General features: G+C 61.1%; 29 protein-coding genes and 1 pseudogene. 15 read left to right on the top strand and 15 right to left on the bottom strand.

Annotated features, from left to right (window positions below; genetic code table 11):
- Positions 1-122 precede the first annotated feature (122 nt).
- From LVD08_RS20725 to LVD08_RS20675, 11 genes are all read right to left on the bottom strand, one after another.
- Positions 123-869: an SDR family oxidoreductase gene (locus tag LVD08_RS20725; RefSeq protein WP_247269112.1), complete on the bottom strand. Its 747-nt coding sequence runs from the start codon at positions 867-869 to the stop codon at positions 123-125.
- A gap of 243 nt (positions 870-1,112) precedes the next feature.
- Positions 1,113-3,194, bottom strand: a complete 2,082-nt coding sequence (locus LVD08_RS20720; RefSeq protein WP_247269111.1) for a putative bifunctional diguanylate cyclase/phosphodiesterase — start codon at positions 3,192-3,194, stop codon at positions 1,113-1,115.
- A 288-nt stretch (positions 3,195-3,482) separates the two neighbouring features.
- Positions 3,483-4,952, bottom strand: coding sequence for an efflux transporter outer membrane subunit (locus LVD08_RS20715; RefSeq protein WP_247269110.1), 1,470 nt, complete (start codon positions 4,950-4,952; stop codon positions 3,483-3,485).
- Entirely contained in the window at positions 4,949-8,056 is a 3,108-nt protein-coding gene (locus tag LVD08_RS20710; protein ID WP_027613729.1) for an efflux RND transporter permease subunit, read from the bottom strand. Before LVD08_RS20710 ends, LVD08_RS20715 begins: the two co-directional genes overlap by 4 nt.
- A 142-nt stretch (positions 8,057-8,198) precedes the next feature.
- Complete coding sequence (locus LVD08_RS20705) at positions 8,199-11,300, bottom strand: MdtB/MuxB family multidrug efflux RND transporter permease subunit (protein WP_247269109.1); 3,102 nt, start codon at positions 11,298-11,300, stop codon at positions 8,199-8,201.
- Entirely contained in the window at positions 11,297-12,604 is a 1,308-nt protein-coding gene (locus LVD08_RS20700) for an MdtA/MuxA family multidrug efflux RND transporter periplasmic adaptor subunit (RefSeq protein ID WP_027613731.1), read from the bottom strand. Before LVD08_RS20700 ends, LVD08_RS20705 begins: the two co-directional genes overlap by 4 nt.
- Before the next feature lie 175 nt (positions 12,605-12,779).
- Positions 12,780-13,280, bottom strand: coding sequence for a thiol peroxidase (gene tpx, locus LVD08_RS20695; protein ID WP_007968505.1), 501 nt, complete (start codon positions 13,278-13,280; stop codon positions 12,780-12,782).
- Positions 13,281-13,510: 230 nt separating this feature from the next.
- Positions 13,511-13,870 carry a hypothetical protein gene (locus tag LVD08_RS20690; protein WP_243753581.1) on the bottom strand — a complete coding sequence of 120 codons (360 nt, stop codon included), beginning with the start codon at positions 13,868-13,870 and terminating at the stop codon, positions 13,511-13,513.
- A 91-nt stretch (positions 13,871-13,961) separates the two neighbouring features.
- Entirely contained in the window at positions 13,962-14,660 is a 699-nt protein-coding gene (locus LVD08_RS20685) for a hypothetical protein (RefSeq protein ID WP_096797342.1), read from the bottom strand.
- Positions 14,660-15,163, bottom strand: coding sequence for a PAAR domain-containing protein (locus LVD08_RS20680; protein ID WP_247269108.1), 504 nt, complete (start codon positions 15,161-15,163; stop codon positions 14,660-14,662). The genes LVD08_RS20685 and LVD08_RS20680 overlap by 1 nt, the downstream gene beginning before the upstream one ends.
- Positions 15,164-15,411: 248 nt before the next feature.
- On the bottom strand, positions 15,412-15,780 hold the full coding sequence (locus tag LVD08_RS20675; protein WP_096797340.1) for a DUF6124 family protein: 369 nt from the start codon (positions 15,778-15,780) through the stop codon (positions 15,412-15,414).
- A gap of 556 nt (positions 15,781-16,336) precedes the next feature.
- On the opposite strand from LVD08_RS20675, the gene LVD08_RS20670 reads away from it, so the two are divergent.
- From LVD08_RS20670 to LVD08_RS20605, 14 genes and pseudogenes are all read left to right on the top strand, one after another.
- Positions 16,337-16,762 carry a YciI family protein gene (locus LVD08_RS20670; RefSeq protein WP_247269107.1) on the top strand — a complete coding sequence of 142 codons (426 nt, stop codon included), beginning with the start codon at positions 16,337-16,339 and terminating at the stop codon, positions 16,760-16,762.
- Between the two features lie 338 nt (positions 16,763-17,100).
- Complete coding sequence (locus LVD08_RS20665; RefSeq protein ID WP_247269106.1) at positions 17,101-17,892, top strand: hypothetical protein; 792 nt, start codon at positions 17,101-17,103, stop codon at positions 17,890-17,892.
- Between the two features lie 10 nt (positions 17,893-17,902).
- Positions 17,903-19,354, top strand: a complete 1,452-nt coding sequence (locus LVD08_RS20660) for a DUF1254 domain-containing protein (protein ID WP_247269105.1) — start codon at positions 17,903-17,905, stop codon at positions 19,352-19,354.
- A 13-nt stretch (positions 19,355-19,367) separates the two neighbouring features.
- Positions 19,368-20,771, top strand: a complete 1,404-nt coding sequence (locus tag LVD08_RS20655) for a DUF1254 domain-containing protein (RefSeq protein WP_247269104.1) — start codon at positions 19,368-19,370, stop codon at positions 20,769-20,771.
- A 12-nt stretch (positions 20,772-20,783) separates the two neighbouring features.
- Positions 20,784-21,734, top strand: a complete 951-nt coding sequence (locus LVD08_RS20650) for a SphA family protein (protein ID WP_027613736.1) — start codon at positions 20,784-20,786, stop codon at positions 21,732-21,734.
- Between the two features lie 22 nt (positions 21,735-21,756).
- Complete coding sequence (locus LVD08_RS20645) at positions 21,757-22,737, top strand: AAA family ATPase (RefSeq protein WP_247269103.1); 981 nt, start codon at positions 21,757-21,759, stop codon at positions 22,735-22,737.
- Positions 22,734-23,669, top strand: coding sequence for a DUF58 domain-containing protein (locus tag LVD08_RS20640; protein WP_247269102.1), 936 nt, complete (start codon positions 22,734-22,736; stop codon positions 23,667-23,669). The genes LVD08_RS20645 and LVD08_RS20640 overlap by 4 nt, the downstream gene beginning before the upstream one ends.
- Positions 23,666-24,265 carry a DUF4381 domain-containing protein gene (locus LVD08_RS20635; RefSeq protein ID WP_247269101.1) on the top strand — a complete coding sequence of 200 codons (600 nt, stop codon included), beginning with the start codon at positions 23,666-23,668 and terminating at the stop codon, positions 24,263-24,265. Before LVD08_RS20640 ends, LVD08_RS20635 begins: the two co-directional genes overlap by 4 nt.
- The gene (locus LVD08_RS20630; protein WP_247269100.1) at positions 24,252-25,244 is read left to right on the top strand and encodes a vWA domain-containing protein; all 993 of its coding nucleotides are present in this window, start codon (positions 24,252-24,254) and stop codon (positions 25,242-25,244) included. Before LVD08_RS20635 ends, LVD08_RS20630 begins: the two co-directional genes overlap by 14 nt.
- Before the next feature lies 1 nt (position 25,245).
- Positions 25,246-26,827, top strand: a pseudogene (locus LVD08_RS20625) (VWA domain-containing protein).
- A complete protein-coding gene (locus LVD08_RS20620; RefSeq protein WP_247269099.1) occupies positions 26,824-28,239 on the top strand; it encodes a hypothetical protein in 1,416 nt (471 codons plus the stop codon). The pseudogene LVD08_RS20625 and the gene LVD08_RS20620 overlap by 4 nt, the downstream one beginning before the upstream one ends.
- Positions 28,236-29,258, top strand: a complete 1,023-nt coding sequence (locus LVD08_RS20615; protein ID WP_247269098.1) for an HAD family hydrolase — start codon at positions 28,236-28,238, stop codon at positions 29,256-29,258. The genes LVD08_RS20620 and LVD08_RS20615 overlap by 4 nt, the downstream gene beginning before the upstream one ends.
- Before the next feature lie 71 nt (positions 29,259-29,329).
- Positions 29,330-30,919: an arylsulfatase gene (locus LVD08_RS20610; RefSeq protein WP_247269097.1), complete on the top strand. Its 1,590-nt coding sequence runs from the start codon at positions 29,330-29,332 to the stop codon at positions 30,917-30,919.
- A 192-nt stretch (positions 30,920-31,111) separates the two neighbouring features.
- Positions 31,112-33,616 carry a fused MFS/spermidine synthase gene (locus LVD08_RS20605; protein ID WP_247269096.1) on the top strand — a complete coding sequence of 835 codons (2,505 nt, stop codon included), beginning with the start codon at positions 31,112-31,114 and terminating at the stop codon, positions 33,614-33,616.
- Between the two features lie 135 nt (positions 33,617-33,751).
- Here LVD08_RS20605 and LVD08_RS20600 read toward each other — a convergent pair whose 3' ends face one another.
- Positions 33,752-34,429: a DUF3313 domain-containing protein gene (locus LVD08_RS20600; RefSeq protein ID WP_247269095.1), complete on the bottom strand. Its 678-nt coding sequence runs from the start codon at positions 34,427-34,429 to the stop codon at positions 33,752-33,754.
- A gap of 214 nt (positions 34,430-34,643) precedes the next feature.
- On the opposite strand from LVD08_RS20600, the gene LVD08_RS20595 reads away from it, so the two are divergent.
- Positions 34,644-37,004: a tetratricopeptide repeat protein gene (locus tag LVD08_RS20595; RefSeq protein ID WP_247269094.1), complete on the top strand. Its 2,361-nt coding sequence runs from the start codon at positions 34,644-34,646 to the stop codon at positions 37,002-37,004.
- A 132-nt stretch (positions 37,005-37,136) separates the two neighbouring features.
- Here the strand turns inward: LVD08_RS20595 and LVD08_RS20590 are convergent, their stop codons facing one another.
- The 3 genes from LVD08_RS20590 to LVD08_RS20580 all read right to left on the bottom strand — a co-directional run bounded on the left by LVD08_RS20590 (position 37,137) and on the right by LVD08_RS20580 (position 40,465).
- Entirely contained in the window at positions 37,137-38,111 is a 975-nt protein-coding gene (locus tag LVD08_RS20590; RefSeq protein ID WP_096797325.1) for a hypothetical protein, read from the bottom strand.
- Between the two features lie 204 nt (positions 38,112-38,315).
- Positions 38,316-38,795 (bottom strand): DUF934 domain-containing protein, encoded by a 480-nt coding sequence (locus tag LVD08_RS20585; protein WP_096797324.1) that lies wholly within the window; start codon positions 38,793-38,795, stop codon positions 38,316-38,318.
- The gene (locus LVD08_RS20580) at positions 38,792-40,465 is read right to left on the bottom strand and encodes a nitrite/sulfite reductase (protein ID WP_247269093.1); all 1,674 of its coding nucleotides are present in this window, start codon (positions 40,463-40,465) and stop codon (positions 38,792-38,794) included. Before LVD08_RS20580 ends, LVD08_RS20585 begins: the two co-directional genes overlap by 4 nt.
- Positions 40,466-40,612 lie beyond the last annotated feature (147 nt).

Genomic DNA, 40,612 nt, shown 5'->3' with positions numbered 1-40,612 from the left:
TGGCGCCTCCCGGACCACCCCCGCCCCCACGGTGGACCCCTTCCCTCCGGAAAAAGCGCGGCCACCTGTGGGGGCGGCCTTGCTCGCGAAGAGGCCATATCAGGCAACACAAATCCCAACGATCAGCGCCCACCACCCAGATCAACAAACGTCCCGGTCGCATAAGAAGCCTTGTCCGACAACAACCAGATGATCGCTTCCGCCACCTCGTCCGGGCGTCCGCCCCGGGCCATCGGGATCGCCGACTCAAGCTTGCTGACTCGATCCGGATCGCCGCTCAATGCATGGAAATCGGTATAGATATAGCCCGGACGCACCGCGTTGACGCGAATCCCCTCGCCCGCCACTTCCTTGGACAAACCGATGGTGAAGGTGTCGAGTGCGCCTTTGGACGCGGCGTAGTCGACGTACTCGTTGGGCGAGCCCAGGCGCGCGGCGACCGAGGAGACGTTGACGATGCTGCCGCCCTGCCCGCCGTGTTTGGGCGACATGCGCAGGATCGCGTGCTTGGCGCAGAGAATCGGCGCCAAGACGTTGGTTTTCATGATCTTGAGAATGCGAAATTCGGACATTTCATCGACCCGCGACTTGTGCCCGACGGTGCCGGCGTTGTTCACCAGCGCGGTGACCCGCCCCAGTTCGGTGTCGACCCGCTGAAACAGCGCGATCACTTCGTCTTCGATGCTGACATCGGCGCGTACCGCAATGGCTTGCGCCCCCAGCGCCCGCACTTGCTCCAGCACGCTTTGCGCGGCCTGTTCATCCGACTGATAGTTGATGCAGATCCGATAGCCCTGCCCGGCAGCCAACAACGCCGTAGCGGCGCCAATTCCGCGCCCGCCACCGGTGATTACCATGACTTTATCCATGTTGGCCCTTCCCCCCAATGCACACTTGACAGTCGGGTTGAAGAATAACCGCCATTGGGCGGTTTTGCATGGGCTCTGTCAAAGACAAAACCCTGCATGAGACTGAGATGTTTTTTGTGGCGAGAGAGCTTGCTCCCGCTCGGCTGCGAAGCAGCCGTGATTCCGGGCAACACAGTAAAACCGAGTAAAAACGAGGCCGCTTCGCGCCCCAGCGGGAGCAAGCTCCCTCGCCACAGAATGCAGTCAGACAGCCGCCAGAGCCTCTCCACGGGCAATGTTCTGCATGAAGCGATCCGCCGGCATCGGATGGCCCAACAGATAGCCCTGCAACGAATCACAGCCCAACTGCGTGAGGAAGTCCTGCTGTACGCCAGTCTCCACCCCCTCGGCAACAATGCGCAAACCGAGTGCCTGGCCCAACGCCACAATCGCCGAGACGATGGCCGCGTCATCGCTGTCATGCTCCAGATCGCGGACAAAACCGCGGTCGATCTTCAGCTCGTTGGCCGGCAAACGCTTGAGGTACATCAGGCTCGAATAACCGGTGCCGAAGTCGTCGATCGACAGGTCGACGCCCATGTCGGACAACTCCTGCAACACCTTCATGCTCGCATCCGCGTCGCTCATGGCCGTGGTTTCGGTGATTTCCAGGGTCAGGCTGTTGGCCGGCAGGTGGTGGGTCGCCAGCGCCTTGGCCACGCTCTGCACCAGCCCCGCGTGGCAGAACTGCAAGGCCGAGAGGTTCACCGCAATGCGCCAGTCGGTGTAACCGAGCACGTACCATTCGCGCATCTGCCGGCAAGCTTCATTGAGCACCCATTCACCGATGGCGATGATCAGGCCGGTCTTCTCTGCCAGATCGATAAATTTGTCGGGCAGCAACATGCCCTGGGTCGGATGTTGCCAGCGCAGCAGCGCTTCGGCACCGACCGGACGACCACTGATGGCGTCGAATTTGGGCTGGAAATACAGGCTGAACTGACTGTGTTCCAGCGCGGCGCGCAGGTCCTGCAACAGCTGCAGTTGCTTGCGCGCGTTGCTGTTCATCGAAGCATCGAAGAAGCTGTAACCGTTTTTGCCGCTGCCCTTGGCGTGATACATCGCCGCGTCGGCATTCATCAGCAGTTCCTGGGCGCTCAGGCCGTTGCCCGGGTACAGGGCAATGCCGACGCTGGCAGAAATCTGCAAGTCGTGCTCGGCCACGCGGAACGCCTGACCGAGCAACCCGACCTGACGCGCGGCCAGCCCCAGAGCATCGTCGGGTTCGCTCAGACGCACCAGCAGCACGAACTCGTCGCCGCCAATTCGCGCGAGCGTATCCTGACTGCGCAGATCTTCGCGCAGGCGCACCCCGACTTCACGCAGCAACTGGTCACCCATGTGGTGGCCGAAGGCATCGTTGACCGGTTTGAAACCGTCCAGATCGATAAACATCAACGCAAAACAACCGCCCTGCTCCTCGACCTTCTTCATCGCCTGATTAATCCGGTCGTCCAGCAGCATACGGTTCGGCAGACCGGTCAGGGTGTCGTGCAATGCCAGTTGCGTCAGTTCACGGTTGGCCAGGGTCAGCGAATGCGCCAGGTCGGCGGTACGCGCTTCAAGGCGCGCATCGAGAATCGAAGTGAGCAAGGCGATCGACAGCACCGCCAGCGTGGTGATCAGCACCAGATTGTCGAGGCCGTTGCCCTTGAGGCCGTCGAGCGTTGCACCGCAGAAACTGCCGTCAGGAAATTGCGCGGCGGCCATGCCGGTGTAGTGCATGCCGACAATCGCGATGCCCATGATCACTGCCGCACCACCACGAATCAGACGCACATAAGGCGAGTGCTGGCGCAGGCGGAAGGCGATCCATAACGCCGCCGCCGAGGCCCCGACCGCGATCAGCAATGAGGCGCCGAACAGGGTCGGGTCGTAATCGATGCCAGGCGTCATGCGCAGCGCGGCCATGCCGGTGTAATGCATTGCACTGATGCCGGCGCCCATGACCAAAGCGCCAAAGGCCAATTGCCAAATCGGCAGTTTCGGCTGGCTGACCAGCCACAGGGCAAACCCGCAGGACAGCACGGCAATCAGCAGCGACAGCGCGGTAATCGCAATGTCGTAGCCCAAGTCGATCGGCAGCTTGAAGGCCAACATGCCGATGAAGTGCATCGACCAGACGCCGACCCCCATCGCCAGTGCACCGCCGGCCGTCCAGAAATGCACTGCGCGCCCACGGGCGCTGGCGATGCGCCCGGTCAGATCGAGCGCGGTGTAGGACGCGAGGATCGCCACACACAAAGAAATGAAAACCAGGGTGAAGGAATAATTACCGATGAGCATGAAGATTCTCGCGACCACCCGCGCCGTACTGCGTCCATTCTCGGCCGGGCAAATGCGGCGATTGTACTGATTGCGCAGAAGAACGCACTGACAAAGTAATCATTTTGCCATCAAGCCGATGAAACGCTTGTTTGATGGTTTTGCGAGGCTCTGGCCCGGGCCTCGTTCCCAGGATTCCGGCAATCAGCGCGATTGATGTGGGAGCGAGCCTGCTCGCGAAAAAGCCAGCACGTTCATCGCAGATATCGACCGAACTGACGCCTTCGCGAGCAGGCTCGCTCTAACGGATCAGCGATTGTCGCTGACATCGAGTTGTCCGTCCCAGCCGCCACCCAGCGCCGCAATCAATTGCACGCTGGCGATCAAGCGGCTCTGCAGAATGTTCAGCACAGTGCGCTCGTTGCTCAGCGCCGTGGCCTGCACCACGACCACATCGATGTAGGCAATCAACCCGGCCTTGTACTGATTCTGGGTCAGACGCAGCGAGTCGCGCGCCGCATCCAGTGCTTCCTGACGCACCGCCGCTTCGTCTTCATACACCTTCAATTGCACCAGATAGTTTTCCACTTCACGGAAGCCGTCGAGCACGGTCTGGCGATACTTGGCGACGGTCTGGTCGTACGCCGCCTCGGTGCGATCAACTTCGGCCGAACGGATGCCACCGTCGAATATCGGCAAGTTCAGTTTCGGCCCGACCGACCAGAAACGGTTCGGCAGCGTTAAAAGATTTTTCGAGGTACTGCTGCTGTAGCCGCCGCTCATGCTTAAGGTCAGATCGGGGTAGTACGCGGCTTTGGCCACACCGATATTGGCGTTGGCGGCGATTACCGAGCGCTCCGCCGAAGCGATGTCCGGGCGCCGTTCCAGCAGTTGCGAAGGCAGGCTCAGGGGAATCTGCGGCAGGTTTGGAATGTTCTGCGTTTCGGCGATGCTGAATTCGGCCGGCGCCTGCCCGGTGAGCACGGCGATGGCATTTTCAAACTGCGCCCGCTGCCAGATCAGATCCACCAGATCGGCCTGGGTGGTTTTCAACTGGGTCTGTGCCTGCGCCACCGCATCACGCCCGGAAATCCCCGCGCGGTACTGGTTCTGGGTCATTTGCAGGGATTTTTCGTAGGCCGCGACGGTGGCTTCGAGCAGGCGTTTCTGTTGGTCGATGACCCGCAGTTGCAGGTAGTTCTGCACCAGCTCCGACTGCTGGCTCAGACGCATCGCGGCCAGATCGGCAAAACTCGCCTGGGCGCTGGCCTCATTGGCTTCCAGGCCACGGCGCAACTTGCCCCAGATATCCGCTTCCCAACTCACGCCCAACTGCGCGTTGTAGGTGTCGCGAATGCCGCTGGCGGAACTGCTCAGGCTCGAACTGCTGCTGCCGGTGCCCTGGCTGGAGCGGGTCTTGCCCACGCTCAGGTCGACACTGGGATAAAACGCTCCACGGGCACTCCGCACCAAGGCCTGGGCCTGACGAAACTGGGCTTCGGATTGCGCCACGGTCTGGTTGGAACTGTTGAGTTTTTCGATCAGGCCATTGAGTTGCTGATCGCCATACAACTCCCACCAGGCACCGCGCGCCAGCGAATCGCTCGGATTGGCCTGACGCCAGCCTTTGGCCTCTTTGTATTGCGCGACCTCGGCGGTCTGCGGACGCTGATAGTCCGGGCCCACAGCGCAGGCACTGAGCATCGCCACGCACAGCGACAGGCTCAACAGGCGCGAGCCGCGCGCAGTGGCCAGATTGAGAAGCGAACGGTCAGTCATAGCGGAGTTTCCAGAGCGGCGTCAGTACGCACGCCACGCCACTTGTTGAAGCGGTGGCGCAGCTTGTCGAGATAGAGGTAAACCACAGGCGTGGTGTAAAGGGTCAGGACCTGGCTGAAGATCAGGCCGCCGATGATGGTCAGGCCCAAAGGCTGGCGCATTTCTGCGCCTTCCGCGCGGCCGAGCAGCAACGGCAAGGCGCCGAGGATGGCCGCCAGGGTGGTCATCAGAATCGGCCGCAGCCGTTGCAGGCAGGCACTGCGGATCGACTCCAGCGGCGACAGGCCCTGATGGCGTTCCAGTTGCAGCGCCAGGTCGATCATCAGGATCGCGTTTTTCTTCACCACCCCGATCAACAGGAACAATCCGAGCAGCGAAATCAGGCTGAACTCGCCGCCCAGCGCATAGATCGACAGCAACGCACCGACCCCGGCCGAGGGCAAGGTCGAAAGAATCGTCAGTGGGTGAATGTAGCTTTCATACAGCACACCGAGCACCAGATACACCGCCAGCAACGCGCCGAGGATCATGAACGGCTGACTCTTCTGCGTCGCGGCAAAGGCATCGGCGGTGCCGGCCATTTTCGCGATCACGTCTTCCGGCAGACCGACCTTGGCAATCGCCCGTTCGATCGCGGCACTGCCCTGCTCCACGGTCACGCCTTCAGCCATGTCAAACGCGATGCTTTCGGAAGCGAACTGGCCTTCGTGGCTGACACGGTCGTCTTCCAGGCTGTTTTCGTAATGGGCGATGGTCGACAACGGAATCCGCGCACCGTCAGCGGTAATCACCTGCACCTGATTGAGCGTCACCGGATCCTGCGCGTATTTCGGATTGACCTCCATCACCACCTGATACTGGTTGAGGCTGTCGTAGATCGTCGAAATCTGCCGCTGGCTGTAGGCGTTGTTCAGCACCGCCGTGACCATGTTCATGTCGACCCCGAGGCGCTTGGCCTGATCGCGGTCGACAATCAGCGTCACCTGTTGCGCGCCACGCCCCTCGCGAGCATCAATGGCGGTCAGCTCCGGCAGTGCGCGCAGCGCGGTCACCACTTTCGGGTACCACTCGCGCAACGCCCCCAGATCCCCGCTTTGCAGGATGTAGCTGTATTGCGAGGTGGTCTGCTCGCGACCACCGCCGAATTGCAGATCCTGATCGGCCATCAGCATCAACTGGGCGCCGGGCACCTTGGGCATTTCCTTGCGCAGGCGCTCGATGACTTTCTGCGCCGACAGGTTGCGCTCCTTGATCGGCTTCAGGCGTACCAGCATGAACGCGTTATTGGTGCCGTTGGTGCCGCCGATGAACCCGGCGACGCTTTCCACTGCTTCGTCCTTGAGCACGGCACGGCGGAAGGTTTCCATTTTCGGCTGCATCACGCTGAACGACAGACCGTCGTCACCCCGGACGAAACCGATCAACTGGCCGGTGTCCTGCTGCGGCATGAAGGTCTTCGGCACCACCACGTACAGCGCGACGTTGACCCCGACCGTAATGATCAGACTGAGCAAAGTGAGACGGCGGTGGCGCAGCACCCAATCGAGGCTGGTCGCGTATTTGCCGACCATCCAGTCGTTGGCGCGACGGCTCCAGCGTTGCAGGCGGTTTTCCTGGCCCGGCGTGTGCGGCTTGAGCCAGCGCGCGCAGAGCATTGGCGTCAGGGTCAGCGAGACCACCAGCGACACCACGATGGCTGCTGCCAGGGTGATGGAAAACTCGCGGAACAGGCTCTCGACAATTCCGCCCATGAACAGGATCGACAGGAACACCGCCACCAGCGACACGTTCATCGACAGCAAGGTGAATCCGACTTCCTTGGCCCCGAGGTAGGCAGCCTGCATCGGTTTGACGCCTTCGTCGATGTGCCGGGAGATGTTCTCCAGCACCACGATGGCATCGTCCACCACCAGCCCGGTAGCCAGAATCAGCGCCATCAGCGACAAGTTGTTCAGCGAGAAGCCATAGAGGTACATCACCGCGAAGGTGCCGACCAGCGACACCGGCACTGCCAGCGTCGGAATCAGCGAGGCGCGGAAATTCCCGAGAAACAGGAACACCACCAGAATCACCAGCGCCACAGCGATCAGCAGGGTCATTTCCGCTTCGTGCAGTGTGGCCTTGATCACCGGCGAGCGGTCCATCGCCAGGTTCAGTTTGACGCTGGCCGGCAGCACCGCTTGCAACGCCGGCAACTGCGCCTTGATCTCGTTGACCGTCTCGATGATGTTGGCGCCAGCCTGACGGTTGATCACCAGCAATACCGCCGCGTCATCGTTGAAGAAGCCGCTGTTGTAACGGTCTTCGACGCCGTCGCTGACCTTGGCCACGTCCTTCAGACGCAGGGCCGCACCGTCCTTGTAATGGATGATCAGCGACTCGTAATCCTTGGCCTTCTCCAACTGGTCGTTGGCCTGGATCTGCCACAGGCGCTCGCCGTCTTCGACCGAGCCCTTGGGCCGGCGCACGTTGGCCCCGGCGATGGTCTTACGCACATCGTCGAGCGCCACGCCGTACTGGTTCAGCGCCTGCGGTTCAAGTTCGATACGCACCGCCGGCAGCGAACTGCCGCCGATCTGCACTTCACCGACACCCTGCACCTGGGACAGGCTCTGCGAGAGGATGGTCGAGGCCAGGTCGTAGAGCTGGCCTTTTTCCAGCACATCCGAGGTCAGCGACAGCACCATGATCGGCGCCTGCGACGGGTTGACCTTCTTGTAGGTCGGCATGCTGCGCATCCCGCTCGGCAACAGGTTGCGTGAAGCGTTGATCGCCGCCTGCACTTCCCGCGCCGCGCCGTTGATATCACGGTCGAGGTCAAATTGCAGAATGACCCGGGTCGAACCCTGGCTGGAACGGCTGCTCATGGTGTTGACGCCAGCAATCGCGCCGAACGAGCGCTCCAGCGGCGTCGCCACCGTGGACGCCATCACCTCGGGACTGGCGCCGGGCAGACTGGCCTGAACCACGATCACCGGGAAGTCCATTTGCGGCAGCGGCGACACCGGCAACAGACCGAAACTGACACCGCCCAGCAGCATGATCGCCAGACTCAGGAGCATGGTCGCGACCGGGCGCTTGATGAAAGGACCGGAGAGGTTCATTGACCAAGATCCTTAATTTCACCGCACTCCCCAGTAGGAGTGAGCCTGCTCGCGATGAGGTCGGCACATTCAATATCGGTAGAGGCAGGCATACCGCCATCGCGAGCAGGCTCACTCCTACAAGGGATATGTGTACGGACAGTCATACCGAAACCTCTTCGCGGTCGGCATTGGTCTTGCCAAAGCGCCGACCGAGGCGATCGAAATACAGGTAGATCACCGGCGTGGTGAACAGGGTCAGCACCTGGCTCACCAACAAGCCGCCGACCATCACCAGACCCAGTGGTTGACGCAACTCAGCCCCGGAACCAGTGGCGAGCATCAACGGCACCGCGCCGAACAATGCTGCCAGAGTGGTCATCAGAATCGGCCGGAAGCGCAGCAGCGCCGCCTGATAGATCGCCTGCTCCGGCGCCATGCCCTGGGTGCGTTCGGCGTCGAGGGCGAAGTCAATCATCATGATCGCGTTTTTCTTGACGATACCGATCAACAGGATGATGCCGATGATCGCGATCATCCCCAGGTCATTGCCACTGAGCAGCAACGCGAGCAAGGCACCCACCGCCGCCGACGGCAGGGTCGACAGGATGGTGATCGGGTGGATGTAACTTTCGTAAAGCACGCCGAGCACGATGTACATGGTCACCACCGCCGCCAGAATCAGCAGCAAGGTGCTCGACAGCGACGCCTGGAACGCTTCGGCCGCGCCCTGAAACTGGGTCTGCACGCCAATCGGCATGCCGATGTCCTTCTGCACCTGATCGATGATGTCCACCGCATGTCCCAGCGCCACACCGGGCGCCAGGTTGAACGACATCATCACCGCCGGGAACTGGCCGATGTGGGTGATCGCCAGTTGCGCCTGACGCTCCTCGACATGGGCCAGGCTCGACAGGCGCACCTGCGCACCGTCAGTGGTCTTGACGTGAATCTGATCCAGCGCCGCCGGGCCGATCTTCTCCCCGGCCTGCGCCTGCAGCACCACGCGGTACTGGCTGGCCTGGGTGTAAATGGTCGAGATCTGCCGCTGGCCGAAGGCGTCATACAGCGCATCGGTGATGTTCTGCACCGAGACACCGAGGCGCGAAGCCGCATCACGGTCGATCACCAGATAGACCTGCAGGCCTTTATCCTGCAAGTCGCTGGCGACGTCGGTCAGTTCCGGACGCTGGGCCAAAGCCTCGACCAGACGCCCGCTCCACTGGCTGAGCAGCTCGGCATCCGGTGAGGACATGCTGAACTGGTACTGGGTGCGGCTGACCCGATCCTCGATGGTCAGATCCTGCACCGGCTGCATGAACAGGCGGATACCGACCAGTTTGTCCAGTTGCGGTTGCAGGCGCGCGATCACCTCGGTGGCGCTCAGGTCACGCTGGCCGTGGGGCTTGAGGTTGATCAGCAGGCGACCGCTGTTGAGCGTGGCGTTGTCGCCGTCGACGCCGATGTAGGACGACAGGCTCTCCACCGCCGGATCTTCGAGAATCACCTTGGCCAGCGCCTGCTGACGCTCGCCCATGGCCGCGAAGGAAATCGACTGCGGCGCTTCGGAGATGCCCTGGATCACCCCGGTGTCCTGCACCGGGAAAAAGCCCTTTGGCACCACCATATATAGGAACACCGTCAGCGCCAGCGTACCGATAGCCACCAACAGGGTCAGCGGCTGGTGTTTGAGCACCCACTGCAACTTGCGCCCGTACGCGGCGATCATCCAGTCGATGAAGCCGCCGGTGGCCCGGTAGAAGCGGCCCTGCTCGTGGGCTTCCGGCTCACGTTTGAGCAAGCGCGCGCACATCATCGGCGTCAGGGTCAGCGAGACCACCAGCGAAATCAGGATCGCTACCGCCAGAGTGATGGCGAACTCGCGAAACAGTCGTCCGACCACGTCAGCCATGAACAGCAGTGGAATCAGTACCGCGATCAGCGACAGGGTCAGCGAAATCAAAGTGAAACCGATCTGTTTGGCGCCTTTCAGCGCTGCCTGCATCGGGCTATCACCCTCCTCGATGAAACGCGCGATGTTCTCCAGCATCACGATCGCATCGTCGACCACAAAACCGGTGGCGATGGTCAGCGCCATCAAGGTCAGGTTGTTGACCGAGAAGCCGGCCAAATACATCACGCCAAACGTACCGATCAGCGACAGCGGCACCGCCACCGACGGGATGATCGTCGCACTGGCACGCCGCAGAAACAGGAACGTCACCATCACCACCAACGCAATGGCGATCAGCAGTTCGTGTTGTACGTCGGTGACCGAGGCGCGGATGGTCTGGGTGCGGTCGGTGAGCACGGTAACGTCGAGGCCGGCCGGCAGATTGTCGGTGATGCTCGGCAGCAAGGCCTTGATCCGGTCGACCACCTCGATCACGTTGGCGCCCGGTTGACGCTGGATATTGAGCAGCACTGCCTGATTCTGGTTGGCCCACGCGGCGAGACGTTCGTTCTCCGCACCGTCGACGATTTCCGCCACATCCTTCAGACGCAGCGGCGCGCCGTTCTTGTAGGCGAGGATCAGGTTGGCGTAGTCCTTGGGCGACGTCAGTTGGTCGTTGGCGTCGAGCATCGAGACCCGGGTCGGGCCGTCGAAGTTACCTTTTGGCTGGTTGACATTGGACGCGCCGATCAGGGTGCGCACGTCTTCCAGGTTCAGGCTGTTCGCCGCGAGGGCTTCCGGGTTGACCTTGATCCGCACCGCCTGCCGCTGACCGCCGGCAATGCTGACCATGCCGACGCCGCTGATCTGGGCGATCTTCTGCGCCATGCGCGTATCGACCAGGTCATTGAGCTTGGGCAGCAGCATGGTTTTCGAGGTGATCGCCAAGGTCAGCACCGGGGTATCCGCCGGGTTGACCTTGTTGTACACCGGCGGCGCCGGCAGGTCGGTCGGCAGCAGGTTGGTCGCGGCGTTGATCGCGGCTTGCACCTGCTGTTCGGCGACGTCCATGTTGATGTCGAGGCTGAAACGCAGGGTCAGCACCGAGGCGCCGCCGGAGCTGGTCGAGGCCATTTGCGTCAGGCCCGGCATCTGCCCGAACTGACGTTCGAGCGGCGCGGTGACGGCACTGGTCATCACGTCCGGACTGGCGCCGGGGTACAGGGTCATGACGCGAATGGTCGGATAATCGACCTGCGGCAATGCCGAGACCGGCAGCAGGCGATAAGCAATCAGGCCGGCCAGAACAATGGCCAGCATGCTCAGGGTGGTGGCTACCGGACGGAGGATGAACAGCCGCGAAATGTTCATGCGCCCTTCTTGGCCTTGTCAGCCGCAGCGGCGTCCGGTGCACTGGCGGCGGGTTTGCCCTGCAGGTGCCCGGTCGGGGTGGTCGGCACGTCATTGCTGTCGTTGACCACTTCCACTTCGCTGCCTTCCTTCAGGCGGTCGGTGCCTTCCAGCACCACGCGATCGCCCGCGGCGAGGCCTTCGGTGACCACGGTGTTGGTGCCGTCACTGGCGCCGATCTTCAACTGGCGGATGGTGACTTTCTTGTCGCCGTCCAATGCGTAAACGAACGTGCCGTTGGTGCCGAACTGAATCGCCGCCGACGGTGCGAGTACCACGCCTTTCAAGGTATCGGCCAGCAGATGGACGTTGACGAACTGATTGGGGAACAGCGACTGGTCGCGGTTATCGTAACGGGCCTTGAATTTCAGGGTGCCGGTGGCGACGTCGATCTGGTTGTCGAGGCTTTGCAGCACACCGCTGGCCTGGATCTTGGTATCGCCGCGATCCCATGCCTCGGCCGGCAGTTTGGCGCCGCTGTGGTAGCGAGCCAATACGGTTTCGAGGCTGTTTTCCGGCAAGGTGAAGACCACGCTGATCGGTTGGGTCTGAGTGATCACCGCAAGGAACGTGGTGTCGTTGGCGGCGACGAGGTTGCCGACGTCGACCTGACGCAGACCGACGCGACCGGCAATCGGTGCGCGGATCTTGGTGAATTCGAGATTGAGCTTGGCGTCGTTGACCGCCGCCTGATTGGTCTTGACCGTGCCCAGGTACTGGCCGACCAGTGCTTCGGCGGTGTCCAGGGTTTGCTTGGCGATGCTGTCTTCCTTGTACAGGCCGCGATAACGCTCGACATCGACCTGTGCGTTTTTCAACTGCGCCTGATTCTGCAGCAAAGTGCCTTCAGCCTGGAGCAAGGCGTTCTGGTACGGACGCGGATCGATCTCTGCCAGCAGGTCGCCGGCCTTGACCATCTGCCCTTCCTCGAAATTGATCTTCACCAGTTCACCGCCGACCCGGCTGCGCACGTTGATGGTGTTGAGCGCAGTCACCGTGCCCAGTGCCTTGTAATACAGCGGGAAGTCGCCCGTGACCGCCGGCGCCACACGCACCGGAATCGGCCCGGCCGCGCCACCGAAGCCCGGCCGCATCATCCCCGAACGTCCGGCATGACCGCTCGCCGCCTTGTCGGCGCCCTCCTTGTGGGCCGAACCGGCGGGCCAGAATTTCCAGCACAGGACGGCGATGACCAACAGGACGAGCAGGCTGATCAGCCAGCGACGGGAGTTGCGAGGGGACGATTGCATGGATTGATTAACCATTGGGCGCGTGGGCTTCTTTTACGGGAGGCTGAACGATAAGCACTGATCGGATTTAAGCAAAGCAGCTTTACCGGCAATTTACCTTCAACTTACGTTTCAAGGTGTGAGGCAAAACACTGATACACAAATGAAAACGGCCTGGACAGGGCCAGGCCGTTAACAATTGTAAAAGCGCTTATTTCAGAACGGCGAGTGCTGCGTCGTAGTTCGGCTCTTCAGCGATTTCCTTGACCAGTTCGCTGTGCAGCACGTTGTCGTTCTCGTCCAGCACTACCACGGCACGGGCGGTCAGGCCTTTGAGCGGGCCGTCAGCGATGGCTACGCCGTAGTTTTCGATGAATTCGGCACCGCGCAGGGTCGACAGGTTCTGCACGTTTTCCAGACCTTCGGCGCCGCAGAAACGGGCTTGGGCGAATGGCAGGTCAGCCGAGATGCACAGCACCACGGTGTTGGCCAGTTCGTTGGCCTGAGCGTTGAACTTGCGTACCGAAGTGGCGCAGGTCGGGGTATCAACGCTTGGGAAGATGTTCAGCACTTTGCGCTTGCCGGCAAAGTCTTTCAGGGTAACGTCGGACAGATTGCCGGCAACCAGAGAAAAGGCTGGCGCCTTGGAACCGGCTTGTGGCAACTGGCCGTTGACTTGAACCGGGTTGCCTTTGAGGGTGACTTGAGCCATGACTTTAGTCCTTCTTAACGTGGTTATTGAGCATGCAAGAGGCCGAAGTTAACCACGAAATTGTCCGACGACCTATGCCCTGACTGAAAATTGTCAGGGGCCTGCGCAAAAAATTGTATACAACCGCGCCCCCCCTGTAGGAGCTGCCGAAGGCTGCGATCTTTTGACTTTATCTTTTCATCAAGATCAAAAGATCGCAGCTTCGTTTCACCGACAGCTAAAAGAATTGGTCAGTCGGGCATGGATCGGATGATGTCGGCTAGATCATCCTTGGTTATTTCATTGGCCTTGATAGCAGCGGCAATATCGGTTTTGGAGAGCGGAAACCGTTTGAAAATTTCTTTCAAGGTTTCCTCATCAACATTGGCCAGCCAGAGCGGATCTATAAATGAACCACCATACTCAGGCTTCATGGGTACTTCTTCGTGTGCAATTGCACCTTTATGATTGAGATACACTACATAACGGTCGTGCCCTTCAGGAAAGCTTTTATCGTGATAAAGGGTAGTACCCAAAGGCAGGACATAGTAATTCTCGTCGCCATTTGGCCCTTCAATCAGCAACGGTTCTTTAGTTTTGATCATTTTCATATTGTGCCCCTTCGCAATATCGCCAAAAATCAGAAAAGCCAAAAAAATCGCATTGACGGATAAAACTGCCACCAGCCATAGGCCAAGACGTCTATTTGTAAACATTTTTCTTATCATAGGGGGCCTCGGTATTCGCTTCGAGCATGGCTTGTAAATCCGCAGGCATGAAAATACCGTCCTTCGGACTACTTTGCGTACGCGCTGCCTGTCTTTCGATGAAAGAAAGACCTCGCATCTCATTGAATTTCCCCGGGTTCTGCACAATTGACTTTCCCGAAACCTTTGCTCCTGCAATTGTCACGGTTGTGCAGTTATTCGTAGTCGGATGATAGTTCGATGGCAAGACATACCGAGCTGATGAGGCAGTCTTTTTTCGCTGTTCTTTTTGCTGGGCGACAATACCGTCGAAATGAGCGATCACAGCCTCGGCTTTTGCATTTTCCAAAAAATAAACAAAACCTGTTGTTGTACGCCCCAAACTGTTTTCACCAGAGATATACGCTTTGAAGGACGTCCAGACGTTCAACACGCCTTCGCCCTCGCTATCGAACGTGCCCCAGGTTTTTCCATAGCGACCAAAGTCATAAGTAATGTCTTTGCTACCGACCACCACGTGTAAAGCCGCGTGCCCGAAAGGATGCTCTTCTTTATCGCGGGTGTAGGGACCACCCACCAGTACTTCCATATACGCACCGGATACGACCACCTGATTGGTTTTCGTGGTTTTCCCTGATGCGCCTGTATTTTTTGCTGCCTGGGTTGTGCTGGTAGTTTTAGTAGACTGAACCATTAAAGATGTTCCGTATCTTCAAGTTTCGGAAACTTTATGCTGCAACTCCCCTTGGGAATATTTGCAACATGCACAAAGCCATTTTCGTCGAGGACGCCAGTCATCAAGGTTCCATCGGGAAGCGTCAATTCATACGCCTCGTTGGCTACAGGTTCATCTCTTTCATTAAGCAACTGAAACTCGACGAAAGTCTTTTCTTTCAGAAACTGCGAGAAGAAGCTGGCGGGAGCACTACCAGAATCACCGACGAAGGTGTCGGGTGATCCAGCAGTAATCGTCGCTCCACACGCCGTTTGGGAACCGACATGGGCAACGTCCTTTCCCAACCCAAAAACATGGGGGGCGCCCGTTGTTATGGGATTACTGCCGTGAATCGGGCAGGAATAGATATCTCCTACCAAAGCTACGGGAGTCGAGTTAACAAAAATAGGACTTGATCCAGTGCTGATATTTCCACCATGACTACCTGGATCTCCGAGTCTTGCGACTGGCTTTCCTGCCATCGTTTCTCTCCATTGAATATCACGACCTGCGGATGTTACCCGATCTTGTTTTGGAAAACAGGGTATCCATGGCACCTCCGGACTGGATAGAAAATACGACCGGCTAGAGTCTTTTTTGGTTGGTCGTTGACCGTTCCAACGCGCGGTAAAGGAATGTAACAAGAGAGCTCTGTGCGCCAACTCACGAATCTGACGCAGAGCCTCAAGGGCTGCATTGCTTTGCTGCGCGCGGGAAGGGTCATGATCAATCAGTCTTTAAGTTCTACGTGATCCAGTGCTTGATTTACCGCTAACTCCCCCAGCATGACGACCTGAGCAATGCCCAGTGCTGTTTTGCGCTGGGAGGTTTCCAGCGAGGCAGCGAAGTTGATGAGCATCTCGCTGGCCGAGCCGAGTGTTTCGCTGGCGTTGGCTAAAAGAGATTCGGTGCTGTACCTGGGATTGGCGAGGTACATGGACTCCGGCTCGTTGGCGCTAGACATGATACGGGCGGCGGGATTGAGGTAGTAGTCGAGGGCGCGGTCGGCGGCTTCGTGGAGTTTTTTACTGTCGACTGAGGCGTAAGGGGTTGTGGTGTCGGCGCCTGATTCTGGGGGGTTGGGTGTTGGTTTTTTCATGGTGTAACTCCACTGAATAGTCGGAGCTGCCCCTTCGGTTTCCGGACGAAGAGGTGGCAGCTGTACGCAGGTTGGAAACCCGGGCAGCGGCGACCCGGACGACCCGAAGGTCCCCCGCGCACAGCCGCCATAACGGAGTGCACACATTCGAAGTGCGCAAGGATACGTTATGAAAGGCGTGTACGCGCCACTAATACCCATCGGGGTTTCCAGTCCCGGTCGCTGAATTGGCAGCGACGAACACAGGCTAGAGACCCGACGTCCGACGGACAACCTGAAAACCTTGTGGGAACGTTCCGCAAAATCGAAACAACTTTTAAACATCCTGAATTGAAATACGCACTGGGAGCTGCCGAAGGCTGTAATTTTTTGATGTTGGTTTTTAACGACAGGAGCAAAGATCGCAGCTTGCGGCAGCTCCTGCATTGGCAGTTGCAGCGTGTCGGATTGCGTTTGTTAAAACGCCGGACTGCATCTTTTATTCAGAGACGTGTCGATTCACGCCCTGCCCGTTCGACTAAGCAGTGAATCAACCCCATTCCCCGGAGAAACCACCATGCGATTCATGATCCTTGTCAAAGCCAGCGCCGATTCCGAAGCCGGCATCATGCCCAGTGAAGAGCTGATCACCGCCATGGGCAACTTCAACGAAGAGCTGGTCAAGGCCGGCATCCTCATCGACGGCAATGGCCTGCACCCGAGCAGCAAAGGCGCGCGCGTGCATTTCTCCGGCGACAAGCGCACGGTCATCGACGGCCCGTTCATCGAAACCAAGGAGCTGGTGGCCGGCTACTGGATCTGGGAAGTGAAGTCGAAAGAAGAAGCCATCGAATGGGTCAAGCGCTGCCCCAATCCCATGCCGGGCGATTCTGATATCGAAATCCGCCAGATCTTCTCTGCCGAGGATTTCGGCGCCGAATTCACCCCCGAAGCCCGAGCGCAGGAAGAGCGTGTGCGCGAGCAAGCAAAGAAAAATGCCTGACCCAACGCCACGTTGAATTTGAAATTGCCATCGCGGGCAAGCCACGCTCCCACAGGCATCGAGTCGGTCACAGGATTTGTGAGCGCTTCAATACCTGTGGGAGCGTGGCTTGCCCGCGAAAGCGTCTGCACTGACACCACACATTTGATTGATCAGCTCACCACCCGACTGAGACCCCGTAGACAAAACCAAAGAATTAATCCCTTCGACTGGCTAACTCCCCATTAGCTGCTAGCGTCAATCAGACGTGTCCTACAGGCTTGATAAAAAAGGAAATACGTCCAACGGCCGAGAAGCGCCAGGACGTCCATGCAGTAGCCACCAGGGAAACGGGGATCATGTCGAAAAAATTGGGGATTCGCGCCCTGCTGCTGGCGAGCTCGCTGGCGCCTGTGTTCTGTGCTCTCGCGAATAACGCCGAAGAGGCCAACAAAAGCAACAATCCGCTGAACTTGGCGCCCGGCGCCAACCTGCAGGATTACTACACGCCGAAGCTGTTCGACAGCAACCTGCACACCAACGATGCCTTGCTGCGCGGTACTTTGCCGATTGCGCCCAACGATTTCATCGGAGTACCGCAGCTACTGCGCGCAACGATGCCGATCAGCACCCGCCCCGATCCGCACGGCGGCTACAGCACGGGGATTGGCGACCTCAACCTGTTCGACATCTTCCTGCTCAAGACCGACGGCGTGCAGTTGGGCATCGGCCCGCAGATCACCGCGCCGACCGCTGCCGAGGACGAACTGGGCACCGGCAAGTGGCAGGCCGGCCTCGCTGCGGTAGCGATCGATTCGTCACCCCGCGGCCTGCTCGGTGCGCTGGTGCAGTACCAAAGCTCGTTCGCCGGCGACCACGACCGCGCGCATGTCGAAACGGCAACCCTGCAGCCGTTCATCATTCATAACCTGGAAAAAGGCTGGTACCTGCGCTCCACCGGCACCTGGACGTTCGACCTGAAGAACAACACTCACTACATCCCGATCGGCCTGGGTGCGGGCAAAGTCTGGAAGTCCGGGAGCAATATTCTCAACGCCTTCCTCGAACCGCAGTGGACCGTCGAACGCAAAGGCGATGGCGTGCCGCAGTTCACCCTGTTCGCCGGGATCAACGTGACATTCGGAAAATAAGGACATCGCCATGCACATCGCTTTACGCGCCGCCGGATTCAGTCTGATGACCCTGTTCGCCAGCTGCGGCGTCGGTGCTCAGGAGCTCGACACGCGTATCGGCAAGATCGCCATGGAAGGCGAACTGCCGGCCCATGAGTCGATTGCCAGACTCTACGCCGAGCTGGATTTCCAGCAGGCGACCCAAAGTTACCTGTGGGCCTTGCCACTGGTGTCCTACGCGCAGTGGCAGGAAGAGTTTCGCGACAAGCTTGGCGCACGCAACGGCGATCTGATGGTGCTCAACAGCTACGAAGACAAACTCGGCGTGATCACCGCCAACGCCACCACGCCGTACATTCTCGGCTTCGTCGACCTCAGCGAAACCGGGCCGCTGGTGATTGAACTGCCACCGGGACCGACCGCCGGCGGCATTGGCGATTTCTGGCAGCGGGCGATCATCGACATGGGCCAGACCGGCCCGGACAAAGGCCAGGGCGGCAAATACCTGGTGCTGCCGCCGGGCGCGGAGCCACCGGCCGATGCCGACAAGTATTACCTGGCCAAATCGGAAACCATGAACGTGCTGGTGGGCTTCCGGGTGCTGGATCCGGATCCAGCCAAGGGCAAGGCGCTGGTCGAGCAATTCAAAATGTACCCCTACGCCAAACGCGCCGAGCCGAGCAAGACCCGCCTGCTGTCGCCTGACGGTAAAAAGTGGTCGGGCACCCAGCCGCGCGGCATCGCTTACTGGCAGCGGCTGCATCAGATCATCCAGAAAGAACCGGTGAATGAACGTGACCGCTTCTACATGGCGATGCTCGCCAGTCTCGGCATCGAGAAGGACAAACCCTTCAACCCCAACACCCAGCAGCGTCAGGCCCTGGAGTCCGGCGCGCAGGTCGGTGAACTGATCGCCAAGGCCAACACCTTTGCCAAGCGCTTTCCTGACGCGCAGTACTGGCCCGACCGGCATTGGGACACGGTGTTGAACATCGCCGAACCGTCGCAACGCGTGGCCTATTACGACCAGTTGTGGGAACGCAGCGCCTGGTTTTATGAAGCGGTGACCAACACCAAAGGCATGGTTTCCAGGACCCCTGGCCTCGGCCAGACCTACCTCGGCGCCTACACCGACGGCAAGGGTGACTGGCTCGACGGCGGCAAGACCTATCGCCTGCACGTCGGCGCCAACCCGCCGGCCAAGCAGTTCTGGTCGATGACCGTGTACGACATCGACAGCCGTTGCCTGATCGACAATCCGCAGCGCAAGGCCGACCTGTCCTCGCGCCAGGATCTGAAGAAAAACGCCGATGGCTCGGTGGACCTGTACTTCGGCCCGAGCGCACCCAAAGGCTTCGAGAACAACTGGGTGCAAACCGTGCCCGGCAAGCACTGGTTCAGCTACTTCCGCCTGTACGCGCCGACCGAAGCCTATTTCGACAAGAGCTGGAAACTCGACGACATCACGGTCGTGCAATGAATAAGGACGCCGCATGAACACACGCAATCTATGGCTGACCGGTATCACCCTCGCCCTGAGCAGTAGCGCCTGGGCCGATTTCAGCGCCAGCCCCGAAGAAGCCCGAGGCATCGCCAAGGACGCTTATCTGTATGGCTTCCCGGTCGTGGAGATGTACAAGACCCTCTACACCCAGGCCGTGGACAGCAAGAGCCCGAACTTCAAGGCACCGTTCAACCAGATCGGCAACACCGCCAAGGCCTTCACCGCCAAGGACACTGCGTTCGTTACGCCGAACGCCGACACGCCCTACTCGTTCGTGTGGATGGACCTGCGCAGCGAACCGTTGATCCTGACCTTGCCGCCGATCGAAGAGCACCGTTATTACTCGGTACAACTGATCGACGCCTACACGCAGAACTTCGCTTATCTGGGCACCCGCAGCACCGGGAATAACGGTGGCCATTTCATGATCGCCGGGCCTGACTGGCAGGGTCAGCAGCCGATCAACATCGACCGACTGGTGCGCAGCGAAAGCAACATCGCCTACGCGCTGTACCGCACGCAGCTGTTCGACGAGAAGGATCTGGGCAAGGTCAAGCAGATCCAGAAAGGCTACAAGGTCGAGCCGCTGAGCCACTACGTGAAACAGAAGGCCCCGGCGCCGGCACCGAAAGTCAGTTGGCCGAAGCCGACGCCGACCATGAGCGAAACTCCGGAGCTGTTCCGCTACCTGAACTTCATGCTCGCCTTCACTCCGCCGCAGGATGTCGAAAAAGACCTGCTCGCGCGCTTCGCCAAAATCGGCATCGGCGCCGGTCAGCCATTCGACCTGAAACAGCTCAGCGCCGGACAACGCAAGGCCCTCGAAGACGGCATCAATGACGCCAAGGCGGAATTCGCCGCGTTCAAGAAAGACAAGGTCGACACGCACGAAATCAGCAGTGGTGACCTGTTTGGCACCCGCGATCACCTCAAGGGCAATTACCTGTATCGCTACGCCGGCGCCAACATGGGCATTTTCGGCAACTCTGCCGAAGAGGCGAACTACATCGGTTATTTCGTCGACAAGGACGGCCAGCCGGTCGACGCGGCGAAACACGACTACACCCTGCATTTCGACAAAGGCGCCCTGCCCCCGGCCGACGCCTTCTGGTCGCTGACCATGTATGACGGCAAGAGCAAATTGCTGGTGGCCAACCCGCTCAATCGCTACCTGATCAACTCGCGGATGCTGCCCGACTTGAAGCTCGATGCCGACGGCGGGCTGACCCTCTACGTGCAGCACAAAAATCCCGGCAAGGACAAGCAGGCCAACTGGCTGCCGGCACCGAACGGGCCGTTCTACGGCGTGTTGCGCCTGTACCTGCCGAAGCCGGAAGTGGCCAGCGGCGAATGGAAGATGCCGCTGCTCAACCCGGTCAACTCAAAACAATAAACGGAGCCAGTGATGGTCAAGCCTTACGTTGTGCGTCCGCTGCTGGCGCTGTGCATGATCGGCAGTACTCAACTCTATGCAGCTGAAGGTGGCGTGGGCCGGCCAATCACCGGGCAACAAGTATATTCCAACGCCGGGATCATCCCGCCCGAGCCGGGCTGGGTCGTCTCGGTGACCAGCATCTGGTACGACGGATCGCTCAAGGGCAGTCGTGGCGCGCCGATTTCCGGTGAGGTCAGTGCCGGAATCGACATGAAAGTCTCCTACACCATGACCAACCTGACGCACATCTGGGACACCGGCAAAGGCCCATGGAACTTCGCCTCGGCAATCGGCGTTCCAGTGCAGTACACCGACATTGACGCGGCCATCACCGGCCCGCGCGGACGCACCCTCGGCACCAGCGATTCCGGGACTCAGTTCGCCGACGCGCTGGTCACCCCGATTGCCGCCGGCTACCACTTCGACGAGTTGAACCACATCGCGTTCTCCCTGCCGATCTACGTGCCGACCGGCGCCTACAACGACAATCGCCTGGCCAACCCGGGGCAGAACAATTACACGTTCATGCCCACCGTGGCCTTCACCCATCTGGATGGCAAGGGTGGCGAGTTCACCCTGTCCAGTGGCCTGGAGTTCTACACCGAAAACACTGCCACCGATTACCGCAACGGCAATATTTTCACCCTCGACGCCTTGTGGACTCATGGCTTCGGCAGTGGCTGGAGCGCCGGTCTGGCGGCGGGTTATATCCAGCAAATCACCGACGACAAGGGGCAGACCGCCGACAGCCTGAATGGCTTCCGTGGACGCTCCGTCGGCGCCGGGCCGGTGGTCGCCTGGGCCGGAAAATTCGCTGACGCTCAGGCCAACATCAGTGCGCGTTGGGTGCCGGAGTTCGACACCAAAAACCGCCCTGAAGGCAACGGAATTGCCGTCAACATGACCCTGGCGTTTTTCTAGACCGGCCACAAAGGACTGTCCCATGACCGCACTCACCGACCTCAACGCCCTGCAAGCGAGCATCGCCGAAGCCGTACTCGGCCAGGATCAGGTCATTCGGCAGATCCTCCTTGGCCTGCTGGCCAACGGGCATTTGCTGCTCGAAAGCCTGCCGGGGCTGGCCAAGACGCGCACGGTCAAGGCGCTGGCCACACATCTGGACGCGAAGATGAGCCGCATCCAGTTCACCCCCGACTTGCTGCCCTCGGACATCACCGGCGCCGAAGTGCTGCATCAGGTCGCCGGGCAAAACGAGATCCGCTTCCAGCCCGGCCCGCTGTTCGGCAATCTGATCCTCGCCGACGAGATCAACCGCGCCCCGGCCAAGGTCCAGGCGGCGCTGCTGGAAGCCATGGAGGAACGGCAGATTACCGTGGCCGGCACCAGCCATGTGCTGCCGGAGCTGTTCATTGTGGTCGCCACGCAAAACCCGATCGAGCAGGAAGGCACTTATCCGTTGCCGGAAGCGCAGATGGACCGGTTCCTGATGAAGGTGCTGCTGGATTACCCCAGCGCCGACAATGAAAGCCGGGGGCTGCGCCTGTTGCGCGCCGAGGAGTTTGCCCAAGGCGCGAACACCGCGCCGGGCAAGGGCTTCAGCCTGTCACAGGAAGTGATCTTCGCCGCGCGCAAGGAGGTCAGCGCGGTGCATGTATCACCGGCCATCGACCGCTACCTGATCGACCTGATCAACGCCACTCGCCACCCGGCCGATTACGACGAAGACCTCGGACGCTGGATCAGCATCGGTGCCAGTCCCCGTGGCGGCATTGGCCTGGATCGTTGCGCGCGGGCCGATGCGTGGTTGCAGGGCCAGGATTTCGTCTCGCCGGACAACGTGCGCGCCGTGGTGCATCCGGTGCTGCGTCACCGCCTGCAATTGAGCTACGACGCGGTCGCGGATGGCGTGACTGCCGATCAGGTGCTCGACCGTTTGCTGGATAAAGTGGCGATTCCGGCATGAACACGGAGGGCCTGGTCTACGTCTCTCTCGCGCAATTGATGGCGCTGGAGTTCAAGGCCCGTGACCTGAGTTTTCTGGCGCGCCAGCCTCAGGGCAGCATTCTTGCTGGCAACCATGCTTCGCGCTTGCGTGGCCGTGGCTTGAACTTCGATGAGCTGCGCCGCTACCAGCCCGGTGATGATTTACGTCACCTCGACTGGCGCGCTTCGCTGCGCACCGGCAAACCGGTGGTACGCACTTTTACTGAAGAGCGCGATCGCCCGGCGTTGATCGTGGTCGATCAGCGCATGTCGATGTTCTTCGGCTCGCGACGCAGTTTCAAATCTGCCCTCGCCGCTGAACTCGGCGCACTGGCAGCGTGGATGGTTTTCAACGCCGGTGACCGGGTGGGCGGTCTGGTGTTCAACGATCAACGCATCGACAGCATCGCGCCGTTGCGCAGCCGCAAACGGGTCGAGGCCTTGCTCAGCCACGTGGCGCAACAGAATCAGGCGCTGAACGCGGCCAACCCCGACGCCGAAGACGAGGACCAGTTGGACAAGGCCTTGCAGCGTTGCCTGGCGCTGGCCGGGCATGACCATTTGATCTGCATCGTCAGCGACTTCGCCGGGGCTGGCGAACGTACCTTGCAGTTGATGCGGCAACTGCGCGCGCACAATGACGTGATCGCCCTGCAAGTCTACGATCCACTGGCCTTGAAGCTGCCGAGCGATGGCCGGCTGCTGGTCACCCAAGGCCAATTGCAGGTGGAACTGGCTGTCGAGAAACGCAGCGTGCATCAGCCATTGGGCGATTACCTCGGTGGCCGGCTCAAGGATGTCGCCACCCTGCTGCGTCGCAGTCAGGTGCCGCTGATGATGTTCAGCACCGCCGAAGAGGCCCACGCGCAATTGCGTGCCGAGCTTGGCAAGTCTGCCGGCCCACGGCGATGAACCCGAATTTCCCCGACATCAGCCAGCTCAAGGAGCTGAGCCTGCCGGTGCCGGTGAGTTATGCGCCGCAGACCTGGGGCTGGTGGCTGTTGCTGACGCTGTTGGTTGTGCTGGCGTTGATGGTTGGCGTGCGGCGTTATGTGCAGTGGCGACGGGATCAGTATCGGCGCGAAGCGCTGGTGCGGCTGGCGCAGTTGCGTGAGCGCAGTGATGACCTCAATGCCCTGCGCGAGTTGCCCGAACTGCTCAAACGCGTGGCCCTTTCGATGTCAACCCAATCCCGGAACAGGAACACAACCCCTGTGGGAGCGGGCTTGCTCGCGAAGGCGTCGGCAGATCCAACATTGATGGCGCCTGACACAGCGCTTTCGCGAGCAAGCCCGCTCCCACAGAGTCCTGCGGCGCTGGGGGGAGATGAGTGGCAAGCCTTTCTGCAGCAGCACTGCAAAACCAGGCTACCCGACGACTTCAGCGATCAACTGGCCCTACTCGCTTACGCCCCCGACGCCACCTTGCGCGCCCTCCCCGCCGAACAGCGCCAGGCGCTGTTCGACACCTGCCAACACTGGGTGGAGCAGCACCATGTGGCAGCTTGATTACCCGTGGTTGTTGCTCCTGCTGCCATTGCCGTGGCTGACCTTGCGTTATCTACCGGCGTATCAGGAGGCGCGCAGCGCCGTGCGCGTGCCGTTTTTCGGCGCCATGAGCCGCGCCGTCGGGGAAGCGCCGAGCCGGGTCGGCAATCGTCAGAACCCCTGGCAAATGCTGCTCAATCTTCTGGTGTGGACGTTGATCCTGCTCGCCGCCGCGCGCCCGGTGTTCGTCGAAAAGCCCATCGAACGCCAGCAACCGGTACGCGACCTGATGCTCGCCATCGACCTCTCGCAATCAATGGAGACTGAAGATTTCAGCAATACCGATGGCCAGAAAATCAATCGCCTCGCCGCCGTCAAACAGGTGGTGCAAGGCTTCATCGCCAAGCGCAAGGACGACCGCATCGGTCTGATCGTGTTCGGTAGCAGCGCCTATCCGCAGGCGCCGCTGACCCTCGATCACGTCAGCCTTGCGCTGCTGCTGGCCGACACCGGCATCGGCATGGCCGGGCCCAACACCGCCATCGGTGATGCCATCGGATTGAGCCTGAAGCTGCTGGACCAGGCGCACGAACAGCAAAAGGTGCTGATCCTGCTCACTGACGGCAACGACACCAGCAGCGCGATCACCCCCGACCACGCCGCGGAAATGGCCGCCAACAAGGGCGTGGTCATTCACACCATCGGCATCGGCGACCCGACGGCGTCCGGCGAGGCGCAGGTCAATCTGCGCGGGCTGCAACAGATCGCCCAGACCACTGGTGGGCAGTTCTTCCGCGCCGAAGATCGTACGGCGCTGGATCAGGTCTACAGCACCCTAGACCGCCTCACGCCGCATCAGGTGAAAACCCTCAGCCATCAGCCGCAACGCGAGTTGTTTCATTGGCCGCTTGGCGCGGCGCTGACGCTGTTGGCGCTGTATCACCTCGGTGCCCTGCTGCGCCCGCGTCTGGCGCTTGCCCGCCGGCGGCAGGAGGCCTGAGATGGAGATCAATCTCGGCGACTTGCACTTCCTGCGCCCGCTGTGGCTGCTGCTCGCACTGTTCGCCGCGCTGCTGCCGCTGCTCTGGCGCCGCAGCCGCGACTTGCAACGACGGCTGCGCAGCAACATCGCCGAACACTTGCTGCCGCACCTGCTGGTCACGCCAACGGATCAGCAGCGCCTGCGCCCGGTGCATTGGCTGTGCGCGGTGTTGGCACTCGGGTCGATCGCCGCCGCCGGGCCGACCTGGGAGCAGGATCGCCCGGATTTTCTGCAGAATCGTGCGCCACTGATCGTCGCCGTGGATCTGTCGCCATCGATGGACGCCAGCGACGTACCACCGACGCGCCTGCAAGCGGCCAAACACAAACTGCACGACCTGATCCAGCGTCGCGCCGGCGCCCGCACGGCGCTGATCGCCTACGCCGGCAGCGCGCATCTGGTGTTGCCGCCGACCGACGATCCGGCGTTGCTCGACACCTTCATTCAGGCGCTGGGCACAGGCCTCATCGACAAACCCGGCAAGGACGTTAGCGCCGTCATCGAGCAGGCCAGACGCCTGCTCAGCGCCGAGCAAACCCCGGGCAGCCTGCTGCTGCTCACCGACGGCGCTGACGTTGCACAGCTCGATGGTCTCGGCAAACAACTCGACGACAGCCAATTGCAGGTACTGGTACTCGCGGTGGGCAACGCGGATGGCGGCGTGATTCAGGGCGCCAATGGCCAGCCGGCAGTCGACAGCAACGGGCGTCCGCTGCTCGGCCATTTCGATCCGGCGGCACTCAAGCAATTGGCCGCCGCCCTCGACGCGCCTCTGGGCAGCCTCACCCTCGACGACGATGATCTGGACTGGATCGAGTTGCACGCCCAACAACACTTCCAGAGTGCCAGCGCCGAACAGCAGCAATTGCACTGGAAGGATGCCGGTTACTGGCTGTGCTGGCCTCTTCTTATTGTTGGCGCTGCTCGGTGTGCGCAAGGGCTGGAGCATCAACTGGGTACCGGCGCTGCTGTTGGTCACAAGCCTTGGCTGGCCTGCCGCACCCGCCCAGGCCAGCGCACTGACCGACGCGTTTTTCACCCGCGATCAGCAAGGGCGCTGGGCCGCCGAGCATGAGCATTGGCCGCAAGCGGCGGCGCTGTTTGTCGATCCGTACTGGAAAGGCGTCGCGGCCTATCATGCGGCGGACTACGACCTCGCACTGGCGACCTTTGCCCGGCTGGACACGGCGCAAGCGTGGTTCTACCTGGGCAACATTTACGTGCGGCGCTTCAAGTTCGATCAGGCAATTGCCGCCTACACCCAGGCCTTGCAGCGGCAACCGCAGTTCCCCGAAGCCACGGCCAATCTGGCGCTGGCGCAGGCGTTGCTCAAGGACACCGACAGCGCCGAGAAAAACGCTCCCGAAACCAAACCGGATGAAGTGAAATTCGACAAGACGCCGGGCAAGGGCCAGAGCAAAAAGGTCGAGACTGAACAAGCGACGTCCGATGCGTTGTGGTTGCAGAACCTGAGCACCTCGCCGGCGAAGTTTCTCAAGCAGAAGTTCAGTTTGCAGGATCAGTCGGGGGCCAGACCATGAATCGGATTGCGGCCATCGCGAGCAGGCTCACTCCTACAGGGGATTTGTGTGCGCCGAAAATCTTTTGTAGGAGTGAGCCTGCTCGCGATGGCGCCCGCCTGATCACCGCACCCCTGCTGACCCTGCTCACCAGTTGCCTGTTCACAATCCACGCCTCTGCCGCCGGACCCCAACTGAAAATCCAGGCCCACCTGCAACCCGCCGAAGGCGCGATGGTCGGCGGTCTGGTCGAGCTGCAAGTCGATGTGCTCACCGACACCTGGTTCACCAGCGCCGCCATCCTGCCCGAACTGAAACTCGACGGCGCCCTGGTCACGCCGCCGGACGGCCAGGCCCAACACCTGAATCAGACCATCGACGGGCAATCCTTCAGCGGCTTGCGCTACAGCTACCTGATCACCCCGAATGTCGCCCGCCGCTTCGAGATTCCGCCGTTGACGGTCAGTGCGACACCCGGTCAGGCCAGCACAGCGATCAGCGCCCAAAGCCAACCGTTGCACTTCAGCACCACCCAGCCACCCGGCTTCAAACCCGGAGAAACACCGCTGGTGGCCAGCGGTGTGCGCCTGAGCCAAAGCCTGATCAACTCGGCAACCCCGTTGAAATTCGGCGACAGCGTTACCCGGCAACTGATCCTGCAAGCCGATGGCGCACTGGCGATGGCGCTTCCGGTTCCGCCATTGGCTGACGTGGCCGGCCTGAGTCGTTACCCGCAGACCCCACAAGTCACTCGCCTGGATGACGGCCGCGGCAACGTGCTCGGTGGTCAGCGCATCGACGCCGTCACCTACCGCATCGACAAGGCTGGTGCCTACACCCTGCCAGCCATCACGGTGAAATGGTGGGACGTCAAAACGCAGCAGAGCCGCATTGCGCAAGTGCCCGCCGTGACCTTCGAAGCCGCAGCCAACAGCGCCTACAAATCGGTATTTTCGATTACCGACGATCTCCGGCAGCTCGGCCGCAACAACCCGCACTTTTCCACACGCTGGCTGCTCGGGCTGGCGCTGCTCGCCGTGTGTATTGGCGTCGGTTATTGGCTGCGTCCGGCGCTGATGCGCGGCCGGCACCAATGGCAGGCGCGCAAGCACGCGCGGCAACTGGCCTGGGAGCAATCGGCGGACTTCGCCTGGCAGCAGATCAACCCGCAACTGCAGGCTCAACCGGCGCAGTTGAGCGCCTTGTATCTGTGGCTGCGGCGCAGTCGGCTCGGGCTGCAACTGGTGAATGCCGGCCCGCGCCTGCAAGGTCTGTTGCGCGGGCTTTACGGACGTGATCCACAGACTGCACAAACACTCGCTCAACTGCATGAATCGTTGACTACGCTTCACAGTCAGGCCGAACAACAGGCGCACAAACCGGCCCCGGCCCTGCGCCCGCTCAACCCCGTTCATGAAAGGGATTTCCCATGACCAATCCACCGCAGCAGTGTCAACGTTTCAGCCTTGCGCTGGTGTTTGCGCTGGCATTGCCACTGCTGGCCCAGGCCAGCGAGCCACTGCCGTCATGGAACGACGGCCCGGCCAAAAAACACATCACCGAGTTTGTGCAAGCGGTCACCGATCAGTCCGGCAAAGATTTCGTCAAACCCGCCGATCGCATTGCCGTGTTCGACAACGACGGCACCCTGTGGAGCGAGCAGCCGATGTATTTCGAGTTGCTGTTCGCCCTCGATGAGGTCAAGCGCAATGCGCCGCAGCACCCCGAATGGAAAACCACCCAGCCATTCAAAGCCGTGCTGGAGAACGACCACAAGGCCCTGGCCGCCGCCGGCATGGACGGGATTATCAAGATCTTCGGCGCCACCCACACCGGCATGACCACCGAGGCTTTCGACGACTACGCCAAGACCTGGCTGAGTCAGGCCCGACATCCGAAGACCGGCAAGCCCTACACCGAAATGATCTTCCAGCCGATGCTGGAAATGCTCGACTACCTGCGCAGCCAGGACTTCAAGACCTATATCGTTTCCGGCGGCGACACCGGCTTCATGCGCGCCTTTGCCGAGAAGGTCTACGGCATCCCGCCGGAACAGGTGATCGGCACCACGTTCGTCACCGCGTTCCAGTTCAAGGACGGCCAGGCCTCGATCCTGCGCACCCGAAAACTGGCGCACAACGATGACGGCCCGGGTAAACCGGAGAGCATTGATGCAGTGATCGGCAAACGGCCGATCCTCGCGTTCGGCAACTCCGACGGCGACCTGCAGATGCTGCAGTGGACCGCCGCCGGCCCCGGCAAACGCTTCATGGGGCTGGTGCACCACACCGACGCCAGACGCGAGTGGGCCTACGACCGAAAATCCGATATCGGGCGACTCGATAAAGCCCTCGACGAAGCGAATTCCCGTGGCTGGACCGTGGTGGACATGGCGACCGAATGGCGCCGGATCTACCCGTTCGATCCACCGGCAACCGGGCAGGTGCAATAAGAAAAAGCGTGATGCAGGACTGCAAGAAACGTAAGTCGCAACAACGACCCCCGCGATAAGGAGCAAGTCAGATGACTCGCATACGCAAGTGGCTACCGAAACTCGCCTTGGTGGCAACCTCGGTGATGGCGCTGTCGGCAACCGCCACAGCGGCTGAGAAACCCAACATTCTGGTGATCTTCGGCGACGATATCGGCCAGACCAACATCAGCGCCTACTCCATGGGCGTGGTGGGCTACAAGACTCCGAACATCGACCGGATTGCCAAAGAAGGCATGATGTTCACCGACTATTACGCGGAGAACAGCTGCACCGCCGGACGCTCCTCGTTCATCACCGGCCAGACGCCGCTGCGTACCGGCCTGTCGAAAGTCGGTGCGCCAGGAGCGACTGTCGGCCTGCAAAAGCGCGATATCACCATCGCTCAGGCGCTCAAGTCTCAGGGATACGCCACCGGCCAGTTCGGTAAGAACCACCTTGGGGACAAAGATGAATACCTGCCGACCAACCATGGTTTCGACGAATTCTTCGGCAACCTTTATCACCTTAACGCCGAAGAAGAACCCGAACGCCCCTACTGGCCCAAGGATGACCCGGACTTTGTCAAAGCCAACTCGCCACGGGGCGTAATCCACAGTTTCGCCGACGGCAAGATTGAGGACACCGGCGCGCTGACCACCAAGCGCATGGAAACCATCGACGACGAAACTACCGCCGCCGCACAAGCGTTCATCGAGAAACAGGCCAAGGCCGACAAGCCGTTCTTCGTCTGGATGAACACCACGCGCATGCACCTGTTCACCCACGTGCGTGATTCGATGAAGGGCCAGAGCGGCATGCCCGGCAACGAATACGCCGACGGCATGCTGGAGCACGACGGAGATGTCGGCAAACTGCTCAAGACCCTCGACGACCTGAAAATCACCGACAACACGATCGTGGTCTACACCACCGACAACGGCCCGAACCAGTTCTCCTGGCCGGACGCGGCGACCACACCGTTCCGTAACGAGAAAAACTCCAACTGGGAAGGCGCCTACCGCGTTCCGGCGATGGTTCGCTGGCCGGGCAAGATCAAGCCGGGGGAAGTGTCCAACGAGATGTTCTCGGGCCTGGACTGGTTCCCGACTTTGCTCGCTGCTGCCGGTGACACCGAGGTGAAAGACAAGCTGCTCAAGGGCTGGGCGCCGACTTCCGGAGGCAACAACTTCAAAGTGCATCTGGACGGTTACAACCAGTTGCCCTATCTGACCGGCCAGCACCCCAACGGTGAGCGTAAGGAGTTCTACTACTTCAACGACGACGGCATGCTGGTTTCAATGCGCTTTGGCAACTGGAAGGCCGTTTTCGCCGAGCAGCGAGCGCCGGGTGGTTTTGCGGTCTGGAGCAATCCGTTCACGCCCTTGCGCGTGCCCAAGATCTTCAACCTGAGAATGGACCCGTACGAGCGGGCCGACGTGGTTTCCGATCAATACTACGACTGGTCGACCAAAAACGTTTACCTGGTCGCCGTTGCGACAACCAAGGCAGCGCGCTTCCTGCAGACCTTCATCGAGTATCCGCCGAGCCAGAAACCGGCGAGCTTCAGCATCGACCAGATCCGTGCTGCGGTTGACGCGAAGATTGAAGAGAAAATGAAAGCGGCTCCAGCTGCACAGTAAGACCGTTGAACCGCCGCCCGCCCTCAGCGGCGGGCGCCCTGTTTCGAACTTGGGACCTTGTCGGCCCATTCGCGAGCAGGCTCGCTCCCACAGGGGATTTGTGGTGGACACAAGTCCAGTGTAGGAGCGAGCCTGCTCGCGAAGAGGCCGGCACCGACACAGCATTTTCTGAATTGAAATAAGGCAATCCGCATGTCCTCACGTATCGCCAGCAAGCCGTCGGCCATGCCCACCACTCAAGCCGCCACCCCGGCGCTGCTGATCCCCGCCCTGCTGCTGTGCATCTCCGGCGCCGCCGCGCTGGTGTATCAGGTGCTGTGGATCAAGCAGTTGTCGCTGGTGGTCGGCGTCGAGGTCTATGCCATCACCACCGGCATCAGCGCGTTTTTTGCCGGGCTGGCCATTGGCGGCTGGCTGTTCGGGCGCTGGGCTGATCGCTTGCAGCAACCGGTGCTGCTCTACGCCGGGCTGGAAGTGTTGGTGGCGCTACTCGGGGTTGGCGCCACGGTTGCGATGAGCCTGGCGGCGAGTCCGTTTGCCTGGTTGCAAGGTCATGTCGGCCTGCTGGCGTGGTTGTTGCCGTTCACGCTGGTGGGGATTCCGGCGGTGTTGATGGGCGGCACGCTCCCGGTGTTGGTGCGCTCGCTGGCGGCTGATCCGGGCAGGGCCGGCGGTCAGCTGTATGCGGCCAACACCCTGGGCGCAATTGCCGGCACCCTGCTCGCCGCGTTTGTGCTGATCGCCACCCTCGGTGTGCGTGGCAGCGCGCTGTTTGCCGCGATGCTCAACCTGCTGGCCGCCGCCGGCGCGCTGTGGCTGCAGCGTCAGCATCCGATGCCGATTGCGGCCCCGGTCAAACATCACACCGAGCAAGCCGCAGACCACACCGCACTGTGGCTGTACTCCATCGCCGGCGGCGTGGCGCTGGGGTATGAAGTGGTCTGGTCGCAGTCGATCGTGCAGTTCATGAGCACCCGCACCTACGCGTTCGCCGTGGTGCTCGCGACGTACCTGACCGGGCTGTTCATCGGCAGCGCCCTGCTCGCCCGTCGCGTCGAGCGCATTCGCGATCCGTGGGGCGTGTTCGGTCTGTTGATTGCCGGCGCCGGGCTGATCGCCTTGCTGGAAATTGCCCTGCTCGGGCGCTGGCTGGTGTTGGCACAAAGTCAGGCCGAGAGCTGGCTGCTGGCGATGGGCGCCAGCGAGCTGGCTGGCATGAGCGCACGGTTTGCGGTGGCAGCGTTGAGCATCGTGTTCGTGCCGACATTGCTGCTCGGCGCGGCGTTTCCGCTGGCCCTGCGCTTGAGTGTGGGGCGTGAACGCGTCGGTCGCGATGTCGGGGCCATGGTCGCGTTCAACACGCTGGGCGGGATTGTCGGGGTGATGCTCTGCGGTTTTATGCTGATTCCGCTGCTGGGGCTGGTGCGCACGCTGGGCTTGCTGGCGATCATCGCGGCCGGCATCGGCTACGTGGCCGTGCGCAAGGGGCATCACGTCAAAAAAGGCCGGCGTCAGGCGGTGGTCGCGCTGGGACTGGTATCGGTGGCGTTGGCCGTACTGACGCCAGTGGACAAACTCGCCAGCCTGTTGCCCGGTGCGCGCAACGGCACGCTGGCGTTCTACGAAGAAGGCCGTGGCGGTACCGTCGCGGTGGTCGCTCAGGGCCGTGGTGAGAACAGCTTCCACCGCTTGTACATTCAGGGCGTGTCCAATACCGGCGATGCCATGCCGTCGCTGCGCTACATGCGCATCCAGGCGTTGCTGCCGCTGCTGATCCACAACGGTGAGCCGCGTTCGACGCTGGTGATCGGCTTCGGCACCGGGATCACCGCCGGCGCCCTGCTGCACTATCCGGGGCTGGAACATCGGGTGGTGGCCGAGTTGCTGCCATCGGTGGTCAAGGCCGCGCTTCTGTTCAAGGGCAACTTCAACGCCGCCAACGATCCCGGCGTCGAAGTGCGCCTGCGCGATGGTCGTCAGGAACTGTTGCGCAGCCCGCAGACCTACGACCTGATCACCCTCGAACCGCCACCGCCATCGGCGGCCGGTGTGGTCAATCTGTACTCCCGCGACTTCTATCAACTGGCAGCCAGTCGCCTGGAGCAACAAGGCATCGTCGCGCAGTGGCTGCCGCTGCCGACCCAGAACATCGACGATTCGCGCTCATTGGTACGCAGCTTCCTCGACGTGTTCCCGTATGCCTCGCTGTGGACCAGCGAGTTCCACGAGATGCTGCTGGTCGGTTCGCTGCAGCCGATGGAACTGGACGCGGCGAAAATCACCGAGCGCTTCCAGCAAGCCAGCGTACGCAGCACTTTGCAGGATGTCGGGATTGGCTCGGCGGCGGCGCTGCTCGCAACCTGGGTCACCGACCGCGCAGGTCTTGAACGTTTTGCGGCAAACGCGCCGGCGGTGACGGATGATCAGCCCCGAATCGAATACGCGCCGTGGGTGCGCAGCAAGGAAATCACCCGGGTGCTGCCGGCGCTGCTGGATCTGTATGTGCCGCCGCCACTGGTGAATGCCGATACCGGGTTCACTGAGCGAATGGAGACCCACCGCCAGCGTCTGCTGCAGTTCTACCGCGCGAGCCTGCATGCGTATGACGGTGATCGGGATGCCTGGGGGCGGGATATGCGTGAAGTGATGCGTTGGGATGGCGGCAACCCGTACTTCCGGTGGTTTACCGGGCAGTAATGGGGTGCCTGAAAGACCGCTTTCGCGAGCAAGCCCGCTCCCACAGGGGATCTACAGTGGACACAGGCTGTGTGTCCGGCGCAGATCTCAAGGTGGGAGCGGGCTTGCTCGCGAACGGGCCCACGCCTCGCTGGATTATTTGGAGCTGGCCTTGAGCTTCAGATACATCTGATGCATGTCATTGGCCCAGCCATCAATCACCGGTTTGACGTCGGTCGCCTTCATCGCTTGGGTGTCATTTTCCAGTGGTTTGCCGGTGCCTTTGCGCACCACTTGCGCCACCACCTTGTTGCTCGCACCGTCGAGGAACACCGCCTCGGTGGCCAGAGTGGTTTCCTGATCACGGATACCGCTGGCAGTGCTGACCGCTGCCGCGACCAGCGCAACCGGAATCACTTCATACGCGTGCAGGCCCTCGGTCTTGCTGCTCACGGCAGTGATCGCCGCACGCACCACAATCACCCCTGGGCCGGGGCCGTTGGCCAATGGCAGATCCTTGCTGATTTCACGCTTGAGCGCCTGGTCGTAATAGGAGGTGATGCCGTTGAGGGTCTGCTGAGAAATCTTCGCGGTCGGTTGCGGCTTTGGATAGAGCTGGGTCGGCTCGATGTACACGCTGGTGAACCTGCTGATGTCGACCTTCGGATCAATCCAACGCATCACTTCGGCACCGGAAGGCGATTTGGCCTCCTTGAGCTGGCTGTAGTCCTTGAGAAAGCCGGAATACTCATCGGGAGCGACGGTTTTGCTGGAGCAACCCACCACGCCCAGGGTGGCGATGCAGAGGGTGCCCATCATTACTGCTAGCTTCATGCTGTAACTCCTGTCAGAAGGCCTGAATGTATTGCGTATGGGGGAGTTACAGGTATAGCTAAAACCCCGCCGATTGCGCTGCAAAACCGGAAAATTCACACAACTTCGGGGGCTGCTTCACAACCGACGTTTGACAGACGCCGGGCATCCGGCAAAGCTGCATCGAGCTTGAACGCATGCCAGCAGGCCAATGCATCTGACCACGGAAGTCGTAATGCCCAAGCATAAAAATAAAGTCGTACAGCCTGATCCTGATTCATCCCGACAGCCCCTTTCACGTTACCTGTTCCCCCTCACCATCGGCGTGCTGCTGGCCGCAGTGGCGGGGATTGGCTGGTTTCTGTTCAGCCCCGCGCCCGCGCTGTACACGGCACCGCCGATCAGCGCGGCGGCGCCTGTCGTCGCCAGACCGCAACCTGTGGCGCAGCAGCCCGCGACCATGGTCGATGAGCAACAATGTCAGGGCTGCCACACCGAGCAGGTCAAGGACTGGCAAGGCTCGCATCACCAATTGGCGATGCAGGCCGCGAATGGCGAAACCATGCTTGGCGACTTCAATAACGTCACCTTCAAGGCCGAAAACGAGACCACCCGTTTCTCACGCAAGGGCGACGAGTTCTGGGTCAATACGCCGGGCATCGATGGCAAGAACGCCGATTTCAAGGTCGCCTACACCTTCGGCATCGCCCCGTTGCAGCAATACCTGATCAACGTCGGCGAAGGCCGTTTACAGGCGCTCGGCGTGGCGTGGGATACCGAGAAACACCGCTGGTTTCACCTTTACCCCGGCCAGGGCGTGAACTTCAAGAATCCTCTGCACTGGAGCAAGCCCAGTCAGAACGCCAACTTCATGTGCGTCGAGTGCCACACCACCGGCTTCAAGCGCAATTTCGATGCGGCCAGCAACACGTTCAACAGTCAGTGGAACAGCCTCGGCGTCGGCTGTCAGGCCTGCCACGGTCCGGCCTCCAATCACCTGCAATGGGCGCAGAAAAAAGACGACCTGATCCACAAGGGTTTTGCCGTCGACCTCAAGGACAAGAACGCCAGCGTCGAGATCGAAACCTGTGCCCGCTGCCATGCGCGCCGGGCGCCGCTGGGCGATGGCTACACCGTCGGCAAGCGCTTGATGGACGACTACCTGCCGAGCACCCTCACCCGCGAACTGTATGCGCTGGACGGCAAGATCGAGGATGAGGTGTTCGAACACGGCTCGTTCCTGCAAAGCAAGATGTTCGACAAGGGTGTGCGCTGCAGTAACTGCCACAGTCCGCACAGCACTGAACTCAAGGCGCCGGGCAACGCCGTGTGTCTGCAATGCCACAACACGGCGGGCAAGACTTCGGTCGCAGGCGTCGACGGCAAGGGCCTGCAAGCGAAGAACTACGATTCCATCGAACACACCCGCCACACCCTGGGCCAGCCCGGCTCGCAGTGCGTGGATTGCCACATGCCCGGCAAGTTCTACATGGGCAACGACTGGCGCCATGACCACAGCTTCAGCATCCCCAACCCGGAACGCGCGCAAAAACTCGGTACGCCCGATGCGTGTCTCAGCTGCCATCAGGGCAAGGCCGGTGACAAGGTCAGCGCACAGTTCAAGTTGTGGAATGCCTCCGCCTCGACACTGCAGACACCACGCTATGACGAAAGCCTGTGGCTGATCCGCAACGGACAGCCGGGTGCGGCGGACGCCTTGCATGAGCAGTTGCAGCGCAGCGATCTGCCGGCAATTCAGCGTGCGACGTTACTCGCCGAACTGCCGCTGTACCCAAGCGATCAATCGCTGAAACTGGCGACCCGGGATCTGCAGAATCCGGCGCCGCAGGTGCGCGAAAGCGCAGTGCGGGCGATCAGTGCCTTCCTGCCACCCATCGAGCGCGCATCGTTGTTGACGCCACTGCTCGGCGATCCGGTGAAAGCCGTGCGCATCGTCGCGGCGCGGGATCTGCTCAGCGTCGCGCGCAACAGCGGCCTCGGCGCCGCGCAGGACAATTGGGACGCGGCGATTGCCGAGTATGAGGCGGTGCAGAACAGTCTCGCGGAACGGGCCGAGGCCAACCTGAACCTGGCGATGTTGTATCAGGCCAGTGGCCGCGCATCCGAAGTCGAAGGGTTGCTGCGCACGGCACTCAAACGCGATCCGGATTTCTACCCGGCACTGGTGACGCTGGTGCAATGGCTGGAGGCCAATGGCCGAGGTCAGGAAGCGCAGAGCCTGCTGGACGACAGCCTCAAGGCGCACCCGGAGGCTGCGTTGTTGCAGCACACCCGTGGCCTGTCCTTGATCCGCGCCGGCAAGACTGCCGAAGCCATGACCGCGCTGCACAAAGCCGCGCAACTGGAGCCGCAGAACGCGCAATACGGTTACGTGCTGGCGGTGGCGTTGCACGACAGCGGCAAGGTGAGCGAGGCGTGTGATGAGCTGGAGCGTTTGCTCAAGGTGCAACCGGCGAACCGCAATACACGGCTGTCGCTGATTCAGTACTACCTGGAGAACAGCCAGGAGCCGAAGGCGCAGGTGCTGTTGCAGGGCTGGAAGAAGATGAACATGGGGGATCCGGCGCTGAAATAACCGCTGATCCCTTGTAGGAGCGGGCTTGCTCGCGAATGCATTCTCTCAGCCAACATCAAGGGTGACTGATGTACCGCATTCGCGAGCAAGCCCGCTCCCACAGGGTCAGTGATTGGTCTCAAACACTGAGTGTTACCAGGACGACGTCGCCCCGCTCTTCAACGCCATCTCGCGCCGGCTGTTGGCGCGCATCGCCTTGATCAGCGATACCGAGCCCACCAGCAGAATCGCCGCGCCGAACAGGAAGTCGATGTTGTACAGCTGGAAGTCCTGCACCGGCCCCACCAGCAGCACCCGCACCACGGCAATCGTCACCAGCGTGGCGAGGAAATCGATCCCCGGCTCGTCGCGATAGAACACGTGCAGCAGCGGCAGGCACAGCACCAGCAGCAACAACAGCACCACGACCTTGAACGAGCCTTTGCGCTCGACGCTAAACGCGCATTCGTGCGGGCCGTAGGCCTTGTAATCCTCGTCGCGGATCATCGAGTTTTTCTCGTTGATGTACTCGACGCGGTTGTACTTCTGGATCGGCGTGAAGGTGTTGGACATCTCCATCAGCGTGGTGATGTTCTTGAAACGCAGGTCGATGCGCTCGCTGCCCTTGAGGTAATACAGCACCGGTTTGTAGCCGTAGCGATAGGTGTCGAAGGGGAATTCGGTGACCTGGCCCTGGACGCCGATCGGCCGTGGCTCAAGCTCGGCGTAGGCGCTTTTGGTCGGTGAGGCGAGGTTGCGGCTCAGCGGCTGAACCTTGACCTGTTCGAGGAAGATCGGCGTCACGCCGTACGACCACTGCAACGGCTCCAGGCGCAGACGCAGTTCGTTGCGGCCCAGGTCGTAACGGTTGAAGGTGCGTTCGGAGACCACCAGCGAGCCACTGAGCATGAACTCGCCGCGCAGGTTGTTGGTGACGCGCAAGGTCAGTTGATCCTTGCCCAACAGCGCCGCTTCAGTGGATGGCGGCGCGCCGCACCACGCGGTGCTTTCACCGGCACCGCCCAACTGGCCGTCACGGTTTTCCTTGAACACATAGAAGTAACTGGCCCACAGCGTCAGCATCAACAGCAACGCCGTGAGGCCCAAAATCTTTTTGCCCGCACTCACTACCCAGACTCCCTTCTTCATTCCGTCGTCCAGCCGAAAACCCGCTGGCGACGGGGACTCTACCAAAAGGCCAGCATCGACCCAAGGAAAAATCCGGGAATGGTGCGGGATGTAAGGGTTTCCCCTGTATAGAAGGGGCCGCTAGACAATTGTGGTGAGGGGATTTATCCCCTCACCACAAAGTATCTATCAAGCAATGGATATTCAGCGTCTGCGGAACAGCGGCCGTGGTTCGATCACCGAACGGCCGTACAGCACGCTCATCCCCGCCAGTCCTTTCAGGGCATCCTCAGCCGATTTGTCCTCGCGCACCGCGAAGCTGTCGAACCCGCACTGGCGCATATGGCTGAGCTGATCACGCAAAACATCACCAATCGCGCGCAACTCGCCAGCCCAGCCAAACCGGCTACGCAGCAGATACGCCTGACTGTAGGCGCGACCGTCACGAAAGCTCGGAAAATCCAAGGCAATCAGCGGCAGCGAGGCCAGCCACGGCACCACGCTTTCAACTTCATCGTCCGGCCCCAGCCACACCGCGTGGGTCGAGGGCGATTGCAGCCAGTGCGCCAGCGGCAGGATCAGCAACCCTTGCGGCCTGCCCTGCTCCGGCTCGCGGACCAGCGTCCACGGATCATCTTCGATCAGCCGCGCAACACCCTGCTCCAGGCGCAGCAGATTGTTCATGCCGACACCTCCAGTACTTTCGGATAGACCCGCTCCTTGAACGGCTCCAGGCCGATGCGCGCCACGGTGTCGACAAACAACTCCTCGCTTTCGCGGTAACGCACAAACGTACCGATGATCCGCTCGATCACCTGTGGCACTTCGGTCGCGCTGAACGACGGGCCGATGACCTTGCCCAGTGCACTGTGCTTGCCCTGCGCGCCGCCGAGGGTGATCTGGTACCACTCGCTGCCGTTCTTATCGACGCCGAGGATGCCGATATTGCCGATGTGGTGGTGGCCGCAGGCGTTCATGCAGCCGGAGATGTTCAGGCTGATGTCGCCCAGGTCGTGCAGGTAGTCGAGGTTGTCGAAACGCGCCTGAATCGCCTGGGCAATCGGGATCGACTTGGCGTTGGCCAGCGCGCAGAAATCGCCGCCTGGGCAGGCGATGATGTCGGTCAGCAGGCCGACGTTGGCGCTGCCCAGATTGCGCTCGCAGGCCAACTGCCAGAGTTCATACAGGTCAGACTTCTGCACATCGGGCAGGACAATATTCTGTTCGTGGGCAATGCGAATCTCGCCGAAACCGAAACGCTCCGACCAGTCGGCTACCGCCAGCATCTGCTGGCCAGTGACATCCCCCGGTGGTGCACTCAGACCCGGTTTGGTCGACAGCACCACGCTGGTGTAACCCGGTTTCTTGTGCGGCTGCACGTTGCGCGCGACCCAGCGGGCGAACGCCGGGCTTTCGGCCAGACGCGTGCCGAAGTCCAGATCGGTGTCAGCCAGAGTGTGATAGATCGGCGGCACGAAGGCACTGGCGACCCGCTCGTATTCAGCCTCGGTCAGCTGCGCCGGGCCGTCCTTGAGGTGTTGCCATTCTTCCTCGACCTCTTTGGCGAACGCCTCGATGCCCAGCGCCTTGACCAGAATCTTGATCCGCGCCTTGTACTTGTTGTCGCGCCGGCCATGGCGGTTGTAGACCCGCAGGATCGCTTCGACGTAGGACAGCAGATGCTGCCACGGCAAGCCTTCGCGAATCTGCAGACCGAGGATCGGCGTGCGCCCCAACCCGCCGCCGACGATCACCCGCAGCAGCATCTGCCCGTCGCGCCCCGGATAAAGATACAGGCCGATGTCATGCATCATGATCGCCGCGCGATCCTGCTTCGCCGAGCAGATGGCGATCTTGAACTTGCGTGGCAGGAAGAGGAATTCCGGGTTGATCGTCGACCATTGCCGCAGGATCTCCGCTAGCGGGCGCGGGTCGATCATCTCGTCCGCCGCGACCCCGGCAAACGCCTCGGTAGTGATGTTGCGCACGCAGTTGCCGGAGGCCTGGATCGCGTGCATGTCGACCTGCGCCAGACGTTCGAGAATGTCCGGCACTTCGCTCAGCTTGATCCAGTTGAATTGCAGGTTCTGCCGGGTGGTGAAGTGGCCGTAGCCGCGATCGTAATCGGCGGCGATGCTCGCCAGCGTGCGCATCTGCTCCGCACTCAGGGTGCCGTAGGGAATCGCCACCCGCAGCATGTACGCGTGCTTCTGCATATACAGACCGTTTTGCAGGCGCAGCGGCAGGAACTCTTCTTCGCTCAACTCGCCAGCCATGAAGCGCTCGACCTTATCGCGAAACTGCGCAACGCGCTCGAACACCAGTGCGCGGTCGTAATCGTCGTATTGATACATGCAGCGGCTACCCCATCAGAATTGTGCGCAATTCCTGTAGGAGTGAGGCTGGTCGCGGTTGGGGGGGGGCAGGGAACCGCTTTGGTGTGTGGCACCCCGCCAACGGGCGCCGGCTCACCCCCCCAGATTTTTCCCCCCCATGGGCGG

It is taken from the genome of Pseudomonas sp. YL2, from assembly GCF_023063025.1.
GTDB classification, from domain to species: domain Bacteria; phylum Pseudomonadota; class Gammaproteobacteria; order Pseudomonadales; family Pseudomonadaceae; genus Aquipseudomonas; species Aquipseudomonas putida_A.
Note: the sequence above shows the minus strand (reverse complement) of the source record. Positions and strands in the feature narration are given on the sequence as shown.

Bases quoted from the DNA above. Each gene is read 5' to 3' on its own strand.
- LVD08_RS20725 (WP_247269112.1), bottom strand. From the start codon at position 869: ATGGATAAAGTCATGGTAATCACCGGTGGCGGGCGCGGAATTGGCGCC.
- LVD08_RS20720 (WP_247269111.1), bottom strand. From the start codon at position 3,194: ATGCTCATCGGTAATTATTCCTTCACCCTGGTTTTCATTTCTTTGTGT.
- LVD08_RS20715 (WP_247269110.1), bottom strand. From the start codon at position 4,952: ATGACTGACCGTTCGCTTCTCAATCTGGCCACTGCGCGCGGCTCGCGC.
- LVD08_RS20710 (WP_027613729.1), bottom strand. From the start codon at position 8,056: ATGAACCTCTCCGGTCCTTTCATCAAGCGCCCGGTCGCGACCATGCTC.
- LVD08_RS20705 (WP_247269109.1), bottom strand. From the start codon at position 11,300: ATGAACATTTCGCGGCTGTTCATCCTCCGTCCGGTAGCCACCACCCTG.
- LVD08_RS20700 (WP_027613731.1), bottom strand. From the start codon at position 12,604: ATGGTTAATCAATCCATGCAATCGTCCCCTCGCAACTCCCGTCGCTGG.
- tpx (WP_007968505.1), bottom strand. From the start codon at position 13,280: ATGGCTCAAGTCACCCTCAAAGGCAACCCGGTTCAAGTCAACGGCCAG.
- LVD08_RS20690 (WP_243753581.1), bottom strand. From the start codon at position 13,870: ATGAAAATGATCAAAACTAAAGAACCGTTGCTGATTGAAGGGCCAAAT.
- LVD08_RS20685 (WP_096797342.1), bottom strand. From the start codon at position 14,660: ATGGTTCAGTCTACTAAAACTACCAGCACAACCCAGGCAGCAAAAAAT.
- LVD08_RS20680 (WP_247269108.1), bottom strand. From the start codon at position 15,163: ATGGCAGGAAAGCCAGTCGCAAGACTCGGAGATCCAGGTAGTCATGGT.
- LVD08_RS20675 (WP_096797340.1), bottom strand. From the start codon at position 15,780: ATGAAAAAACCAACACCCAACCCCCCAGAATCAGGCGCCGACACCACA.
- LVD08_RS20670 (WP_247269107.1), top strand. From the start codon at position 16,337: ATGCGATTCATGATCCTTGTCAAAGCCAGCGCCGATTCCGAAGCCGGC.
- LVD08_RS20665 (WP_247269106.1), top strand. From the start codon at position 17,101: ATGTCGAAAAAATTGGGGATTCGCGCCCTGCTGCTGGCGAGCTCGCTG.
- LVD08_RS20660 (WP_247269105.1), top strand. From the start codon at position 17,903: ATGCACATCGCTTTACGCGCCGCCGGATTCAGTCTGATGACCCTGTTC.
- LVD08_RS20655 (WP_247269104.1), top strand. From the start codon at position 19,368: ATGAACACACGCAATCTATGGCTGACCGGTATCACCCTCGCCCTGAGC.
- LVD08_RS20650 (WP_027613736.1), top strand. From the start codon at position 20,784: ATGGTCAAGCCTTACGTTGTGCGTCCGCTGCTGGCGCTGTGCATGATC.
- LVD08_RS20645 (WP_247269103.1), top strand. From the start codon at position 21,757: ATGACCGCACTCACCGACCTCAACGCCCTGCAAGCGAGCATCGCCGAA.
- LVD08_RS20640 (WP_247269102.1), top strand. From the start codon at position 22,734: ATGAACACGGAGGGCCTGGTCTACGTCTCTCTCGCGCAATTGATGGCG.
- LVD08_RS20635 (WP_247269101.1), top strand. From the start codon at position 23,666: ATGAACCCGAATTTCCCCGACATCAGCCAGCTCAAGGAGCTGAGCCTG.
- LVD08_RS20630 (WP_247269100.1), top strand. From the start codon at position 24,252: ATGTGGCAGCTTGATTACCCGTGGTTGTTGCTCCTGCTGCCATTGCCG.
- LVD08_RS20620 (WP_247269099.1), top strand. From the start codon at position 26,824: ATGAATCGGATTGCGGCCATCGCGAGCAGGCTCACTCCTACAGGGGAT.
- LVD08_RS20615 (WP_247269098.1), top strand. From the start codon at position 28,236: ATGACCAATCCACCGCAGCAGTGTCAACGTTTCAGCCTTGCGCTGGTG.
- LVD08_RS20610 (WP_247269097.1), top strand. From the start codon at position 29,330: ATGACTCGCATACGCAAGTGGCTACCGAAACTCGCCTTGGTGGCAACC.
- LVD08_RS20605 (WP_247269096.1), top strand. From the start codon at position 31,112: ATGTCCTCACGTATCGCCAGCAAGCCGTCGGCCATGCCCACCACTCAA.
- LVD08_RS20600 (WP_247269095.1), bottom strand. From the start codon at position 34,429: ATGAAGCTAGCAGTAATGATGGGCACCCTCTGCATCGCCACCCTGGGC.
- LVD08_RS20595 (WP_247269094.1), top strand. From the start codon at position 34,644: ATGCCCAAGCATAAAAATAAAGTCGTACAGCCTGATCCTGATTCATCC.
- LVD08_RS20585 (WP_096797324.1), bottom strand. From the start codon at position 38,795: ATGAACAATCTGCTGCGCCTGGAGCAGGGTGTTGCGCGGCTGATCGAA.
- LVD08_RS20580 (WP_247269093.1), bottom strand. From the start codon at position 40,465: ATGTATCAATACGACGATTACGACCGCGCACTGGTGTTCGAGCGCGTT.